Consider the following 55,191-nt stretch of genomic DNA (forward strand, 5'->3'; position numbering starts at 1 on the left):
GGTCGAGCACCAGGCGCCAGGCGCCGTTGGCCTCTACCCGCGATACCGTCTGATGGATGATCTCCGCCCGGTTGACCGAAACTGCCGCTTCAACGCCCTCGTCAGCGGGAAGGTCTCTCAACACCTCCCCTTCGAAATCGATCACGAACTTGCGCATGTTCGTGTCGTTCTCGACTCCGGAGACGCCGCCCATCCCCGTACGCAGCGCCGTGACGCGGGCGAGCTGCTTGCCCGGTTCATCGAGCGAGCCCCAGGTCAGCCGGTACCGGAACTCCAGTGCTTCGCCGGCCTTGACCTCGCCCGCGGGAACCCAGAAAGCCACGATGTTGTCGTTGACCTCGAGTTCGGTGGGTATCTCGACAAGGTTGATCCAGCCGTCACCCCAGTCATCCATCGGCTCCACCAGCAGCGATGGCCGCCGTTCATAGCCGGCGCCGGCGTCCTGATACTGCTCAAAATCGCGGTCTCGCTGATAAAGTCCGAAGGCCCGGGGGCTGGCCTCGGCGAAGAACGAGTTGGCAAGTTCGCGGGGATTGTTGAGGTTGCGCCAAAGCTCCTCGCCACTCGCCCTCACGATCTTCAGCCCGTCGCTGTCGTGCACCTGGCCCCGATAATCGTCAAAGGCATGGTCGTTGTTTTCGGCGAAAAGGAACATTGAGGTCATCGGGGCGATGCCCAGCCGCTGGATCGCGGCGCGCGTGTAAAGGCGCGCCGTGACGTCCACTTCGGTGTTTTGGCCCGGCCTGATGGTAAAGGCGAAAGCGCCGGTGACGCTCTGGCTGTCGAGCGCGGCGTAGAGCTTGATCTCCCTGGCCGCCTGTTCTGGCTTTTCGATCCAGAACTCGGAGAAGCGGGGGAACTCCTCGCCTTGGGAGGTGGCGGTGTTGATCGCGAGGCCGCGGGCCGAAAGTCCGTAGAGATTATCCCTGCCGAGCGCACGGAAATAGCTTGCTCCTAAAAACGCGACGAGCTCGTCCGCCACATCGGGATTGTTGAGCGGGTAGTGCAGCCGGAAACCTGCCACGCCCGGCAGTTCCATCCCTTCAAAGGCCTTGGGATCGAGCGGCTTGTGATACACGAAACGGTCGCTATTGATGTCAAGCGGCGACGCCCTTCCCGCTTCCACGACATTCAGCTTCACCGGCTGCTTGAACAGCCAGCCCGGATGAAACGCCTGCAGTTCGAAAAGAGCCTCATCCCGCCATTCGGCCTGGTCAGGTTTGAAGCGGATGGCGCGGTGCTGATCGTAGCTCAGATCGGCGAGCACATCCGGCAACTGGACCGCAGGCTCTTCATACGCCTGGCTCGCCCGCTCCTTCATCGCCGCACTCAGCCCGTCGAAGGAGAACGGCTGCTCCGCCTCCCCGGCGGCGGCCTGACCGTTCTCCGCACGTACGGATGTGGCCAGGAGAGCGGGCAAGCAGGCCAATGCGCTTGCTCCAGACATAAGAAATGAACGTCGATGCATGAAATTCCTGTTTGTCATGATGGTTCGCGCGAAAAGCGCCTTCGCGTTTCGAAGAACTCCTCCGAGGCGCCACATGCACTCAATGCGGTAACTTGGAAAAGGTTGGGGCAGAGCACCTCAAATTCCACAACGCCTTGTTATAGAAGATGATGCGCTGCGACCGGTGCGTTCGGCGGTTGACCCGCTTCGTTCGCTACTCGCCGTCTAAGGCGGAAAGGCGGCGTGGAACGAAATTTGGTCGCAGCGGGCGCAAACGGCCCTTTCCTCCCCGGACAGGGCAATGGGCGCGCAAGAAACGCAACGCGAAGACATGGTGTCAGGACCGTAAATCAGGGGACGATGAGAAAGCGATTTAGCCTATTTCCGCAGAAAACAAAAAGGGGCCAATAGGTTGGAGCACCATCACAAATGCATGGCAGCCATGCGAATTCACGCGAGGTAACCGAAACACCGAGCCTCGCCATGGGTGGACCCCGCGTCTCGGGGCCGGCATGCAGCTTCAAGACGGTCGAATTCCTCGGGCCTCACGTGGTGCTCCCCCTCCAAGCTTCACCATCGAATGACATTGAGCGTAAGGAAAAGCAATTTGATGCCCGTTTTCCAGCCCGAAAGGGTGAAGTGAGCCGAGCATGCGGAGGGGTGGACGCGCTCCCCATATAGCGCCGAAGGAAGCCCCGGAGCCTGTGGGAATCGGACCCGAATCGTCAGATGGTGCCCTCTGCGAAGTCTGTCGGCCCATAGTCAACTGACCGCTGCAACTGCAATAGGAGCGGCTGCGCTCGAAAATTGCCCAGCGAGACTGTTATTTCCAACTGGCAAGGCTTGCTCCAATTTTCCGGTCCTGACCAGCCAATGCTTCGATCATTGTCGAAGCTAAACAACCCAATCGCCGCAAGTCGCGAGAGGCTTGTCGCGAGGGCGGGCTCGCCAACCGGAAAATCACTGGCCTTGAGCCGGATCGGGTCCTTTCTCGGCTCGGCAAGGTCTTCGTATGAAAGCCGCCGAAGCACCGGCAGGTCCTCCGGCTCAAGATGTTTGATAACTTCTATAAGCTGACGGCTAATACCAATATCGGTCTTTGACGGGTTCATGGCACTTGCGATGTAGGTCGCCCATATGTCTTGGAGACCCTCATCGGACTCGAGAGAAATCGCCTCAAGCAACGACAGGTAATTGCGCTCTCCGATCGGACGGAAGTCTCGATCCACCCCCAATTCCTCAAGACGGTTTCGCGTCTTCACTTCGATGGCTGCGCGGTTGCGGATATAGAGTCCCGCCGCCCAATCCTCAGCGGTCATTGCAAGAAACTTGATCGCCCCGTGAAAGGTACCCGTGAGATAGCTTCCCGCACTTGCTGCGGCTTCGATGCCTTTCTGCCCGAACTTCGCTGTCTCCTGGGCAGCCTTTGCTTCCTCATCACTCAATATCGGCATCACTGCACCCCGCCTGCTTAACAGTTAACTACTCCGAATCCGACCTCCTCGGCAAATAGGACGGGTTGCTAGTCACACTCGATAGTCGCGAGTTCCTTTGGATGCCCGATGAAGAAGGTCTCTCCGACCACATGCCGTTTTTGAGGGTCAGCAACGTCGAGGATTTTCGCCGTGGTCACTAAGTTACGTGCATCCTTCGGAATACCGAACGCGTTCGTCTTCACCTCGCGCGTTTCGCCCGGCTCGATGCCGCCACGGACATCCATCCCGAAGTTCTCATTGACCCATGGCACGCTCCGTTCCTGCGAGCGCACCGTGTAAGCGACATGCACGAACGAAATCGCCCAAGGGAGGCCATTGCTAATCTTCACGGCGATGTAGTCGCTCATGTCGGTGCGCTCGATACGCGCATCCTCGATCTCCAACTTCGCATCGAGGCAGTCGCGGCGAGATGTGTGGTCCTCATCCTTATGAGAAGCCGACGCCAGCAATTCCCGCCCGCGTTTCAAAATCTCTTCTTTGGTCACGCCATCCATGGTGGTGTGTGAGGCCTCGACGGCTGGCCCCATGAATGCCATCAAGGCGAGGCCTTCGGCTCCGGCCGCAGGGGGATAACGAGTAATAATGAGATTGAGGAGACCCTTCTGGAACGCCTCCTTGTCCGGTTCTGGAACGGCGTCGGCCATTGTCTTGACAGATCGAGAAAAGGTCTCCTTCGACGTTCCATCTATTTCCATACTATCGGCCAGAGCTAGGCTGATCCCGAGCAGCGCCCCCGCCGCGAGGGTAATAGCCCTCGTGAGGATATGTCTCATTAATGCCCCCATTTTAAGCCCGTGAGCATTCTGGAGATTTGGGGCAATCAGTCAACTTCGAACTTCGAAAGGGGCGGATGCCACCTATTGGTGACAAACTCAATTTGCGGTGAGTTGAGATGCGGTGCAGGGCGGTTACAGCGTTCGCCGTCAACGAACTTGGTATAAACTTGGTATAAGAGCCGAAATCACAAAAGCAGAGGCCGTTCCGGCGTTTCCGTTGTTTCAATTTCCCTTTAGTTTTCAAGTGCTTGAATGGTGATCCCGGCAGGATTCGAACCTGCGACCCTCAGATTAGGAAGCTTATTGTCGCTTGTCTATTTATCACGTAATTACAGAATCTTAGCGTAAGCAATAGGCCAATATGTGCCGTTTTGTGCCGCCTAAATCACGCCCCCAGCAACGCCCTCTCCGCATTTGCAAGCTCTTCCGCATCATCACCGCGCGGGAACAGATGCCCATAAACGTCCATCGTCATCGTAACGCTGCTGTGGCCTAGCCGATCTTGCACGATCTTCGGATTGAGGCCGAGGCCGCCTTGCTCAGGGCGGTTGATGAGCCACGAGGCATAGAAATGGCGGAGGGAATGGAAGCCCGTATATTTCGCAGTTATCACCGGCTTGCCCTTCTTATCGAGCACCGGCTTTCCGTCGCTATCGAGCTTCGGCAGTGAAACCCCGGCTTTAACCTGCGCAGGCATGAAACCGCGCTTGAGGATGTTGCCGAGATTTTCGACGTTGCCGCTGCCATTGGGAAAGACCAGATGGCTATCCTTGGCCTCTTCGCGAAGGCGTTTGCCGTCCTCATCGACTTCGCCCGTCAGTGGGCGGGGATAGATCAGCTTCCATTCCCGAAGCGTATTCACGACGATCGGCGTAAGCGGGATTGTCCGATGTCCGGCCTTGGATTTGGGCGGGCCGAATTCTCCGAAGCGATCCGCGCGCCGCGTCACGTGGATGCACCTGGCTTCAAGATCAACGTCCGCCCAGCACAAGCCGCGAAGCTCCGATGCACGCATTCCGGTAAATATTGCTGTGAGGAGCAAGGGACGCCAACGGCCTTGCTGCACATCCCCAAGCGCGGCGATCAGAGCCCGGATTTCATCGGGTGTCGGAATGTCCGTGCCGACCCTCAAGGGGGCCTTGTCCCGTCCGCTCGAAGTACGCTCCCGAAGCTTGACGGCATTCTGACTGCAAAGGCCGTGGCGCTGGGCATGGCTCACGATGCTCGAAAGCGAAACCATCACTTTGTTGACCATGGACGGCGAAACGCCCTTCTCACGCAAGCGGTCTTCGAAGTTGGCGACGGCTGGAGCGCCTAGCTTTGTGAGCTTCGTACCGCCGATCAGCGGCTTGATATGTAGGTCTAGGTGCTGGGTGTATTGGAGAAGCGTAGCACGCTCTGCGCCGCGTGCCTTGACGCGCCCTAGCCAGAGATCGCCCGCCTCGGCTACAGTGACTGTCGAGCTTTCAGCGACATGGGTTCCCTGCTGCACTTCGTGCCGGACGGTTGTTTCAAAGCTGTCGGCTTCTTTTTTTGACTTGAAAAGCTTGCGCTGCCGATTGCCCTGCTGATCCACATAGTTGACTTGCCAGCCGGTTTGCAGACCGGTCTTGGTCTTCCATGTGCGCTTTCGAACCGTGGACATTCTTCCTGCTCCCTATCTTAGCCGCATGTGCCGCTCGGCAACTATGTGCCGCCAATTCTGATAGTCTACAGGAGGTTGAGAGAGGTGCCTACTGGGAAAAGTCACCTATATTCCTCATCCGGGGAGTCGTGGACGGGGTATGCCCTGTCAAAGACGCAGGTATCGGCCATATATTCCTAAGCTGAAAATTCCTCGAAGACATTCAGCAGCAACGTTTCAAGGTGACTTGCCACCATATTTGGCCCAACTTTAAGGCTGTTTGGATGACCACAGCCATTTCGCAACTTCAAAGCTTTTAAAAGCTCTTCTTTCCTATTTTTTCCAATGACACCGATGGCTGCAATTCGGTTGAAAAAGTCCTCCTCCTTCATGCGACCAAGGCCATCTTCATCAACCGCATTTTTCCACTTTGCATCCACCTTCTTGGCTTCGGCATTAAAGGCTGCGAGATGGTTGGCGACAACTTGGCGATGGAGCACATCAACAGCAGCTATCCACGACATAACAATGGCGGATCGATACAACTGAGCCTCATGGCATTTGATCGCTTCTTCCGCAAAAGCTCGTGTTGTCGGATTGGTGATTTTCTCCAGGTGAGCGCGTAAATCGGCTGCTACTTGCACAGACGCAGGGCTTAGGTTGGTCACGCCGAGATTCCGCAGATAGCTTTTCCCAGATTCAGTTAATTCCCAGCCATCCGGGACGCGAATTGCAAGGCCCTTACTACCGCCCAAAATTCCTGAGAGATTCCAGCCTCTGGGAATTCTCAGCCCGGCTGTGGCAGCGCGATTGCGAATTTCAGTAAGGTTAGTGGGACTGTCGAACGTTGCTAAGATCAGGAGTAGCTTAACCAAGCGCCCTAAATCACGATGGAGCCACTCCTTCAAGTCATTCGGCTTAAGCAAGTGCGATTTCCAATTTGCTATGCTCATCTGATGTTAGAGAATATTCGTCCGCTCCAATTTGGTTGAACTTGGTTCCCACCAAAGCCTTTAAGGCCTTAGTTAAATTACTGGCCATATTGGCTGAATAATATTTTGTTGCTGCTCTCATCGTCGCCAAAAGCTCCTGGCGTGAGAATGTATCCTTACCGTCCATCAGTTGAAGATAAGCCGCAGCGGCCACGGCGACTTGTGATGCCGTTTTCGCACTTAGCTTGGCCGCAATGCTGTTGACATGCAGTTTGCTTGCATTCGTCGCCTTTGCCGCCGCCGGAGGCGCATCCTCGCTTCCCCCATCCACATCTTCCGCTACGGATGATCCTTCAACTGATGCTAGTGACGGAACGGTAAACAGCGTTTCAATGTGCGAGAACAAGTCCTTGATGTCACTGATTGAAAGTTCAGTCTCGCCCTCATACTCAAATTCTACACGCCCTGCCTTGATGCGAACTTTTGCCGACATTGCCCAATCCCCAATGAATCAATCAAGGAAAGCTACCAGACATCGCTCGACAGTCAATTTTTATGAACGACTGTTATGGGGGAGCTACAGCCCAGCGGCGCAAGTTCCGAGAAGCAATAGCCCGCTCCCTGCTGGCTTAAATTTTCCTCAGATTTGCCGGTGTGCCTCCCCCAGAATAGGGTATGCCGGTGCCACACCCCACCCTTGGTTTGGCTGGCTGCGGGGGATGCGCATAGGGTATGGGGGCGTTGCTCCGGGGCGGGTTGCTCAACGCCAGCAGACGCACCGCGACCGAAGGTCGAGCGGCACATACTCGGCACATGGACAGAAATAGCCTTTGTGGTCAATCCACTAGCCTACGACGCACGGATGCGTAGTCCGCTTGTCAGGCGGGCGGGGATCGTTGCGCAGCGGCGGAGAACGCTAAACCGACCGGTTGATAGTTGCACGGTTGCGCGGGTTTCAGATTTGCGGGCCGGAGCCCGATTTCTCTACCTGTAGTATGTATATATTATATATAATAAGAATAAATACAACCTCTGATATATTTTTAGTTGCATGGTTGCATGACGGTTGCACGGATAGTTGCACAGTCGTGGTCTCACTCCGGCGTGACCGCGTGAGGGCGGGCAGGCTCCCGTGCAACCATGCAACCGTGCAACCATCGGCTTAACTCATTGAAATATATAGCGAATATAGTTGCACGGGCCTCACGCAACTATCAACTTACGGTTGTCAACGATGCCGATGCACAACCTGCAAGCAGACCCTCCGAAAGCATCACCCCGACGAGCGCGCAAACAGACACAACCCAAGCCACGAGGATCGTAGAACGTCCGGCTCTCGGCACATTCTCGGCTTCTCATGCATGTTTCGCATGCGGCTCTTGCGGCTCAGAGCGCTCACACGCAGCCGCGCCGACACATAGCGCCGGTCAGCGTTCAGCCGCTAAGCCCGGTCACGTCGCAGCATTGCGCCAAGTCGGCACCGCAATATCTTCTCGCCGCACCTTCGGCTCGCGGCCCTGCGCATGCATCCGCTCAAGCGCCCACTCTCGGATTAAGTCAGGAGTCGTGAAGCATTGGCCGTCCGGCGCATGACCAACGGGAAGCCCATGCTTCTCAACCCAACGCCTCACAGTCCGTTCGCTGCATCCGAGATACGCGGCAATGCTGCGCATCCCGACAATGAAGTCAGCCGAACCGGCTACCTTGAACTGCTTGCGCTTGGTCATGCGCCGTTCACCCTCTGCCGAACAGGCTGCCCAGCCGGGGAAGCTGCGGGGGCGTGGTGCCTTGGCCCAAGCCCGGAAGCGGCCCGCTCTGGGCCTGCCTCTGGAACACCTGATTAGCCGCAGCGAAGTCAGGCCCGGGCGGAAGCTCTGCCTGCTCACCCGCGCCCGCAGCGAAGCCCATCAGGCCCGCGCTCAGGGCATCCCGGAACGTCTCGCCGCGCGTCTGCCTGTTCGCCCTGCCACGGGGGGTTGTCAGACGGTCCAGCGGCGTCGCACGACCAAGCAGAATATCCCCGCTGCCTGCTCCGCCCGGCTGTGCATTCCCAGCCGCAGCTTGTCCCGCTTGGAGACCTTGCAATGCCCGCTTCGCTGCGGTGCTGTCGCTCGCGTCGAAATCCTCCCCGCCCTTGAGCACTTGCCCCGTAGCAACAAGCTGGTTCCGTGAGAAGTTGCGGCGGTTCTCCCAGCCGTGGATGTCCTGCGGGCGTGTCTGATCGAAGCCTTTCCAGCCCCTTGGTCTCTCAAAGCCGGCCATCGCGAATGCAGCTTGGTCAACATCCTGAGCTTGCATGAGCCGCTTTCCGGCCTCGACCTCGCTATTACGAAGCTCGTGGTCCACGAATAGCAACTGGGTCTCCAGCGCGTTGATGTCCATGCCGCGTTGTTTGGCGAAGCTGCGAAGGTTCGCTTGTCTGTCGCCGCGCCACTGGAACGCACCGAACGCGGTTCCGTTGTCACCGACCGCACGAGGGTTCAACGCGCTCCCACTCTCCTGCATCCCATTACCGACGATGGCAGCCGCAGCATGTGCGGGCCAGCCTAAACCGTGCATGAAAGCCATTGCCCAACTCTGCCTCGCTGCGGGATTGCGGGGAGGTGGGCCTGAGACGCTACGCCCCCGTTGCTCTCCGTCTGGCTGCTGCGCGTTGGCAAGATCGCCCTGCAATCCGCCTGCTGGCTGCTGCTGCGGAGCGCCCGTGGGCTGGGAAAGCTGCTGTTCCTGCGGCGTGAATATCTGCCCGAACTGACCTACCATGTCATGCCTCCTGTGCTCGCCCCGAGAGGCGGATTTATGCCTGTCTTCCTGTGCCGAAATGTGCTACACTTGCCCCGCAAGTCTTTGATAATAGGAAACAAATTTCCATGAAACGTTTGCTGATTGCCCTCGCTTGCTCGGCAAGCTTTGCGGTGCCCGCGATGGCCCAATCTGACGCCGAACTCACGGACGCACTCAGTAACGTTCAACATGAGATGGCGCGCTGCATCGCCTACAACACCATAGTTGCGGGCTGCGTTCGCCCCCAAGACACGGCGTTGGCCGACAAATATGACCAAGTAGCCGAGCACCTGTTGCCGCTCTCGCACCAAGCTGGCTACGTCATCGGCATGTCGCAGGATGCTATCGACTCGCGATTGCTCATGGAGTACGGCGAAATGAAGAGGTTGATCCAGAATAGCTGCACAAACATTAGCAGCCTGATTAGCCGCCATGCGTATCCGTGCAAGCAGGTGACCGAAAACGCCGATAGCGTTCTGCTGGAATACCTTGAGCGACGCTGATGAAAGGAAAAAGCCATGGAAGCCTTCTTCCTCATAGTGTTCTTCCTCGCGTTCTGGTTCATCACGAACTGGATTGAACCGTGGAATAGCCATCACCATCGTGACTAACGCCCCCGCCGTTCATTGGCAGGACCGGCAAGCTCTCTCCGGCCCTCAAGCCCAAGCAACTGGCCGAACGTCGCGGCTCCTGGCTGTGCAGCAGGCCCCGGCAATGGTTGCCCCGTCGAAATCAACTGCCGTGCCTGTTGTGCACTCCGCGATGCAACGTTGCCCGCCACCCGCTCGCCGATGAATGTTGCAGCCGGGACGGCAACCGCCCCTGCAGGGCCGCCCACGGTGAAGCCAGCAGCACCCCCCACTGCAAGGCCGACCAGCGAACGGGCTTCGCGCAGCGTATCCTCAAGACCGCTCGCCTTCACTACGCGCTCAATCGCCTCGCGCTCTTTCTTCGTGAAGGTAACTGCAAAATCCTCGCTCTTGGCGATCCGCCGGAACGCGCTCTTCAATGCGGGTAGGGGCTTGGATGCAGCGAGGTCTGCACTGCGCATAGCCTCTTCGATGGCCTCAACCTTGAATACACGGTGCTGGAGGTCGCGAGCTTTCTTCAATGCTCCCGCGCCCTCATCCGGCAGATGGTTGAGCCAATTCCGCAGCGTCTTGTTGGCGACGTTGGCAAGGCGTGGCTCATCGCGGGCTATGTCTTTGGCGATGATGCGGCGGATACCCTCGATTTCTTCAAGGTCAATGCCGCCAGCACGCCGCGCTCGCCGCACGTCGCCCCGCAACGTCTGGATCATTTCAGCGGTCTTCGGGTTCAGCCGCTCGCGAAAGCCGGCCTGCTTCACAGCCTCTTCGATGTTGTCAACGGCACGCTTGAACTGTTGGGGCTGTATACGCACGCCAGCCTCGCGGGCCTGCTGATAGAGCGCATCGGCCTGCTGCCGAAGTTCCGCAGCCTGCGGTGTCCGGGGCGCATTCTGACCGCCGCGAAGCAACGCCATGCCCCTTGTAGCGAGGCGGCCAATCAACTGGCCAGCCGCACCGCCAGCACCGCCGAATGCCGCACCTGCCCCAGCTTCGCCCACCGTAGGAAGTCGGCCTTCATCGGAAGCCGTGCGAATTGCCGCCTCACCAGTGCCCACCGCCGCGCCCGTCGCCGTGGCCGGTCCGAGACGTGAGACAGCAGCCGGGGCAGCGCGACCTATGAGGCCGAAGACACCGCCGAGAGTTGCCGCACTGCCGCCGATTTCTGCCGCCGTGCCCGCTGCGCCCGTATTACGCCGCGCAAGTTCTGTCCGTGCACGCTGCTGCTGAAAGTCACCGCCACCACCGGGCAATGCACCGGCAATGCGATCAGCCGCGCCGAACGTCGCCCCACGCGCCGCAAGCCGCGCAAGGTCGTCTGCAGTCTGCGCCGTCTGCCGAACGCTCTCACCGGCCTGCTGCTCAAAACCGCGCTGCACGCCCGCCCGCTCACTCGGCTGCGCCTGGATGATGGCCCGACGCTCGGCAGCTTCTCCACCCTCAAGCCGCTGGGGCTGGGCCTGCCGCCGACGACGCTCAAGCTCTCTGCGGGCAAGTTCCCTACGGGCTTCTGCTTTGGTGATTTTAGCCATTCACTCGCCCTCGACTATGGCTCGTAACTCTTCGTCGCTCATCTCGCTGACACCGCGCTCCTGGTCGGCTCCCTCAGCCTCAAGCAAGCGCCGCAACTCTGGCGTCATGATGCTCTCGCGATCCAACTCACTAAGCTGCTTTCGGGCTTCGTTCGCCGTTAGCTGGCCGTTCTGGAACGCTGTTACGACCTCACCGCGCGCGATGTTGATTTCGGCCTTGGCCTTCATAGCCGCACTGATCAGCCGGTTGGCTTCCGGCCTATTCCGCAACCGAGGGAAGCCGCTACGCATCGCATCAAATTCAAGATCGGAGGTACTGCCGCTGCCCTCAACGCGCAGTGTCGGGGCGAGCCTGTTAACGATGCTCGTGAACGCCGCGCCTGCATCGCTGGCTTGTGGGAACGCCTCGGCCAGCCGCCCGGTCAAACCGCCCTGTGGGGCGACCTCGATTAGCTGGTCCAGCAGCTCGAAATCCTGGGCGAGCCCTGCCGACTGATTGGCCGTTTCGACGTGCTTGCTCCAAAGCTCACCTGTCCTCTTGCCAAGCTCCTTTTTAAGTTCCTGCTCAGCGGGGTCTTGGCCGCGCTCGAACTCAAGACGCTCCTGCTCCCGCGTGCCCGTCTGGATATCCTCAGCCGTCTCAAGCGCGAAATCCCGCTGTTGCTCAAGGCGAGTCGCGAAATCCGTATCGCCCCTCGCGGCGGCCTCCTGGGCCGCAACGCTGAGACGAAGGGCCTCGCGCCGCCATGCTGCCGGGTCATTCTGGTCAAAGGCGGGCGGCTGCCCTACACTCTGCGCGGCGGGCTGACTCGGCATTGCTGAGGGCTGCGGCGACTGCAACTGTTCGATGGGTGTGGGGTCAAACATACCGGGGCCGGTCGGACCGGCTTGTGGCTGAGGAGAGGGCAGCCCGCCACCCACCATTCCACCGCCAAGCGGGGCCACCTGCTGGCGTCCGGCCTGTTGGGCAAACTGCTGAGCCTGCTCAAGAGCGTCAGTCAGCGTTATCTCGCCGTTGGCGACTGACGTGCTCATGGAGCTGAGCCATCCGGGCGGTGCGGATTGGTGGGCCTCGATAAGCAACCGGCGCGTGTTTTGGAGGGTTTCCGGTCGCAAGCCAGACAGCATCTTATCAAACTCTTTGAAATGCTGGGTATTCGTCTCAACTCCGAGCCTGCCAGCGCCCTCGCGGAGCATGAATTTCCGCATTGCAGGATCGAAGGAGGGGTCCATGGCCTTCGACCAGAACTGGAGCGCCTGCGCATCCTTCGCCCGGTTCTCAAACTGGGCTTTTTGCTCCTCCAGACTCTGCGCCCGTAGGGCAATGCCCTGCTCGAACTCCAGCTTTTCGCGCTGCAATTCGAGGGTCAGCCTATCGTTCTGGCGATCCAACCGGGCATTACGCGCGGCCTCGAAGGCATCGCTGAAGCCTTTCGCGAAGCTATCGAACCCGCCTGCCATTAGACCCTCCCTTCATCCATGGCTCGCTCAAGCTGGGCGCTTTCTTCGGCGGCAAGCCGTTGCCATTCATCCTCGAAATGCTCAAAGGCACCACGCCGGTATTCATGGTCGCGCAGTAACTGCATGATGGCCTTGGCTTGGGCCTCCCGGATATTCGCCAGGGGAATGCGGTTCGCGCTCATAGGCTGATCTCCCCGGCATTCCCTAAAATGCCTCTCAGCGCCTCAATCTGCTCAGGGCTGAACGCGGCTTTCGCCTTTTTCACCTTCGTCTCGGCCCGCGCCCTGCGCTCCGCCTCGCGCGCCTCAATCGCAGCTTTTTCCTTGGCTTCCTCTTCTGCCCAAAGGGCCTCCAGCCGCTCCTTCTCTTTCCGCTCGGCCTCGGCTTTAGCGGCCTTTTCCTGCTGCTGCCCGATCCATTTTTCGAGCACAGGGTCGGGCTCTGGAATGGCACTTGCGGCCTCTTTGACTTTGGGTCCGGCGAAGGCTTTGGCCTGCGCAGCCTTGATCAGGGCGAACAGGTCGAGAAGGCCGAAACCAAGCTCACTCCGCAATTCTCGATCGAGGTCCTTGAAGCGATGGCTGCGCTGCTCGAACTCGGCGCGTGCATCGGGGTTTTCGAGCTTCCACCACGCTCTGAAATCCTCGATATCATCAAAGCCGAAATGCTTGGCTCCTTCCGCTTCGGACATGCCATTTGGGTGGTTATCGGCCATATGGGTACTCCCTACGATCTGCGGCTTGCCTCGCGGCCTGGCGCTTCCGCTTCCTCTTCGCGAGCACATCCCCGATACTGCGATGGCCGACTGGATTGCCTTGAGTCAGCAGGAAATCGGCTGCCTCGTCAGGATCATTGAGAAAACGCCGCTCCACGACCTCGCCGTGCGGATTGGTCCTGACGACAGAGCGAGGACCATAAGGGCCGGGCTGCCAGCCGCTCATTTTGTCTTGGCTCCCGAGGGCTTGCCGTACTGGCTAGGCTGCTTCACAGCCCCCTTGCTCATTCCGGCTCTCACGTGGAAGGCGGCATTACCTGTCTTTCCACCCTCGCGGCCGTTCAAGCCTCCATTGGCAAGAGCGGTGTCACGCATGGTTTTGGGTTTCATAGGCATTTCGAGGATCCTTTCCGTTGGTCAAAAAATGTCGAGGGGAGCGCCGCAGCAAGGCAAGGATGCAACCGACTCCAAGGCGCTCGACCCTCGACTAGGATACGGCCCAGCACGCAGACCAAACCGGAGCCGTACCCATCTCGCGTTACTCGGCTCTGGCCCGACCGCGCAGCGTCTTGCTGGCTTCGTATCTCGCCTCTTTCCTCTGGCGCACGACATCGCCGAGGCTTTGACCCCTCGCTGGGGGTGCCTCGCGATAGGGCGTCCCATGTTCGAGGCCGCCACGCATAACCCTCTCGTCCATCTCGTCAGGGGTTAGCTTGCGATTAGGATCACCGCCGCCAAGACGCTCAATGCGTTCGCGTACGAGCCCAGCAAGCTTTTCACTCGCCTCCGCCACGGGCAGGTCAGCCAAATCTTTGATGTTGGAACTCAGCACGGCCTGGGTGATGTCATGATCCTGCGGGTTGATGTCGCTATGCTGGGTGTAGAACCCGGACCAAAATTGCTGCTGGCCCTGATGTTGCGTGTAGGCTTGCGTCACCTGCTGCACGGCCTCTTGCACTGCTTCCTGCTTAATGCGCTTCAGCGTGCCATCTGCATCTCTATACAGGTCGTCGGAATAGCTACCTTCTGACATTTCATAAGTCCTTTCAGAGAAATCGGGTGAGCTGGCGAAGGTCTGCCGCACTGATCGGGCTTATCGTGACAGATTATCGGGGATAATCAAGCTTGGCGTCGGTCTTATTAAGACTTATACTGTCTTGTGAAGACTGATTTACACAAAGATGTGCAGTTATGACGCCAGAATTACAACTTACTATAGGCGAATGCTTCGCAATCGCGCCCTATCACGGCCCATTGGAAAGAATAATTGCGCTGCGGACGCTAGCCGCCTTGGCCTATGGCTGCGACGAGCCGACCAAACACCAACTTAGGGCGTGCAGGCGGAAGGCGTTAGATGAGGCGCTGCGACGCGGATGGTCGCCGTTGTACGTGGGACCAGGGCGAAGCCTCTATTTCGTGGATTTGGCGGACGGAGAAGCCGTGGAGGTGTTTCGCCGGTTCGTGTCGACGCTCTATGAGCCGGAGGGCTAGCCAGAAGGCATAATTTCCTATACCTTCATCCCTAATGCATGCAGCGCCCCTTGCATCCGACCCTCGAGCCCCCCGCCCAAGTCGATGCAGGGGGCATTTTCACGACTGCTGACGGCGCGTTCTCATCGCCCAAGCTGTTCGGATCGTTGCAGCGAGCAAGCTGACTTGTCTCCTTTTTGTTCAGCCGCTGAACATATAGGGAGTTCGATTTCGCTTGCATGCAACTCAATTCCAGCTGTTGGGAACAAGCCGCTTAGTCTCCTGTTGCCGAACAAAGTTCGGTTGCATGCAACTCAGAATCGCTCGCATGCTGTTCAATTCCGCTAACAGGGAGCAGTTTTGCTTGTCTCCTGTATCTTCAGCCGCTGAAGAAAAAGGGAGCGGACCGAAGCCCGCCCCTAGTTGCGCGCTCAATCATTCGGTTTCACGCAATGATAGGCATGAGAACGGACACGGAACAAAAAGACACTGTGTTCGTCCGTTTGCTACCCTAGACTCCACACTCGCGAATCTGCATGACTCAAGGGTCGCATGATTCGCGCAAGACTAGCGAGGCCCCAGACCGGTGAGTCCGGGTCTCAATATTAACGGTAGCGATGAGTTGACTGATTTGTGCACTGCAACAGTTTGGTCCTCCCACAAACTGGACTCACGGTCAACCAACATTTCGTCGCTGGGCAAGGGCGAGTAAGCATATGACCGAGGATGAGTACTGGTCGGCGATTCGGAACCATTTCAGGTTATCGCCAACTCCGCATCGAGCCGGCGATATGGTTCTTTGTCGAAATACGGATAATCAGCCACAATTCGTTCGCGATCCTTCCGGCATGAAGCCAGATGAACGGATCAATGAACTGAAGAACTTGGCAGCCACAATGGACATGGAGCCGCTGAACCCCTGCTAGGCAGCATTCGTCAGGGGCACGGCGACCCATGGTGCAGGAAGTTGCGAGCCAACAGCTTCCGTTTCCGACACCATCACCTCTATGCCATCTGCCTGATACATTACGCGAATCGCTTCTGGGACATTCGCGATAACAGCAGTTTCATCGCGCCCGCTCACATACAGGCCCGGCATATCTTTGCTTGTCGCGTACACAAGGCCATTCGCCTTCGTTAGCGACACGTTAATAATCTTCGCCTTCATTTTCAGTCCTCCCGCGCACGATCTCGCTTCCGCATTACCGGCCAGTTAACGCGCGCGTACATAGGAAATGCTCCACAATGGCAACGTGTCAAGCGCATTGCAGCACGCGCTCTATGTATTTCGCAAGTGCGAACATATCAAGGCAGCGATGCAAATGTCGCATATCGGGCTGACGTAGAGCTTGCGGTTCAACCCCGTAGCTCCGGTCCGTAACCGCTGCGTTCTCACGTTCGGTGCGCTGACCGGAGCGCGAGAGCGGTGCGTTTGCCGGCGTTTCCGCTGCCGTGGCGCACGGCGCGATAGTCTTGCGGCATCGCGGTCACGGCGGCATGATCGCTCGTCCACGGCTGCGCAAAGCGGCTGCTGCGCACTCGCGCACAAAGCTGCACGCACAAGAAGGGAAATCTCATGAACATCCCTGCAAGCTCTCCAATCCTCTCGGTCGCGACGCTCAAGGGCGGCCTCCAGCGCATCACGCTCAAGAACGGTCGCACCCTTATCGGGCTCTACGTCCACGGCGCTTCACCGGGGCAGGCGGCAACTTCCCCTCGATAGGCAGCAAGATATAACCGCCATTATGAAGGGGGCTATCCGGCTTACAATGTGCTGCCCGGTGGCCCCCTGGATCATCTTGCAAGCTGTGGAAGTGTCGGACCTCGCAATAGGGGCAATCGAAAGCTAGGCCGCTGGGCGTCCTTTCACACTCAATGATGGGAGTGCCGTCATTCTCGCTGGCGCTCTGTTCTATCTCCATTCGGCGCATTAGGCGGTATCGCTCGTATTCGTCCATGCCCGCCAGCATGGTGCGGAGTTCGTCTATGGGGGTGGTCATTCCTTGGCCTCCTGCTGGTCATTCTTCATCGCTCTCCGCACTTCGTTAGGCGTCGGCAGCAAGCCAGCATCCACCGACAGCGGAGTTGCCGGTTTCAGGGTGTTTTCCTTGTTGCTGCTGCCTGCTGCCTTTTCGAGAAAGCCTAAACGCACAGCCTTAGTGACGCGCCGGGATACAGCGCTCTTGTCGAGTTCCAGCGCCTCGACCAGCATCTTTTGCGGAACGGATTTCAATTCGTGCTTCGCCTGGAGGCGGTTCACAGCCTCCACGGTTTCCCGCACATCGAGAGGGACAGTCCTATCAACGCCCTCGCTGAATACGTCCTCCACCAGCTCATAAATCGCCTCGTAGTCGTCCAAGACGGCAATGACTGCCCCATCATCGGCGTTCCGCCGGGTCGCTGCGTGCAACAGGGCGTGCGTTTGGATCAGGGCTGTTATCTGTGGAATGTCTCTCCGCAATCGAACGGCCACGGGCGGGATAAGTCGGACCAGCGCAGGCATGAACGGGACCACCACACGCGCCTTTATCTGGGTGCTGATTAGCTCTTGCAGGGCTACCCAAGGCGCTAGGTTCGGTAGTCTGTAGCTTTTGCCTGTTGCAACCCGGTCGGCATAGGTATCCATGATGCTGCGTGTTTGATTGGCTGTGTCATTCGCCGACAGCATTAGGATGCGGTTCTGTAATTCCGACTCCACGGCTAACGCGGTGGTCGTGGAAATAAGGTTTGTCGGGCCTTCTTTGCGAAAGGTTCGGCCCTCGCCTTCCACAACCGTCTCATGGGAAATTCTGTTTTCGCTAAGAAGGGTCCGCATAAAAAATGCGCCCTCGTAATTATTGAAGCCAACAGCTTCACTAATGATTATCGTTCTGTGCTTGTAGCTCTCTTGACTATAGGCAAGGGCCTTCGGGCTAACAGACGTTCGCCATACGTAGGCTTTTTCTGGGAATAGCTTTAGAACCTGCTCTAGGACAAAGGATTTTCCGGCACTTGAAGGTCCATTTACCATCGAAGACGAGGGCTTTTCCAGAACGCGACTTGTGATGGTCAGATACAGCAGCTTGGTAAGGCGTTCCTCGCCCGTTACGCCCAGCTCTCCTAACACTTCCGTGAGGCGGTCTAGGATGCGTGGATCATCGGCAAGCGGGCGGGCCTTTTGGTATAGCTCGTCAACTTTTGAGCCTTGTTTCCCGCTCTCGATAGTCTTTTCGGAGGCAGAACCCCCGGATTGACTTTTGTCGTCTATGGGCGTACTTTCTCGCATCACTGAAATCCTGGGAAGTGGGCACATCTACTATGGATTTCTTCTTGGCCCCGGCGCAATCCGGGGCCTTTTCTTTTGGCAGGGCAGCTAACGCGGCTCCTGGCTCAGGGCCTCGACCAGCGCTTCGATGATCTCAAGATTTCGGCGTGTGATCCTGACGACCTGCTCAAGCTCCTGCTTCAAACCGGCGAACCCGCTTTCAAGCGAGCCTAGCCTGCGATCAAGATCAGCGTTGATTTCGCGCTGGGCACGAGGAGACCAATTGGGAGCGTTCATGATGCGTCCCCCTGCTCCACCATCCGGGCGTCTGGCGTGCGGGTGGCGTCTGGGAGAGGCATGCCAGCCTTCTTGAGCAGGCCGCGCTCAAAGGCTTCGACCATCAAATGCCACTGGTCCCGCTTATTCTCACGGAACGCACCGGGCACTTGGCCGCGCTCAAGGGCATAGTATAACTGGCGGGAAGTCTCTATTCCGAGGATCGGCCCGACAAAAGGCAAAATCTCGTCTGCGCCGTGCAGTATCTTCATGGCGAACGTCTCCTGTTCCGTGTGCCCTTTGCCGGGGCACATGGTTGATCGAGATGAGGCCCGAAGGCCGCTTCTTTCAGGTTTTCGCTCACCGTGTCGATGCACGGTTGATTTGGCACTAAGTAAAGTGTCACAGAAATGAAGAAAAAGCAAGACTTTTATACGGGGCGCAGCAGAGCCGACCAGAGCGCATCATATCGCCGATAACTGATTGATATAGTTATATAATATTCTGATTTTAATCGATTGATTAAACACTTAGGCTAAATCTCTTCTATAGCCTATTCACAAAATCGAGTCTCTAACTGGCGTTTTTCTGTAGGCTGTTCTTCCAGAATAGGCTTATTGCTTGCGAAATGGCTAGTTCGATTCCATCTACATTGGCGGGCCGAATAGCCTTATTGCGCTGCCACAATCATCGCTGCGCTGCCACAAAGATTAATCAAATGATTAAATATCCTGGCTACTAAGGATGCTTCTATGTGTCATTTTGTGCCCTGGAAGGACTGCGAATGAATGTAACTCATTGAAATTGCTTGCATCAGAGTTGCAGCGAGCGGCACATGAAAAAGCCGCCCGAAAGCATCTAACTCATTGAAATTAAATGGTGATCCCGGCAGGATTCGAACCTGCGACCCTCAGATTAGGAATCTGATGCTCTATCCTGCTGAGCTACGGGACCATCCGACTGCCTAATACCGCGTCGAAGGGGCTGCGCCAAGACGCGAATTATCCCCACTGCCCGCAAAGGCGATGATCGGAAACAAGGGCCGCGGTTTGCGCCGGATTTTCGTCGCCTGCAAGGCGCAGCACCTGGTTCTGAGCATCGCCCTTGCGGGGCCGGCCCCTCATTCGGGCGCCAGCGCGGTCTCGGCGAGGCGTATCCAGTAGCTTACGCCGTGCGGAATCGCCTCATCGTTGAAGTCGTAGCTGGTATTGTGGAGAAAGGCGCTGTCGCCGTTGCCAATAAAGATGAACGCGCCCGGCCGGGCTTCCAGCATGTAGGAAAAATCTTCGCCGGCCATCATCGGCACCACGTTGCGCTCGACATTGGTCGCGCCCGCCACTTCCGCCGCCACGTCGCCCGCCAGGACGGTCTCGGCAGCATGGTTGTCGGTCACCGGGTAGTTGGGATCGTATTCGAAATCGACGGCAAGCCCATGCGCATCGGCCACGCCCCGGCAGATGGCGCGCATGCGCTCCTCGGCCAGAACGCTCAGCTCGCGCTTCAGCGTGCGCACGGTGCCCATGAGTTCGACGGCATCGGGAATGATGTTGTGGGTATCGCCGCCCCGGATCATCGTCACGGAGACGACAAGGGATTCCAGCGGGTCGGCGGCGCGCGAAGCGATTGTCTGCAGTGTCGAGACCAGATGGCAGGCGGCCACGACCGGATCCTTCGCCTGATGCGGCATAGCTGCATGTCCGCCCTTGCCCCGAACGGTGATGTAGAACTCCGCCGTCGAAGCCATGATGGGGCCGCCCCTGATGGCGAACTTGCCGATATCCAGCCCCGGCAGATTGTGCATGCCGAACACGCGCTCTATGCCGAAGCGCTCCATCATGCCGTCCTTGACCATCTCGTTGCCGCCGCCGCCGCCCTCTTCCGCCGGCTGGAAAATGACCGCGACCGAACCGGCAAAATTGCGCTCTTCGGCAAGATATCTGGCCGCGCCGAGCAACATGGCCGTGTGCCCGTCATGGCCGCATGCATGCATTTTCCCGTCGACCCTGGAAGCATAGGGCTTGCCGGTTTCCTCCTTCATGGGCAGCGCATCCATATCTGCGCGCAAGCCGATGGTGGGGCCCGGCCCGCGCACGCCCTTGATGAGGCCCACCACGCCGGTGCGTCCGAGCCCCGAAACCACCTCGTCGCAACCGAATGCCTTCAGCTTTTCCTCGACGAATGCCGCCGTCTCGAAAACATCGAACAATAATTCAGGATTGCTGTGCAGTTGGCGGCGCCAAGCCGTGATTTCGTCATGAAATTCTGCTGCACGGTTCACGATGGGCATTCGGAGCTTCCTGTTGTTACCGGCTGGATCGCACCCGCGATCGTTGCACTTTGCCATGCTGGCGTCATATGCGCTAAGTATCGCAACGGCAACAATGAGGATGGCGCGGACGGAAAAGGCCTGCCTCGCACGGGCAGAACCTTTGATGCCATCATTGCCAATATCGATACGGCAGGCAACACGGGGAATACGGATTTCGCTATGCGGATTTGGCTGAGCTGCAAGACACTGACGGCGATCCTGGCGCTTGCGCTTACGGTCGCCGCACTGCCGGCATTTGCCGGTCCGCATATCCTGTTCGACGTGAAGAGCGGCAAGGTGCTGTCCGAGGAGGACGCGTTCCGGCGCTGGTATCCGGCTTCCATCACGAAGCTGATGACGGCCTATGTCGCCTTTCGCGCGGTGCAGGCGGGCGAGATGCAATTGGATTCGCCCGTCCGCGTCTCCAAGAACGCTTCCCAGGAACCGCCGAGCAAGATGGGCTATCCACCAGGCTCGGTCCTGACCCTGGACAACGCCATCAAGATATTGATGGTGAAGTCGGCTAACGACATCGCGACCGCGGTTGCCGAGAGCGTCGGCGGATCGGAAAACGCCTTTGTCGGCCGCATGAACGCCGAGGCGCGGCGCCTAGGCATGACCGATACCCGTTTCGTCAACGCCCACGGGCTGCACTCGCCGCAGCAATATTCCACGGCCCGCGATCTTGCCCTCCTGGTGCGGGCGCTGCGCACCGAGTTCGCCGCCTATGCCGGCTATTATTCGATCGAAGCGCTCAGCGCGGGCGACAAGACCCTGCCCAACTACAACATGCTCGTGGGCCGCTTTCCCGGCGCCGACGGCATGAAGACGGGCTATATTTGCGCCTCCGGCTTCAACCTCGTCGCCACCGCCACACGTAACGGACGCACGCTGGCCGCCATTGTCCTCGGCGCCTTTTCGCAGGTCGAGCGTGCGGAGATCGCTGCCAGCCTGCTCGACAAGGGCTTCCGCCAGTCCGGCCCTGCCGCGCCGACGCTGGCCAGCCTCAGGCCCACAAACCCGCAGCGCAATAGCCCCACCGATCTGCGCCCGCAGGTCTGCTCGCCCGAGGCGGTGGCCAAGCGCAACGAGCAGCGCGACGACGAAGGCCGCCTTGTCATGACGTCGGACCTCATCAAGCCGATGGAGCGCGAGCCGCACGCGGTCGCCGTGGGCCTTGGCGGCGCCACCGGGCCCGAATCCACCGCCCCGCGCTATGCCAATGTGCCGATCCCCACGCCACGCCCCGACTATCCGCCGCGTCATCAGGCCATTTCGGCGGGCGACGGGTGATGCCGGCGTCCTCCGCAGCTGCAGAGGACGCCCGCACGGGCGTCGTTCTCGTCACCGGCTTCCTTGGCGCCGGCAAGACCACCCTGCTCAACCGCCTGCTGAAGGATCCGTCGGTCACCGACACGGCCGTCATCGTCAACGAGTTCGGCGAGATCTCGCTCGACCACCTGCTGGTGGAGCAGGCGACCGACGGCATGATGGAACTCGCCGACGGATGCTTGTGCTGCACCGTCCGCGGGGCGCTGGTCGACACCTTGCTGGACCTGGCGGACGCGGGGCGGAAGCTGAAGCGCGTGATCATCGAGACGACCGGCCTTGCCGATCCCGTCCCGGTCCTCCAGGCGCTGGCGACGCATGCCGGCCTCATCCGCGCCTACCGGCTGGATGCGGTGCTGACGCTCGTCGACGCCCTCAACGGATTGCAAACGCTCGAAGACCACGAGGAGGCGCGCTCGCAGGTCGCCGTGGCGGACCGGCTGCTCGTCACCAAGTCCGATCTGGCCGACGATGGCGAACGGACAAGCCTTCTGCGGCATCTGCGCGCGTCGAACCCGCTGGCGCCGATTACCGAAGCGCGCGAGCCGGCCAGCGCCACACTCCTGGCGCCCGTGCGACCGGCGGAGATTTCCGCCAAGGCCATGCCCGTCCATCACCACGACCACGGCCACCATCATGACCATCACCACGGCCCCGGCCACGAATTCACCAGCATATCGCTGAAGCACCGCACCGCGATCCCGCGCAAGGCGCTGGAGAACTTCCTGGACCTGTTGCGCGCCGAGCTCGGCAATAAGATCCTGCGCATAAAGGGATTGGTCGAAACGACGGAAGACCCCGAAAGGCCGCTCGTCGTGCAGGGTGCCCAGCGGGCGCTCCACCCGCTTGAGCCGCTCGCGCAATGGCCGGAAGCCATGCGCGGAGAGCGGGGCGTCCAACTGGTCGTCATCGGAAAGCAGCTCGATGCGGACTACATCCAGCGCCTCTTTGCAGCCTTCATCGGGCAGGTAGCGGTCGATACGCCCGATCGCGCGGCGCTTGAGGAAAACCCTCTGGCCATAAGCGGCTTCCGCTTCTGATCAGGGCTGTTCCGAACCGCGCTCGACGAGAAAACAGTGGCCGTCTTCCACCCCCTGCGTGTCGATGAGCCGGTGGCCCGCCTCCGTGCAGAACGCGGGAATATCGATGACCGCCAGCGGGTCCGTCGTTTCCAGCCACAAGCGCTGGCCGGGCCGCATCGAAGCGAGCCGCTTGCGCGCCTTCAATACCGGTAGCGGGCAGTTCAGCCCCTTGAGATCGTAGATCTCCGCCTCTGTCGCCGCTCCCGTCAATTGCCGAAGATGTTCCATATGCGGCCGATGCGAGAGGTGGTCTGCTTCGCATCCGGTTCAGCCGAGCCACCGAAACGGTCGGGTTTGGGCGAGGGAGCTGGCAGCGTCTCGGCCCGGACCTGCGGCGCGCCGACCTCGCTGCGGGCGTCGGGGATGCCCCCCTGTGGCGTGCCTGCCGTCTGCTGCGTGTCAACTGCCGCCTCGGACCCCGTATCGGCGCTGAAGGCCGTAACGGGGGCGGACTGCGGTGCCGTGGCGGCAACGGTGACCGGCGCCAGTGAAGGCGGCTCGGCCGAAACCCGTTCACCCCGAGCGCGGCGCTTGCTCCAGTCAGCGACGAGCACGGCTTCCTTGTGGCCGAGGATGGAAGGTTTGGGCTCCGGCTTGGAACGCTTCTTTTTTGCTTCCGCGAAAGCCGTTTCGAATTCCTTCTGATAGGACCGATAGGCCGTCAGAAGGCTTTCTGGCTGGCTCGTCGGCGGGCACATTTCGGTGGGCGAGAAGGCCGTTCCTTCAGCCGGAACGCGGTTGAAGATATAGCGGCGCTCGCAGACATCCACCTTCGGCGGCTGCTTGGTGATCTCGAAGTGGTCGTAGCCTTCCTTCAACATCATCCAATAATCGTAGTTGGGATCGCCCTCGTAGCGCGCCATGTTTTCCGCCGTCATGCGGAAGGGAAAAGCCTGGATCTGAAAGGCCTGCTGGCCGCCGCGAAACGCGTCGCGGGCGAAGGCGTAGATTTCCTCAACCTGCTCATCGGTCATCGAATAGCATCCGGCCGACGAGCACGCGCCATGCACCATCAGGTGCTGTCCGCTGCGGCCGTTGGCCCGGTCATAGTTGTTGGGAAAGCCGATGTTGAAAGAAAGATGGTAGCTGGATTTGGGATTCATCTGCGCCGGACCGACCCGATAGAAGCCTTCCGGCGCCTGGCGGTCGCCCTCGGTATATTTGGGACCGAGCTTGCCTGACCATTTGCAGATCTCGTAGCTCGTCACCTTCTCGTAACGGCCATTGTGCTTCTGCTTCCAGACCTCGAGAACGCCCTCTTCCTTGAAGATGCGCATCATGATGGGAGAGCCCTTGCTCATCCCCTTGGCCTTCATGGTCTGGACGATTTCCGCCGGCAATTGGCGTTCCGCCTTCGGCGCGATGTCCTCGAGCGTCTCGCCACACCCTGCCAGAAACAGGGCGGTTGCAAGCACGGTGGCGCTGGCAATGCGACTTTTCATCAAATGGTCTCTACCCTCGACCCCTCTCCCCGTCGGGAGCAGGCAATTGTGCCCTGGTACTAGAAACCCGTTAAGCTTGATATTTCCTTACCATTCGCAAGGCATGTTTGGCTATCCGCCCCATTCAAAGGAAACGCGAGGCAATATTGTGGCAAATGTGACGAAAAATCGCCGACTGCCGGCCGGCATCAGCCATTTTCACAAGGGTTCTCAGAGCGTGCGGCCGATGGCCAGGAATTTCTCGCGCCGGTGCTCGCGATAATCGGTATTCATCTGTGCCAGGTCCGCGAACCCTTTTTCGATGGTTTCGCCCGCCGCCTCGATTGCCGCCTGCGGCCTGCGATGCGCGCCGCCAAGCGGCTCGGGGATGATGCCGTCGATAACCTTTAGCTGATGCAAGTCCTGGGCCGTGATCTTCATGTTCGTCGCCGCATCCTTGGCGCGGGTGGAATCGTGCCACAGGATGGACGCCGCGCCTTCCGGCGAAATGACCGAATAGATCGAATGTTCGAGCATGTAGACCAGATTGGCCGTGGCTATCGCTATCGCTCCGCCCGAACCGCCCTCGCCTATGATGAGTGAGATATTGGGTACCTTGAGCCCGAGGCAGGTCGAGATCGATCTCGCGATCGCCTCGGACTGGCCGCGCTCTTCCGCGCCGATACCCGGATAAGCGCCGGCTGTATCGACAAGGCTGATCATGGGAATGCCGAAACGGTCCGCCAGGTTCATGACACGCACTGCCTTGCGGTAACCTTCGGGACGCGCCATCCCGAAATTGTGTTTCAAGCGGCTTTGGGTATCGTTCCCCTTTTCCTGCCCGACAACGGCGACCGACTGGCCCTTGAAGCGGGCGAAACCCGCCACCACCGCCTGATCCTCGCCAAAGGCGCGGTCGCCGGCGAGCGGCGTGAAATCGGTGAAGAGTGCCTGGACGTAGTCCATGCAGTGCGGCCGGTCGGGATGGCGCGCCACCTGCGCCTTTTGCCACGGCGTCAGCGCGCGGTAGATGTCGCGCAGGGCATCCTTCGAGCGCTTTTCGAGCCGGGTAACCTCGTCGCCGACATCCACAGCCTCACCGCTCTCCGACAGCTTCTTCAATTCGAGGATCTTGCCTTCGAGATCGGCGACCGGCTTTTCGAAATCCAGATAGTTATACATAAGCGCCTGTGAACACGTGTTCTGCGTCGCGGCTTCTGCCCTGGTAGGGCAAGCCGCCCGGAATGCTGGCCTCACATAGCGGGCATCAGCCTAATCGGCAAGCGGGTGGTGCTTCTGAACCAGTTCCTGCAACCTCTTTTCCAGCACATGGGTGTATATCTGGGTGGTTGAGATGTCCGAATGACCCAGCAGCTGCTGCACGGCCCGCAGATCGGCCCCGTTCTGCAGAAGATGGCTGGCGAATGCATGCCGCAGCACATGCGGCGACACCTTGGCAGTCGCAATACCCGCCCGGGCGGCAAGGCCCTTCAGTTCGCGCGCGAAGATCTGACGGGGAAGAAAGCCACTGTCCGACCGCGCGGGGAAGAGCCACGGGCTTTCCAATGCCGCCTTGTCGAGTCTGCGTTCCGCCAGCCAAAGGCGCACCGCCTCGCGCGCCTTGGACGACAGCGGCACCAGGCGCTCCTTGCCGCCCTTGCCCTTGATGGAGAAGAACCGCTCGTCCCGCTGAGCCACCCGAACCGGCAGGCTGACCAATTCCGAGACGCGCATGCCGGAGGCGTAGAGCACTTCGAGCAAGGTATGCAGACGCCGTGCCGCAAAGCGTTCAGGCGAACCGGGCTCCGCCTGCGCGACCTCCTCCTCGGCCCGCCGCAGCAGCCGGCCGACCTCGTCCTCGGCCAGCGTCTTGGGCAGCGACCTGGCCTTTTTCGGGCTGTCGAGCACGCCTGTGGGATCATCGCCCCGCAGGCCTTCCGCGTAGAGGAATTTGAAGAACTGGCGCAGCGAGGACAGCTTCCGCGCCTGGGTGGAAGCCGTATAGCTGCGCCGCGCCAGATCGGACAGCCAGCCGCGGATGGCGGCAGAATCCGCCATGGCCAATCCCCCGCCCATATATTCGTCGGCATCCTCAAGATCGCGGCGATAGGAGGAAAGCGTGTTGTCGCTTGCGCCGCGCTCGGCCGCCATCATCTCCAGAAATGCTTCTATTCGTGCGCCGCTCGCCATCGCCATCAACGTTCGAGCCGCTCGGCAGGAACCCTCACGCTCATCTCCGCCTGCTTCGGTTCGACAAAGGTGACAAGGGCGAACATGGCTCCGTAGACGAGACCCACGAGGATGGCGATAACCGTCAGCAATCGAAACAGTGTCGGCATCTGGCTCCCGCCCTCAATACTCCAAGGCCGGCCCGGTTATGGATTGGCCGTTGCCCCAATGCAAGTCCGCCGCGTTCCCCGCCACCGTGACATTTGCTTGACGCGGGGCGGCTTTTCATGTCGAAACCAGCCCAATAATACCAGGGTCTCCCTGGTATGGGCGCCAAAACGATGGCTCGGGGAATGACAGCGACCGACAACTCACCCGCGCAGGACATTCCCGCCCTGGTCACGAAACTGGGGCGGCGCAGCATTGTATTCATCGGGCTCATGGGCGCCGGCAAGACGGTCATCGGGCGCAAGGTGGCTACGGCGCTCGACCTTCCCTTCATCGACAGCGACCACGAGATTGAACGCGTATCGCGCATGACCGTGCCCGAACTCTTCTCCAAATATGGCGAAGCGGAGTTCCGCTCGCTGGAACGCCGGGTTCTCGCGCGCCTGCTCAAGCAGGGACCGCAGGTGCTTTCCACCGGCGGCGGCGCCTTCATGAGCGAGCGAACGCAAAAAGCAATCGCCCGCAGCGGCATCTCAGTCTGGCTGAAAGCCGATCTTGAGACGCTAATGCACCGTGTCGCCAAACGCCAGAACCGGCCGCTGCTCCACGCGGAAGATCCGCACGCCGTCATGCAGCGCCTGATGGACCTGCGCTACCCGGTCTACGGACACGCCGACATCATCGTGCGCACCCGCGACGAGCCAAAAGAGACCATCGCCGCCGAGGTGCTCGGCAGTCTCGTCGCGCATTTCAACAAGCACCAGAATGAAGGATGAGCGCCGAATGAGCACGGAAACGCAAGCGCCGGTCGTGGTTCCCGTCGATCTTGGCGCGCGCTCATACGATATCGTCATTGGTCCCGGCATTCTCGGCTCCGCCGGCGCGGAGATCGCGCGGCGCATTCCTGGCACCCGCGCCGCCATTGTCACCGACACCAATGTCGCCGCCACCCATCTGCGCACGCTACGAGATGCTCTGTCGGAAGCCGGCATCGCCCACGAGGTCGTCACCATCGCGCCCGGCGAGAAAAGCAAGAGCTTCGCCACGCTGCAGGACGCTGTGGATGCCATCCTGTCTGCCCGGCTGGAGCGGGGCGACACGGTAATCGCGCTGGGCGGCGGGGTCGTCGGCGACCTGACCGGTTTTGCCGCAGGTATCGTGCGGCGCGGCATGAATTTCGTGCAGGCGCCGACCTCGCTGCTGGCGCAGGTGGATTCTTCCGTCGGCGGCAAGACGGGCATCAACACCGGCCATGGCAAGAATCTCGTCGGCGTTTTCCACCAGCCGAGATTGGTGCTGGCCGACACGGCGGCGCTCGACACCCTCCCTCCCCGCGAATTCCGCGCCGGCTATGCCGAAATGGCTAAATACGGGCTTATCGACCGGCCGGAATTCTTCGCCTGGCTGGAGGAAAACTGGAAGGACATCTTCGCTGGCGGCGCGGCGCGCGTGGAGGCCATAGCCCAGTCCTGCCGCGCCAAGGCCGATGTCGTCGCGCGCGACGAGCGCGAAGCCGGCGACCGCGCCCTTCTCAATCTCGGCCACACATTCGGCCACGCGCTGGAGGCAGCCACCTCCTATGACAGCGCCCGCCTCGTGCATGGCGAGGGCGTGGCGATAGGCATGGCGCTGGCCCACCGCTTCTCCGCCCGCCTGAACCTTGCCAGCCCGGACGATGCCGGACGGGTAGAGGCGCATTTGCGCAATGTGGGCCTGCCGACGCGGCTTTCGGACATTCCGGGCGAATTACCTGACGCGAGAGCCCTGCTGGCCTATATTGCGCAGGACAAGAAGGTTTCGCGCGGTGCGCTCACCTTCATCCTGACAAGGGGGATCGGCCAGGCCTTCGTCGCGAGCGATGTTCCGACCTCCCAAGTGCTCTCGTTTCTCGAGGAGAATCTCACCCCATGACAGCCGAAACCCTCGTGACCCTCGGCGTGATCGGCTTCCTGATTTTCATGTCTTTCCTGTTTTCGGGAACCGAAACGGGCATGACCGCAGTATCGCGGGCGCGGCTGCACACGCTTGAGAGCAGCGGCGACCTGCGCGCCGGCCTCGTCGCCCGCCTCATCTCCCGCCGCGACAGGCTGGTCGGCGCACTGCTGATCGGCAACAATCTCGTCAACATCCTGGCCTCCGCTCTCGCCACCAGCCTGTTCCTCTCGCTCTTCGGCGAGGCCGGCGTGTTCTACGCCACAATCGTCATGACCGTATTGCTGGTGATCTTTTCCGAAATCCTGCCCAAGTCCTGGGCGCTGGCGAAACCGGAACAGTTCGCGCTTTTCGTGGCCCCCTTCGCGCGGCTCGTGGTGCTGTTCTTCGGCGTTCTTTCCTCGGGGGCCAACGCCTTCGTGCGGCTGCTGCTTGCCGCCTTCGGCGTCAATCTTTCGCGCGATACTTTCATGCTTTCGGCCCATGAGGAATTGCGCGGCACCGTCGAGGTGCTTCACCGCGAGGGCGGCGTGGTCAAGCAGGATCGCGACCGCGTCGGCGGCGTGCTCGACCTGCATGAGCTGGAAGTCTCCGACGTCATGATCCACCGCACCAACATGCGCTCGGTCAATGCCGACGACGATGCAGAGACCGTGGTGCGCGAGATACTGCGCAGCCCTTATACCCGCATACCGGTCTGGCGTGATTCGACCGAGAACATCGTCGGGGTCGTTCATGCGAAGGATCTGCTGCGCGCGCTTAACGACGCAGAGAACGACGCCAGCCGCATCGACATCATGAAGGTCGCGTCCAAACCCTGGTTCGTGCCCGACACCACGACGCTCCAGGACCAGCTCAACGCCTTCCTGCGGCGCAAGGCGCATATCGCCATCGTCGTCGACGAATATGGCGAGGTGGAAGGGCTGGTGACGCTGGAGGACATCATCGAAGAAATCGTCGGCGACATCGCCGATGAGCACGATATCGAGGTTCAGGGCGTCAAGCAGGAGGCAGACGGGTCGGTGGTTGTCGAAGGCTCCGTGCCCATCCGCGACCTGAACCGCGCGCTCGACTGGAACCTGCCCGACGAGGAAGCCACCACGATAGCCGGCCTGGTGATCCACGAGACCCAGACCATTCCGGAGGAAAAGCAGGCCTTCACCTTCTTCGGCAAGCGCTTCATCGTCATGAAACGCGACAAGAACCGCATCACCCGGTTGCGCATCCGACCGGTGGAGTAGAGGTCACCACCGGGTCCTTTCGCCCGGCGCGGCAGGCTCGATGGCGAGCGCGTGCAGGCCGGCTTTCAGCTCGTCAGCCAGCGCCGTGTTCACCGCCCGATGCCGCTCGACGCGGCTCATCCCGTCGAATACGGGGCTGACGATGCGCACGCGGAAATGCGTCTCGCCGCTGCCGTCGAACGTTTCCTGATGACCGCCTTCGGTGTGATGATGCCCGGCGTGAAGATGGCTCTCGTTGATGACGGCGAGCCTTTCGGGCGAAAAGGTCGCGGTGAGCTTCTGTTCGATTGCGGATTGGATGGACAAATCACGTACCTCGTACCATATGGAGACTGTTCCCCCTCATATAGCCACTCGCTATAGCATTTTGCGATCGGGTGGAATTACCCGATGTCCGCACAAATGCGGAGAAACAAGGAGATAGGACGCGTGGCGTCCTATGTCGACGCTGCGCGAAATGTCAATTCTTGTTTCGTATCGAGCAAGCGTCATAATCACAACTGATTTGCATTCGATGGACCCGGAATGAAACTGAACTCGAAATATTTCGAGAAAATCCGCATTCGCCCCGAAAGGCCGGCGGATGCCGACGCACATGCGCCGCGCTGCCAGTGGGACGGCTGCGAGGAAGCGGGCACACATCGCGCGCCAGTGGGCCGTCACCGGGAGGGCGAGTATTTCCGTTTCTGCTTCCAGCACGTGCGCGAATATAACAAGGGTTACAACTACTTCTCCGGCCTGAAGGACACCGATATCGCCCGCTTCCAGAAGGAAGCGCTGACCGGCCACAGGCCCACTTGGAAAGTCGGATCCAACGGCCAAGCGCGCGCGTCGGGCGATTTTGCGCCCTTCCGTTCTGGCCACGCCGCCTACCACAAGCGCATGGGCGATCCGTTCAACCTGTTCAGCGGAGCCGCGGCACAGGCTCGCGAACCCGTGAAGAAGCGCCTTCGTCCGCTTGAGGCCAAGGCGCTCGAAACCTTGGGCCTGGGAGCGGAAGCGACTGGCGCGGACATAAAGGCGCGCTATAAAGCCCTGGTGAAGCGCCATCACCCGGACGCCAACGGCGGCGACAGGAGATCGGAAGCGCGTTTTCGCGACGTGCTGCAGGCTTACCGTCTGTTAAAGCAGGCAGGTTTCTGCTAGCTCCGTCCCCTGCGCGTGAACGATCTGGATATCCTTAGCCGTTTTTGGCGGGACCGCGCCCCTCCCAGGCGCCGGATTGCAATCGCATTGTGAGGCGGAAACGCTTCAATCGTTGATGAGCGGAATGGGCGAAAGCGCCCTGCGCTGGAGGTATGATGAACAAGATTGATCGCGATATAGCCAATCTCCCCGACACGACCGTTCCCGTGAAGGATACGTTCGGCTTCGAATCCGACATGGTCGTGCCGGCCTATTCTGCGGCGGATTCGCATGTGCCCGATATCGATCCCGACTATCTATTCGACAAACAGACCACGATGGCGATCCTGGCCGGCTTTGCCTATAATCGCCGTGTCATGGTCTCGGGCTATCATGGCACGGGCAAGTCCACCCATATCGAGCAGGTGGCGGCGCGGCTGAACTGGCCCTGTGTGCGCATCAATCTCGACAGCCATGTCTCCCGTATCGATCTCGTGGGCAAGGACGCCATCGTCGTCAAGGAAGGCATGCAGGTCACCGAGTTCCGGGACGGCATCCTGCCCTGGGCCTATCAGCACAATGTCGCACTCGTCTTCGACGAATACGATGCGGGCCGCCCGGACGTGATGTTCGTCATCCAGCGGGTTTTGGAATCCTCCGGCCGGCTGACCCTGCTCGACCAGAGCCGCGTGATCCACCCGCATCCGGCCTTCCGCCTGTTCGCCACCGCCAATACGGTGGGTCTCGGCGACACGACCGGCCTTTATCACGGCACCCAGCAGATCAATCAGGCGCAGATGGATCGCTGGTCCATCGTCACCACGCTCAATTATCTGCCGCACGACGAGGAAGTGGCGATCGTCCAGGCCAAGGCCAAGCATTACCAGAACGAGAAGGGCCGCGGGATCGTCGGCCGTATGGTGCGCGTGGCCGACATGACGCGCTCGGCCTTCATGAACGGCGACCTGTCCACCGTCATGAGCCCGCGCACCGTCATCATGTGGGCCGAGAACGCGGAGATATTCAGCGACGTCGGCTTCGCTTTCCGACTGACCTTCCTCAACAAGTGCGACGAGTTGGAGCGTGCCATCGTGGCGGAGTTCTATCAGCGCGCCTTCGGCGAGGAGTTGCCCGAATCGGCCGCCAATGTGGTGCTGAGCTAAGCAGGAGGAAAGTGGAATGGCATATCAAGGCGGTTGTCATTGCGGAAAGGTGCGCTTCAGCGTCGAGGTCGACCTTTCCAACCCTATCACCTGCAATTGCTCGTACTGCTCGAAACGGGGCAGCATCCTGGCCTTCACGCCGGATGAGAACTTCGTTCTCGAACAAGGCGGCGAAGACCTTGCCGAGTACCGCTTCAACACGAAGACCATCGCGCATCTCTTTTGCCAGACCTGTGGCATGGAATCGTTTGCGCGCGGCGCAATGCCGGACGGCGCGAAAATGGCGGCGGTGAATATTCGTTGCCTGGAGGGCATTGAACTCAACGCAATCGAGCCCCGGCAGATTGATGGACGATCGCGCTAGACAGGAAACTTGAATGTCAGGCCCCGGCGACAACACACGCAACCGGCCGAACACGGTCACCGACACGGATGCCTTCAAGCGTGCCGTTTCGACCTGCGTGCGCGCCATAGCCGGCGATCATGACCTGGAAGTATCGTTCACCAAGGACAAGCCCGCCCTTTCGGGCAACCGCGCGCGCCTGCCCGAAATACCCAGGAAGCCGACCCCGGAAAACCTCCAGATCACGCGGGGCCTCGGCGATTCGATGGCGCTGCGCCGCGCCTGCCACGACGTTCGCCTCCACAGCCGCCTGGCGCCCCAGGGCCAGCAGGCCCGCGCCATCTACGATGCGGTCGAGCAGGCCCGCGTGGAAGCCATCGGCGCGCGCACCATGCAGGGCGTGTCGGACAATCTGGCTGCTATGCTGGAAGACAAATATACCCGCGCCAACCTTGCCGACGTGTCCGACCGCGCCGACGCGCCGCTGGAGGACGCCGTCGCGCTTCTGGTGCGTGAGAAACTGACAGGCCGCAAGGCCCCCAGGAGCGGAGAACGGCTGGTCGATATCTGGCGCGACTGGGTGGAGGACAAGGCCGGCGGCGATCTCGAGGCATTGCTGCCCAATATCGACAATCAGGACGCCTTTGCCCGCGCTGTTCGCGACCTTCTGGGCGCCATGGAGATGGGCGAGGAACTGGAGGAAGACGACCAGCCCGAGGAAAACGAGGACGACAGCGACCAGCCGCAAGGCGAGGAATCCTCCGAGGAGGGCGGCGAGGACGATTCGGAGGGCGAAAAATCCCAGGCCGAGGAATCCGACGCTGCCAGCGACGAGAACGAGGCCGGCGAAAGCGACGCTGCCGAGACGACCGCCGAGGATGTGATGGACGATGACGACCTCGACAACGAGACGCCCGGCGAGGCCAGACGCCCCGAAAGCGCCTTCGACCAGGCCGCCAACGAGATCGACTACCGCGTCTTCACCACCGAGTTCGACGAAACGGTGGGCGCGGAGGAGCTTTGCGACGAGGAAGAGCTCGACCGCCTGCGTGCCTTCCTCGACAAGCAGCTTGCTAATCTGCAGGGCGTCGTCGGCCGTCTTGCCAACCGGCTCCAGCGCCGCCTCATGGCCCAGCAGAACCGCTCCTGGGATTTCGATCTGGAGGAAGGCGTGCTTGATACGGCACGCCTCGTGCGTCTTGTCATCGACCCCATGCAGCCGCTTTCCTTCAAGCAGGAGCGCGACACCAATTTCCGCGACACCGTCGTCACGCTGCTGATCGACAATTCGGGGTCCATGCGCGGCCGGCCCATTTCCGTCGCCGCCACCTGCGCCGATATCCTCGCCCGCACGCTTGAGCGTTGCGGCGTGCGTGTGGAAATCCTCGGCTTCACCACCCGCGCCTGGAAAGGCGGGCAGGCCCGCGAGAAATGGCTGAAGGAGGGTAAGCCGGCAACGCCCGGCCGCCTCAACGACCTCCGCCACATCATCTACAAATCGGCCGACGCCCCATGGCGCCGCGCTCGCCGCAATCTCGGCCTGATGATGCGCGAAGGGCTGCTCAAGGAGAATATCGACGGCGAAGCGCTCCTGTGGGCCCATCAGCGCCTGATCGCCCGGCCCGAGCAGCGCAAGATCCTGATGATGATCTCGGACGGCGCACCGGTCGACGATTCGACCCTGTCAGTGAACCCCGGCAATTATCTCGAACGCCACCTGCGCGGCATCATCGAGCTTATAGAGACGCGCTCGCCAGTCGAGCTTCTGGCCATCGGGATCGGCCATGACGTGACCCGCTACTACCGTCGCGCGGTCACCATCGTCGACGCCGAGGAATTGGCCGGAGCCATGACCGACCAGCTCGCCTCCCTGTTCGAAGACGAAGCGCAGCGCCCCGGCGGGCTGCGGCGGATACGCCGTGCGGGATAGACCCGCTTTCCCGCGCATAACCCGCCTGCCATGCCGGCTGGCTTTTGCCTGTTTCCTCGCTCTCTCTCCGGCCCGTGCCCAGGAGGGGGTGACCGAAACATTCGAGGTTGCGGCGCGCGCCATCTCCAGTTTCCGCATCGGCTCCAGCCAGACCCGCTTTGGCCCGCTGGAATTCGTGGGCGGGCTGGAAATGACGGCGTCCAACCGGAATTTCGGCGCGCTCTCCTCGGTCCGCTTCCTTCAGCCCGGAACGCGGTTCATCGGGGTGGCCGACACCGGTTTCTGGTTCTCCGGCAGCCTGGAATATGACGAGGAAAGTCGCCCGGCCGGCATCGCCGATTTCGCGATGACCCAGATGATCGACGCGGAAGGACAGTTCACCGGCCACAAATGGACCACCGATGCCGAGGCGCTGGCCGTGCGCGGATCGCAGGCGACGGTCGGCTTCGAGCGGGTGCACCGGATCGCGGTCTTCGCGCTCGAGGAAAACGCGGAACCCGGCCCCCTGCTGGGCGAGCGCGACTTCCTGGTTCCGCCCCATGAGCTACGCTCCAACCGGGGTTTCGAAACCCTCGCCTTCGCGCCGGAGGACGGCCCGCTGGCAGGTGCGCTGGTCGCCGTCACCGAACACAGCATCGATAAGGCCGGCAATATTTTCGCCGCCGTTCTGGACGGCCCGCAAAAAGGCGTCTTCACCGTAGCGCGGTCGAGCGACTTCTACATCACCGATGGTGCTTTCCTGCCCGATGGCGACCTCCTTTTGCTGGAACGCCGCTTCTCCATGGCCGCCGGCGTGGCCATGCGCCTGCGCCGCATCGAGGCCGAAAGCATAAGACCGGGAGCCGTAGCCGACGGCCCGGTGCTTCTGGAAGCCGACATGGCCTATCAGATCGACAATATGGAGGCCCTGGATGTGTGGCAGCGGCAGGACGGTGCGACGATGGTTTCGCTGATGTCCGACGACAACCACTCGATATTGCAGCGCAATCTCTATCTCGAGTTCCGGATGTCCGAAGAATAATCCTTCGCGCTACCGTGCAGCTTCGACCGGACGCAGCACGGTGATCAGCACGCCGTAGGGCACAAGCATCGCCAGCCCCACGAGCAGTTTCACGCCGAGGTCGCCCAGCGCCAGCGATACCCACAGCGGAACGTCCATACCGAAGCCCAGCAGCGCAACCGGAAAGGCCAGCGAGCCGTCTTCCAGACCGAAGGCAGTGTCCATGAACGAGAAGCGCGCGGCGAAGGCCAGCGAGAAGAACAGCAAGGTATCGAGTGCCGACCCGAGCAGCGAGGAGACCAGAGGCGCGCGCCACCAGACGCCATGGCGCAGCCGATCAAACACGGCGATGTCGAGCAATTGCGCGACCAGAAAGGCCGTGCCCGAAGCGATGGCGATGCGCGGGCTCGCAAGCCACACGGACAGAAGCACAGCCAGCACGAAGCCGACTAGCACCACGCGCCGCGCCGCTTCCGGTCCGAAGCGGCGGTTGGTCAGATCGGTGACGAGGAACGCGGCGGGATAAGTGAAAGCGCCCCAGGTGAGGACGTCACCAAGGCCCAGATGCTGGAACGGAAATTGGACGAGGAAATTGGAGGCGGCGACGATGGCCGTCATGGTGGCCACAAAGGGCCAGACTGCATAAATGCGCGTCATTTTTTTATCCTGGGTAATGGAACCAGCGGGCGGGATCAGGATCCCGCCCTGGATCGGATTGGTTAGGCTGCCGCCTGCTCGGAGAGCTTCTTGGCGATCTGCTTCTTGAGAAGGCGCGCGCGCTGGGACAACTCGTTCGACTTGGCTTTCAGCAGGAAAGCATCGAGGCCACCGCGGTGCTCCACCGTGCGCAGCGCATTCGCCGAAACGCGCAGGCGGTAATTCTGGCCGAGCGCCTCGGACATCAGCGTGACGTCGCACAGATTGGGAAGGAAACGCCGACGGGTGCGGTTGTTGGCGTGGCTCACATTGTTGCCGCTCATCACGGCCTTGCCGGTCAGTTCACAAGCGCGGGACATATTTTCTACCTTATCTTTCGGACCATACCAGTCTGCCGCACCCGAAGGTCGGCGCGCGGTAAACTTGGCGGCCTCGTGGAAATTCGCCGTTCCATTAGAGGTAAAAGGCCGCAAGGTCAAGCGCGGGCGGCCGGGCGGAATGCCGCGCGGCACCCAATTATTGCCGGAATTGCGGTGATCAACGTGGATGAGGCAACGGCGGCGACACCGCACGGAGACCGCTGAGATGAAACACACCGTCAGCTTCGCGCTGGGAACGATCCTGCTGCTGGGAACCGGCCCCGCCGGCGCGGAGCAGAATTCGTACCGCGTGCGCTATGACGCCTCCCTGTTCGGCCTGCCGATCGGGCGAGCCGTTTTCGACACGAATTTCAACGGCAGTACCTTCGCCATCTCCGGAAACTTCGCCAGCGCCGGCATCGCCCGTCTGTTCGACCGCACGGACGGGGCGGTGACCGTCACCGGACGGATCGGCCAGAACTCCAGCCAGCCGCAGACCTATGTGCTGAACTACCGAAGCGGCGACAAACGCAAGCGCACGACCGTCACTTTTTCGAGCGGCAAGGTGGAGCGCACGGAAAACGAGCCGGCGCCGAAGAAGCGCGGCGACGATTGGGTGCCCGTCGAGAAGGAGCATTTGAACGGCGTGGCAGACCCGCTTTCCGCGGCGTTGCTGCCGGCTGCCGATGTCGGGAGCGTGTGCAACCGGACGATGAAGGTCTATGACGGGGAAATACGCGCCGACCTCGTGCTGAGCCCCGCCTCTGCCAAGGAGGCGTTCCGCGACATGGCCGTCACCTGCCGCGCGAAATTCGTTCCCGTCGCCGGCTACCGCAAGAACCATTCCTCGATAAAGTTCCTGCGCGACAAGGCACGCATCCTCGTCGGGTTCAACCGGGTCGAAGGACGGGATCTTTATTCGCCGGCCCAGGCGACCATTGCCACCAAGGTCGGAACGGTGCACATCAGGGCAAAACCGATCTGAGGGTGGGGAAGATGGCGCGCGCGACGCTGGTGGGCTTTTCGGCCGTTGTGATGTGGGCTTTGCTGGCGCTGTTCACAGCCGCGTCGGGCAAGGTGCCGCCCTTTCTCCTGTCGGCCCTCGCCTTCACCGTCGCCACCGCGATAGGCCTCGCCATGCGGCTTGTGACGAAGGGCCAGGCGCCTGCCGCGCCCGTCCCGTTCATCGTCTGGCTGGTGGGCATCGGCGGGCTGTTCGGCTATCACTTCTTCTACTTCACCGCCCTCAGGAACGCGCCCGCCGTCGAGGCCAGCCTGATCGCGTATCTGTGGCCGCTTCTGATCGTTCTGGGTTCGGCGTTGATGCCGGGCGAGCGGCTGGGCTGGCACCACATCGCGGGCGCGCTTCTGGGCCTTGCCGGCACCTTCCTCATCATCACCAAGGGCGGCGGCTTCACCTTCGAAAGCCGCTACGCCCTCGGCTACGCCGCAGCAGGCGCCTGCGCGCTGTTCTGGTCCAGCTATTCCCTGCTCTCCCGCAGGTTCCAGGCCGTGCCGACCAGCATGGTGACGTGGTATTGCGCCGGCACCGCGATTCTTTCGGCCCTCTGCCATATATTGCTGGAGGAAACCATCTGGCCGGCCTCTGCCGGCGAATGGTTGGCAATCGCCGGGCTTGGCCTTCTGCCGGTAGGGGCCGCCTTCTTTGCCTGGGACTACGGGGTCAAGCGCGGCAACATCCAGGTGCTGGGCGCCGCCAGCTACGCCGCCCCGCTCCTTTCCACGCTGATCCTGATCGGCGCCGGCGCGGCGGAGGCGACGATCAACATCCTCGCCGCCTGCCTGCTGATCACCGGCGGCGCAGCGCTGGCCGCCAAGAACATGATATTCGGGAACGGCAGCAAGCGGGCCGGCGCGGCAAAGGCCTGACGGTTCACCCCCTGCCCGTCACGAAACATCCTTCCGCTTCCTGACTTCGGCGAAGACCTCCTCGTCGCTCACGTGCTGCATGCCGAGGTTCCGACGGATTACAGGGTCGTGCCCGCGCAGGAAGGGGTTTGTCGCCATTTCCTTGGCCATAGTGGTGGGCAGCGTCGGCTTGCCTTCCGCGCGCAGGATACGGATCTGGGCCGCGCGTTCCTTGAGCGCGGAGTTAGTGGGATCGACGGTCAGCGCGAAACGGGCATTGGCTTCCGTATATTCGTGCCCGCAATAGACAATTGTCTCCGGCGGCAGAGCCATAAGCTTCTTCAGCGAGGCGAACATCACCGGCGGCTTGCATTCGAACAGCCGCCCGCAGCCGAGCGCGAACAGCGTATCGCCTGTAAAGGCGATGCCGGCATCGGCGAAATGATAGGTGATATGCCCAGCCGTGTGACCCGGCGTTTCGATGACGTGCGCCGCCTGCGCTCCCACCCTCACGGTGTCGCCTTCCTCGACGGTGCGGTCGATGCCAGGAATGCGATCTGCCTCGCGCGCCGGGCCGACGATGGTCAGGCCGAAGCGCTCCTTGAGCGCCAGATTGGCGGTCACGTGGTCCTGGTGATGATGGGTGGTCAGGATCATCGTCGGGCGCCAGCCCGTGCGCTCTATGGCGCTCAGTATGGCGCTTTCCTCCGGCGCATCGATGATGGCCGTCTCGCCTGTTTGCGCATCCCGCGCAAGAACGCCGAAATTATCGCTCCGGCACATGAATTGCTCGATCTCCAGCGTCATGGAATTCCTCCGTTTCAGCGGGACGACAGGGGCCGTCACCCCGTTGCCGCCCCTGTGATCGCCACGAATTGACTTCTTGTCTTGGCCGCAAACGGCCCGTACCGTCCACCCCATGATTTCGGATATAGTGGATCTCAAGGCATTTTACGCGACACTGCTCGGCCGCTTCGCGGAGCGTTCGATCTCGATGGCGCTGTCCAGCCTGTGGACCAAGCTGCCCGAGGAACGGCTCATGGGTCTCGGCTACACCCTGCCCTGGCTCGACCGATTCGCCGCCGACGCGGAACGGACCTTCGCTTTCATGCCGGCACGGCAGGGCGCGGTGACATGGCCGCCCGGCAAGCCGTCGGCGACAGCTATCGTTCTGGAGGACGAGTTGCCGCTTGCGGACGCTGCGCTCGACCGGGTGCTTCTGGTCCATGCGCTCGAGCATACGGAAAATCCTCGCCAGGCCCTGCTCGAAATATGGCGCGTGCTGGCCCCGGGCGGGCGACTTGTCATCGTGGTGCCGAACCGGCGCGGCATGTGGGCCCGCTTCGAGCACACGCCCTTCGGCACCGGCCGTCCCTATTCGCGCGCCCAGCTTGTTGAATTGCTGCGTGAGGCCAATTTCACGCCGGCCAGATGGGCCGACGCACTGCATTTTCCACCGGCGGAACGGCGCTGGATCATGCGGCTTCACCGCTGGCTGGAACATGCCGGACGCCGCTTCTGGCCGTTGTTCGCAGGCGTGCTTGTGGTGGAAGCTGAAAAGCGGCTTTACCAGGGCCTGCCGGCAATGGCGCGGCGCAGCCGGCGCGTGCTGATGCCGGTGTTCACTCCCCAGGGCGCGACCATGGGCGGATGGAACGGCAGGAAAACGACCGGAGGATGACATGTGGCGCAACAGGCGAATTCTCGACCTCTTCGACATAAGGGAACCTCTGCTTCTGGCACCCATGGCGGGTTCGGCCGGCAGCGAACTGGCGATTGCCGTGATCGAGGCCGGCGGGCTGGGCGCGCTGCCTTGCGCCATGCTCTCACCGGAGCAGATCCGCAACGAACTCGGCGTCATCCGCCAGCGCACTTCGGGCCCGGTCAATCTCAACTTCTTCTGTCACGTGCCGCCCGAACCGGATGCCGCGCGCGAGGCTGATTGGCGCCGGCGCCTGGCCGGCTATTACCGTGAATTCGGCCTCGATCCCGATGCCGCGCCGGCAGGCGCCGGCCGCAACCCCTTCAGCGAAGAAAGCTGCGCCATCGTCGAGGAATATCGGCCGGAGGTCGTCAGCTTTCATTTCGGCCTGCCCGAGCCCCGGCTGATGGAGCGCGTGCGCGCCACGGGCGCCAGGATCATCGCCTCGGCCACCACCGTCGCGGAGGCGCGCTACCTGGAGGAACACGGCTGCGACGCCATCATCGCCCAGGGGGCGGAGGCCGGCGGCCACCGCGGCGTCTTCCTGGAAAGCGATATCTCCACGCAGCCCGGCACGCTCGCGCTCGTACCGCAGGTCGTGGATGCGGTCTCGGTGCCGGTCATCGCCGCCGGTGGAATATCGGACGGGCGCGGCATCGCCGCCGCCTTCATGTTGGGCGCATCGGCGGTGCAGGTCGGCACCGCCTATCTGCAATGCCCGGAGGCCCTGACCGGCACGCCGCACCGTGAGGCGCTGTCCAAGGCCCGCGACGATCGAACGGTGCTGACGAACGTATTCACCGGTCGCCCGGCACGTGGCCTTTTGAACCGCATCGTCTCCGAAGTCGGTCCGATGAGCGCCGACGCTCCCCAGTTTCCCCTAGCGACCGCAGCCATCATGCCGCTGCGAAAAGCGGCCGAGGAAAAAGGCTCCGGCGACTTCTCTCCCTTGTGGGCCGGTCAGGCCGCCTCGCTTGCCCGCCCGGGGCCGGCGACCGAAATGACGCGCAACATGCTGAGCGAGGCCAAGGCGCTGCTGCAGATCTGAGTTGGAAACGAGGCGATCGCGACCGCTTACCGCTTCAACAGGAACACGGCCTGTTGGCCGAAGAAATTCCAGAACCACCAGGGCATCGAAAGCCCGATCTTCTGCCCATTAGCGTCCAGCGCGGCGGCGCTTTCCACCGTCGCGCCGATTTCCTCACACAGCGCGACGAAATCGCGGATCGTGCAGAAGTGGATGTTCGGCGTGTCGTACCAGGAATAGGGCAGGTCCTTGGTCACCGGCATACGCCCCTTGAACAGGAGGGAGAGTCGCACCCGCCAGTGACCGAAATTGGGAAAGGAGACGATGGCGCGGTCGCCGATGCGCAGGAGTTCCTCGAGCACGGCCCTGGGATTGTGCGTGGCCTGGAGCGTTTGCGACAGGACCACGTAATCGAAACCCCGGTCGGGGTAGAAGACGAGATCCCGGTCGGCATCGCCCTGCACCACCGAAAGGCCGCGCGCCACGCATTCATTGACGCCCCGCTGCGAGATTTCCAGACCGCGGCCATCGACCTTCCTATGGCCTTCGAGCAGTTCCAGCAGAGCGCCGTCGCCCGACCCGACATCCAGCACTCTCGCGCCTGGCCTGATGAGATCGGCAATGACCTGCAGGTCGACACGCTGGGTGTTGTTCACGCTCATGATGAAATCCCTGCGTTGCGCGCAGCCGACTTCAGAAAACCTTCGACGGCGGCGTGAAACTCCGGCTCGTCCAACAGGAAGGCGTCATGCCCCCGGTCCGTGTCGATCTCGACGAAGGAGACGGAAGCACCCGCCGCGTTGAGCGCATGGACCACCATTCGGCTTTCCTCCGTCGGAAACAGCCAGTCGCTGGTGAACGAGACGACGCAAAAGCGTGTCTTAGTGCCCGTGAAGGCGCGTGTGAGATGGCCGTCATGCTCGGCGGCGAGATCGAAATAGTCCATAGCTCTCGTCAGATAGAGATATGAATTGGCGTCGAAGCGGTCGACGAAGGTGATGCCCTGGTGACGCAGATAGCTCTCGATCTGGAAGTCGGCGTCGAACCCGAACGTGAGCTGGTCGCGGTCCTGGAGGTTGCGCCCGAATTTGCGATGCAGCGCCGGCTCCGACAGATAGGTGATGTGGGCGGCCATGCGCGCCACCGCCAGCCCCTTGCCGGGGTGCTTGCCCGATTTCAGATAGGCTCCGCCGTTCCAGTCCGGGTCGGCCATCACCGCCTGGCGGCCCACCTCGTGGAAGGCGATGTTCTGCGCGGTGTGCCGCGCTCCCGTCGCGATAGGCACGGCGGTAAGCACCCGCTCGGGAAAGCTCGCCGCCCATTCCAGTACCTGCATGCCACCCATCGATCCGCCGATGACGCAGAACAGCCGCCCGATGCCCAGATGATCGACGAGCATGACCTGCGCGCGCACCATGTCCTTGACGGTGATGACCGGCAGGTCCAGCCCGTACGGTTCGCCCGTTTCCGGGTTCAGGCTCGCCGGCCCGGTAGAGCCGAGGCAACTGCCGATCACATTGGCGCAGATGACGAAAAACCGGTCGGTGTCGATGACCTGTCCCGGTCCCACCAGCGCTTCCCACCAGCCGGGCTTGCCCGTCACCGGATGCGGGTTCGCCACATGCTGGTCGCCAGTGAGCGCATGGCAGATGAGGATGGCATTGGAGCGGTCGCCGTTGAGCGAGCCATAGGTCTGATAGGCGACCTGGAAGGGCGAAAGCGTGAGGCCGGCGGCAAGCTTCAGCGGCTTGTCCGGCCCGAACCGCACAACCTGGCTCGACGGCTCATTGGCCTCGTCGCGCGCCTTCGCCACTCTCGATCGCGTCATTGCGCCTCTCCATACAACCGGCCGCAAGCAACAAAAAAACCGGCATTGCCATCGCAAAGCCGGTCAGTAAGCTGCGCGGCCTTTTAGCGACTTGTTTTACGTGGCTGCAAGCCGACCGGCCAAATCACCACGACAGTTGACCAAGCTTTTACGGCCACAGGCCCTTTGCGTCAACGCGGATGATGGGCTAAAGCAGGCGGCTTCAATTCACGGGAAATACCGATGAGCCTTGCTGACCGCCCCCAACCGAAATCCGGCGTCATGGACATCGCCGCCTATGTGCCCGGCCGCGAAACCGCACCCGGCGCTGCAAAGGTATGGAAACTGTCCTCCAACGAAACCCCGCTCGGCCCCTCACCGGCGGCGGTCGAGGCCATGCGCGCGGCAGCGGAACATCTGGAACTTTATCCCGATGGCCAGGCTACCGCCTTGCGTGACGCCATCGCCAGGACCCACGGCCTCAATCCGGAAAACATTCTCTGCTCCAACGGTTCGGACGAACTGCTTGGCCTGCTGGCCCATGTCTACCTGAACCCGGGTGACGAGGGCATCTTCACCGAGCACGGCTTCCTCGTTTACCGCATCCAGATCCTGGCCAACGGCGCCACGCCTGTTGTGGTCAAGGAGAAGGACGAGCGCGCTGACGTCGACGCTATCCTGGCCGCCGTCACCGAGCGCACGAAGATCGTCTTCCTGGCCAATCCGAACAACCCGACCGGCACCTATCTGCCGATGGACGAAGTGCGCCGCCTGCAGGCCGGCCTGCCGAAACAGGTCCTCCTGGTTCTGGACGCGGCCTATGCCGAATATGTGCGCCGCAACGACTACGAGTCGGGCATCGAGCTCGTCTCGTCGTCGCAGAACGTTGTGATGACCCGCACCTTCTCCAAGATCTACGGGCTCGCGGCACTGCGGATCGGCTGGATGTATGCCCCGGCCCACATCGTGGACGCCGTTAACCGCGTGCGCGGGCCATTCAACGTCAACGCGCTGGCCATCGCCGCCGGCGCAGCGGCAATGGGCGACAGGGCGCATGTCGAAAAGGCCATCGCCCACAACGACCAATGGCTTTCCTGGCTGACCGGGGAACTGATGGCGCTCGGCCTGCACGTCACGCCTTCGGCCGGCAACTTCCTGCTGATCCACTTCCCGGAGAACGGCGGCAGGACGGCCGAGCAGGCCGATGCCTTTCTGCTCAAGCGGGGCTACGTGCTGCGCCGCGTCGCCGCCTACGGCTTTCCGAATGCGCTGCGCATGAGCGTGGGCACGGAGGAGGCCAATCGTGGCGTGGTCGCCGCGCTCACCGACTTCATAGGCGGCTGATCCAGTGCCTGATATTCACTTTGAAAAGATCGCCCTGATAGGCATCGGCCTTATCGGCTCCTCCCTCGCCCGCATCATCCGCCGGGAAGGGCTGGCGACCGAAATCGCGATTTCGACCCGCCGTGCCGAAACGCTTTCGCGTGCCCGCGAATTGAAACTCGGCGACAGCTATCACCCGGATGCGGCGGAGGCTGTAAGGGACGCGGACCTGGTCATCGTCTGCGTGCCGGTGGGCGCTTCCGGTGCGATGGCCGCCGATATCGCCGCCGCTCTGAGGCCCGGCGCCATCGTCACCGATGTCGGCTCCACCAAGGGGTCCGTCATCGGGCAGATGCAGCCCTATCTGCCGGACAGTGTGCACTTCATCCCCGGCCATCCGGTCGCCGGCACGGAACATTCAGGACCGGATGCCGGTTTCGCCGAATTGTTCGAGGGCCGCTGGTGCATCCTGACACCGCCCGAAGGTACCGATGCCGGGGCCGTTGCTAGACTGAGCAGGTTCTGGGAGAGCTGCGGCTCCATGGTCGACATCATGGACCCTCAGCACCATGACATGGTGTTGGCCATCGTCTCCCACCTGCCGCACATCATCGCCTATAATATCGTCGGAACCGCCGACGATCTCGAAACGGTGACGAAGTCGGAAGTCATCAAATATTCTGCATCCGGCTTCCGGGACTTCACGCGTCTGGCAGCTTCCGACCCAACGATGTGGCGGGACGTGTGCCTGCACAACCGCGACGCCATCCTGGAAATGCTGTCGCGCTTTTCCGAAGACCTGTCGGCGCTCCAGCGTGCCATCCGCTGGGGTGACGGAGACAAGCTCTTCGAAATGTTCACCCGCACCCGCGACATCCGCCGCTCCATCATCGAAGCCGGCCAGGAGATCGACGTCCCCGATTTCGGCCGCCACGTGCTGAGCCACCCGCCGAAGGATTGAGGGCGCGCCCGCTCAGATCGCCGGTATCTGACCAAGCCGGATAAAGCCGAGGGAGATGCGACCGTTTTGTATGCGCAGCGGAAGTGGCTGGTCTGCAAGGCCGGCGATCAGGCCGGATGCCGCGTCCAGCTGATCTTTCAGCTGCGGGAATGCCTGGCCCGCGAGCGCGGCGATGCGCGCGGGTTCGCTGGCTTCGATTCGGAGCTCCGCATCGATTAGGCCGTCTTCACCAACGGATATGGTGCCTGCAACCGACAGCCTGGCTCCGCCTCCGGCCTCGCTGACGACCAGTTCGTCGATCTGCCATGAAGAGCCGTAAAGCTCTCGCTCGCCGCGCAGGAAGCGCCCTACGCCATCCTCCAATGTGGCCGAGATACTGCCGCTGACTGCCGGCAGGTCGATCGCGACTGCTCCGCCGGGCGCAAGATCGTCGAAGCGCGCGGCGAACTGCAGGTCGCTATCCGCCGGCCGCGCATGAAATTCGGTACGGCTGGCGGTCGCCAGCGTGCCCGCGCCGCCCTCCTTGCGCACAAGTACGAGGTCCTTGCCTTCGCTGGAAAAGATATCGGGCAGCGGCGTGGCGATGCGCGCGCTGGCCCGCATGACCCGCCAGTCGAGCTCGACCGCCGGGCCGAACGGCAGCACGATTGCCGCCGGGCCGTCGATCTCGCCGATCACCCGTGCCGGCTGGTAGATCTGGGCAGCCGAACGAAAAGCGCCGGCGCGCACAGAGAAACCCTCGTTCACGTCCTCATAATAAAGGCTGCGGCAGAAAAGCCCGATGCGAAAGGGATACCCCTTCGCCTCCGGCTCCTCGCAATGGGCGCGCACACCATTACGATTGAGGGTGGCGACGGCCTCCCGCGCCTCTCGCTCGACCTCGCGCGCGAAATAGTGCCAGGCCGCAGTATAGGCCGCGATGGCAAGGACAATGGCCCCCGCAAGCAGCGCAAAGCGCCGCGCGAAACGCGATCCTGACCGATTGCTTGACGCCATGCTTGTGCTCCCGCTACCTCGTTGCGCGGCGCGAGGCCGCCGATACAAATGCAACTGGCAGGTGGAAATGGACGATTTTTGGGTCTTTGGCTATGGCTCACTGATGTGGCGACCGGGTTTTGCCCATGTCGAAACGCGCAAGGCGCGCCTTTTCGGCTATCGGCGCGCACTCTGTATCCATTCCCACGTCCATCGCGGCACGCCGGACCGCCCCGGCCTCGTGCTCGGGCTGGATCGAGGTGGCTCCTGCCTCGGCATGGCGTTCAGGGTTCCGGGCGAATTGTCGGACGAGGTGATTGCCTATCTGCGCGAACGCGAACTCGTGACGAACGTCTATCTGGAACGGCGCCTGCCGGTGCGATTGGAGGATGGCACGGCGGTGCTTGCCACGACCTATGTCGTCGACCGCTCCCACCACCAATATGCCGGCAACCTGCCTGTGGAAGAAGCGGCGCGAGCGGTGAGCGGCGCCATCGGCCAATCCGGCCGCAACGACGAATATGTGCTCAACACTATCGCACACCTGCAGGCGCTGGGCATAAGCGATCACTGGCTGGAAGCGGTGGCATCGCGCATCGCGCCCGGACAGAGGGATAAGCCGTGATCGTGCGCAGCTAGCCCGGCTGAGCCCTGGCGGGCACCCCGGCCTCGATGTCGCGCAACCGGCGAAGGGCCGTTTCCGGCAATGGCGGAGCGCCCGGCGATTGCGCCGCCTCCACCAGCATGGCATCGCAGGCGGCTTCAGTCTCGCGCACCAGCCGCTCCTGAAACTCTTCGCGGGAAAGGCCCGGCTCGATCGCCGGCAGGAAGCGCGCCTTTATCACGCCCGGATAGCGCAGGAATCGGCGGCGCGGCCAATAGAGCCCCGCCACATGGGCCACCGGCACGACAGGCACGCCAAGCTGGGCGTAGAGCTCGACAATCCCGTATTTGTAGGAAGGTTCCGCCCCCGGCGCCCGGCGGGTGCCTTCCGGATAGATGATGAGCTGGCGCTTTTCCTTCATCCGCTCGTGCGCCACCTTGATCGCCTGCCTGAGCGCCTTGGAGCGGCTGCCGCGGTCGATGGGGATCATCTTCATCTTGAGCACGTACCAACCGAATAGCGGTATCCAGGTCAATTCGCGCTTGAGGATATAAAGCGCATCCGGAATGGATGGCAGAAAGGCAATCGTGTCCCAGAAGGACTGGTGTTTGGGGGCGATGATGCACGGACCATCGGGCAGGTTTTCAAGGCCCGTGATCTCGGCGCGCGTGCCGGCAAGAACCTTGTGCAGCCAGAGGCTGGAGGATGCCCAGAACTTGGGAACGAACCAGGCCTTCTTGCGCGGCAAAAGGAAATAGACTGGCGTGAAGACGATCATCTGCACGATCAGGTTCAGGTAGAAGGCGACGTTGAATGTGATCGACCGCAGAATGAGCATTGACTGGGCTGCCCCGTTTCCGACGGCTTTATACGAAGGACCATGGATAGTGACCGGTCCGATGGGACAGGACGATCCGCTGGCTAGGCGCGCTGTGCAGGGCGATGCAGCGCATCATCCAAGCAGCGCAACGACGTCCAGCGGTTCGCCCTGTCCCACCCGAAGGGCCGGGCTCGCGCGCGCCATGGCGCGCCTTGCCGCGACACGCGATACCGCCGGTCAGATCGGTCATCATCCATGGTCCTTGGTATAAGCGCCATCACAGGGCCTGTTAGCGCAATGGCTTCCTCAACGAAAGTCCCCTTGCGCTATTAGCTCGTCCAACTATTTGCCGAGATCGGCGCGAACCACGTCGTAGGGCGCTCCATTGCCCTGGCCGGCAACGAGGCCGCGCGCCAGCGATGCGACATATTTCGCATATTCCGTAAACAGCACCCTTAGCGCGTCAGGTTTGGCAAGCCATGCCCCGTCGCGCAGCGGCGTGTTGACGACCGGATAGGGCTGGAGATCGGCCATCGGCAGAATGCGGCGCATCTCCAGGAGGCTGCGCGGCATGTGGTAATTGTTCGTCACCACGATAATGCTGGCGAAGGTGTTGGCGCTCGCCCATTTGGCGCTTTCTTCCGCATTGCCGATCGTGTTGAGGGCAACACGGTCGATGTCGATGCAGCAATTGAACAGGGTGCGATCGCCACCCGTGGCCAGGCGAAGATCGTCGATCCTGGCAACGGGATTGACCCCGCTTATGAGCAGGCGCTTGCCCTTGCCTTCCTTCAAAAGGTCGATAGCCGCGTCGATGCGCGACTGGCCGCCGGTGAGCACGACGATGCCATCCGCCGGCCGCAGCTCCGCGGGCGTCGCCAGCTTTGCAACGTGATTGGCGAAAAAGGCAAAACCTCCGGCGAAAAACGCTGCGCACGCGACCACAAACACCAGGCCGACCAGAAGCGTCCTACGCCATTTTGAGCGCCGGAGAACCTGTTGACCACCGTCTGCCCCAGGGGTTGCAGAGATATTCATGATCCCTTGGATAAGGTCCAAATGCGGCGATGGATAGTCCGCACTGCCGACTGCGCGCAAAAAGATTTACCGCATGTAATCCTGACGTGAAAGAGCTGGCGGGTATCCATTGCTATGTTTCTATGCGCTTCAGGTAGTTGATGACGGTTAGGTGCGTCGTCGCCGCCGTGAGGATGGCGATCACGAATACGATCATGCCCACGCCGAGATAGCCTGAAAGGCCGATGGCAAAATTGCCGAAGAGCGCCGATGTCTGGTCGCCCTCGGGTGTCGCCACATTGCGCGACGACCACCAGGAAAAGGCGACGAAGACCACGATGGCCGCAACGCCGCCCACCGCCGCCCCACGCATGCCCGACAGAAGGAAATGCCTGCGGAACTGCCGAGCGATGAAAGGAGCCTCCGCGCCCACGAAATGAAGCACCTCGATGACGTGGCCGTTGCCTGACATCGCCCCACGCGTGGCGAAGATGACAGTCAGGGCCGTTGCCGACAGCATGAGCGCCAGAACGGCGATGCCGATGGTGACGGTCGTGCGCGCCATGGTCACGAGACGGTCCACCCACGTGCGGTGATCGTCCAGTGCCGCGCTCGGCACCGTCTCGGCGAGCTCGTCGCGCATGGCCGTAAAGTTCGGCTTTTCCGCCGGGTCGATGGTGACGATGACGAGCCGCGGCACCGGCAGTTCGTCAATGTCGAGGTCGGGTCCCAGCCAGGGTTCGAGCAAGCGGGCCGTCGCCTCCTTGCCGACGATGGACGCGCCGCGCACGCCATTGTAGCCCAGTGCGATATCGCGCGCCTCCGCCAGCGCGGCCTCTATATCGAGGTCTTCGCGCGGCTTGATCTGTATCGTAGCCTCGCGGGCGATCTGCGTCTGCCATGTGGCGGCGGTATCACGGACCAGCGTCACCGCGCCCAGCGTCAGGCACGAAAGGAAGGTCATGATGGCGATAACGAGCACCATCGCCCGGCCGGCCACATTGTCGGGCGGCACGATGGGAGCCTGCTGGCGTCCGAGCGTCTTCACTGCCTTCTGCCGCATCTCCGCGCCCAGCCTGCGCGCCAAGATGCCTGCCTCGCCGGATTTCTTCGCGACGCGGCTAATCATAGATTTCCAGCCTTCCACCCGACAGCACCATGCGCCGGGCGTCCACTTGTTCCATGAGTCCTATGTCATGGGTGGCGATGACGACCGCCGTTCCCATGCGGTTCAGTTCTATGAGGAGGCGCAGGAGCCTGCGCGCAAGCAGCGGATCGACATTGCCGGTGGGCTCGTCTGCCAGAAGGATGCGCGGCTGCTCGATGAGCGCGCGCGCGATCGCCGCGCGCTGCTTCTCCCCGCCCGACAGAACCGGCGGCAGCACATGCATGCGGTCTCCCAGACCCACCCATTTGAGGAGCTCGGTCACGTCGGCCCGGTAGCTCGCCTCGTCGCGCCCGCGAACGCGCAACGGCAGCGCCACGTTCTCATAGGTCGTCAGATGGTCGAGCAACCGGAAATCCTGAAAGACCACACCGATACGGCGACGCAGCAGCGGCAGTTCCTGACGGGTGATGCGGGCGCGGTCCTTGCCGAACATGGTTATCAGCCCGCGCGTCGGCTTCAGCGACATGAACAGAAGCCGCAGCAGCGTCGTCTTGCCGGTCCCCGACGGCCCGCTCAGAAACTGGAACGAACGTTCAGGCAGATGGAAGGTGATGTCGCGGAGCACCTCCGGACCCATCCCATATCTGAGACCTACATTCTCAAAGCGAATCACGGCTGCCGCCTGTTGCTGGATGGATGGTCGCCGGTCGCGCAGGACCGGACGCCGCCGAACCTCCGCTGGTATGGTTAACGTCGGGTTAAGCACGACACGGCCGAGGCTGGCGAAGCATTAACCAATCTGCTTTACCGTGTAACAGGCGCTGGCGAAAGGATGGTTCGGGTCTGAAATGGCGGAAAAGCGGAGCGGCATGCCTCTTTCGGGCGAGATTGTTGCGTCGGACGAGCCTTCCGTGCCGGCCGGCGAACCGCAGTCGCCCGACACCGACCGCAACATCCTCGATGCCGAGTTCGAGACGCTGCCTGCCGGCCCCGAGCATCGGCCGGAGTGGCTTTGCGAACCCGGTCTCGCGCGCACGAGCCAGGCCGATACACGGGGGCTCGAAAGCCTGCGGCCAGACACGAAAAAGCCCGTCTCCGCGCGACGCTCCCCAGCTGGCCCGGCGTTCTGGGTCATGGGTCTTTGCATCGTCGCCGGAAGCTTCTGGATATCGGGCGGCCACAGCCTCTTTCGCGAAGCCGTGGCGCCCATGCTCTCGGGCCAGGCTGCCGGCCTGAAGGTCGCGGCCCTGGAAAGCCGCGTCGAGATGTCGGGCGCCAACCCGCTGCTGCTCATCGATGGCCGTGCGGTCAACGAAAGCAGCGAGGCGCGGGCGCTGCCAGACCTCCTGATCGGTGTTATCGACCATGAAGGGCGTACCACGCACTACAAACTGGGGACAAACGGGCATAGGCTCGAGCCGGGTCATAGCTATCCCTTTTCCAGCCGCTTCGTCGTCCCTAAAGATGGCGTGAAGTCGGTTTCGGTGTCGTTTCAGGAGTAGGCAGAACAATGGTCGTGGTACGCGGAAAAGAAATAGAGATTCTCTACGCCGCTTCGACGATTGCCCGCCGCAATCTGGAACTGGCCAAAGAAATCGCTCAAAAGGACTACAATGACCTTCTGGTGATTTCCGTCCTGAAAGGCTCCTTCATCTTCGCCGCCGACCTGATTCGCGCCATGCATGACGCCGGTATCTCCCCGGAGGTCGAATTCATCATGATTTCGAGCTACGGCGCAGGCACGGTGAGCGGCGAGATCAAGGTGCTGCGCGACGTCGACAATGATGTGCGGGGCCGGGATATCCTGCTGATCGACGACATACTGGAATCGGGCAAGACGTTGAAATTCACACGCGAACTCATGCTGTCGCGCGGCGCCCGCTCGGTCTCCATCGCCGTGCTTCTCGACAAACGCTCGCGCCGCCAGGCCGATCTGGAAGCCGATTTCGTGGGCTTCGAGTGTCCCGATTATTTCGTCGTCGGCTACGGCATGGACGTGGCCCACGCCTTCCGCGAACTGCCCTTCGTGGGTGTGGTCAAGGGCGACGTTTGAACCAATCCCACAGGTCGCGCGTTCAGCGATCCGTAACATCTGTTTGCGATAGTCGGACCATGGCTAAGCTTCTCATCGTCGAAGACGACATTTCCGTACGCTCCTTCACCGCCCGGGCGCTCGCAGCTGCCGGCCACACGGTCGAGACCGCCGAAGACGGTATGGAGGGGTTGGACAAGATCAGGCAGGAGGGCGGAGGCTTCGACCTCGTCCTGTCCGACATCCGCATGCCGGCCATGGACGGCATCGAGATGGCGCGCGAAGCGGCTTCCGCCTTTCCAGGCCTGCGCCTGCTGCTGATGACCGGCTATGCCGAACAGCGAGAACGGGCGGCCGAACTCGAAGGTACGGTCCGGGGCGTCGTCAACAAGCCCTTCACGCTGGCGGAAATCCGGGACAGGGTCGGTGCCGCGCTGGCCGCATAAAAAAAGCGCGGCATTTTCAGCCGCGCCGCCTGATATCGCTGGATAGGGCCTAGAAATCCATGCCGGCGCCCGCGGGCATCTGCGGAGCGGCTTCCTTCTTCGGCCGGTCGGCGACCATGGCCTCGGTAGTGATCAGAAGGCCGGCGACTGACGCTGCGTCCTGCAGCGCGGTCCGCACCACCTTCACCGGATCGATGACGCCCATAGCGTAGAGGTCGCCATATTCGCCGGTCTGGGCGTTCCAGCCATAGCCGAAATCATCCTTCTCGCGCAGCTTTCCGACGATGATCGAGCCTTCCGCGCCCGCGTTCTCGGCGATCTGGCGAACCGGCGTTTCGATGGCCCGGCGCACGATGTTGATGCCCACCTTCTGGTCGTTGTTGTCGAAGTCGACATTGTCGAGCGCCTTGACCGCGCGCAGAAGCGCAACGCCGCCACCCGGCAGGACGCCCTCCTCGACCGCCGCCCGCGTGGCATGCATGGCGTCGTCAACGCGGTCCTTGCGCTCCTTCACCTCGACTTCCGTCGATCCACCGACGCGGATGACGGCAACGCCGCCGGCCAGCTTGGCAAGGCGCTCCTGCAGCTTTTCCTTGTCGTAGTCCGAGGTGGTCTCCTCGATCTGCGCCTTGATCTGATTGATCCGGCCCTCGATATCGGCCTTCTGGCCGGCGCCGTCGACGATGGTCGTGTTGTCCTTGTCGATTTCCACCTTCTTGGCGCGGCCCAGCATGTCGAGCGTGACATTCTCGAGCTTGATGCCGAGATCCTCGGAAATCACCTGGCCGCCCGTCAGCACAGCAATGTCCGCGAGCATGGCCTTGCGGCGGTCACCGAAGCCCGGCGCCTTGACGGCGGCAACCTTCAGGCCGCCGCGCAGCTTGTTGACCACGAGCGTGGCCAGGGCCTCGCCCTCGACGTCCTCGGCAATGATCAGCAGCGGCTTGGACGACTGGACGACCGATTCCAGCACAGGCAGCATGGCCTGCAGGTTGGACAGCTTCTTCTCGTGGATGAGCACATAGGGCTCTTCCAGTTCTACCCGCATCTTCTCCTGATTGGTGATGAAGTAGGGCGACAGGTAGCCGCGGTCGAACTGCATCCCCTCGACCACTTCCAGCTCGGTCTCGGCGGTCTTGGCCTCTTCGACCGTGATCACGCCCTCATTGCCGACCTTCTCCATCGCCTCGGCAAGGAAACGGCCGATTTCCGCGTCACCATTGGCCGAGATCGTGCCCACCTGTGCGATTTCGCCGTTTTGGGTGATCTTCTTGGCGTTTTTCTTGAGTTCCTGTACGACCGCATCGACGGCCCGATCGATGCCGCGCTTCAGGTCCATCGGGTTCATGCCGGCGGCAACGGCCTTGGCGCCTTCCTGGACGATCGACTGGGCCAGAACGGTGGCCGTCGTGGTGCCGTCGCCAGCGATGTCGCTCGTCTTGGATGCCACCTCGCGCACCATCTGGGCGCCCATGTTCTCGAATTTGTCCTCGAGCTCGATTTCCTTGGCGACGGTGACGCCGTCCTTGGTGATGCGCGGCGCGCCGAACGACTTGTCAAGCACCACATTGCGGCCCTTGGGGCCGAGCGTGACCTTCACCGCATTGGCTAGGATATCGACACCGCGCAGCATGCGCTCACGCGCGTCGGTATGGAATTTCACGTCTTTTGCAGCCATTTCAACACTCCTTTCCAGGCAGCATCACTGATCCTCAAAGGCCCCCTCAGGCGGCCTTCCTCACCGCGTTTTCGGCATCGAGGATGCCAAGGACGTCGCTCTCCTTCATGATCAGGAGATCCTCGCCCTCCAGTCGGATTTCCGTGCCTGACCATTTGCCGAACAGGATGCGGTCGCCGACTTTCACTTCTAGAGGTACCAGTTCGCCGTTCTCGGCGCGCACGCCGGAGCCTACGGCGAGGATCTCACCTTCCTGCGGCTTTTCCTTGGCGGTGTCGGGAATGATAACCCCTCCGGCGGTCTTCTCCTCCGCTTCGATGCGGCGAACCAGCAGACGGTCATGCAAGGGACGGAACTTCATGCTTTCCTCCTGGGACGAACAGTTAAAGAAGCACCTCCCGCGCTGAAACAAGCGCGGTACGCGGCCCGTCATGGCGCCGCGCAGCAATGATTTGGGAGTGGATTTTTCACGCTTCAAGAGGTGGACGGAGAAAAATTGGCACTCTCATATAGAGAGTGCCAAGAAAATTACCGCGCGCGAGAATCGGGCTACCGCATGTCGAGAAGCCGTTCGAGATACTGCTTTTCCAGCTCGGGGCTCAAAGCGTCGCCAAGGCGCCGGCGGATCGCATCGAGTATCTCGCGGGCGCGCTGAGTGTCGATCTCGTCCGGCACCTCGACCGAATCTCCGAAATCGGGACCGGTGGTCGATTGGGGCCGGCCGAGCGGGTCGCGGCCGCTATTGCTCTGGCGCGCCCCCTGCTGACCCTGGCCCTGTTGACCCTGCATGGCCTGCTGCATCTGGTTCATCATGTCCTGGGCACCACGGCGCAGCGCTTCCAGCGCCCGGCCCTGCTCGCCCACGGCCCGTTCGCCCCGACCCTCGCCAAGCGCGCCTTCGGCCTCGCCCATGGCTTCACCGGCCTCGCCAAAGCCCTCGCCTGGCTTGATGCCAAGCCCTTCGAGACCGTCGAGCAGGCTTTGCAGATCGCCCTGCAGCGCACCTTGCTGCCCTTGCAGGCCGCGCAGCGCTTCAGCCAGTTCCTCAGGTGACATCGGCTGGCCCTGCCCCTGCTGACCCTGCTGACCTTGCTGACCCTGTTCGCCTTGCTGGCCCTGTTGTCCGCGTTGTTGCTGGTCCAGGCGGAAGGTCTCGTTCATCAGTTCCTGCTGCCGGCGCATCAGTTCGCCGAGTTGGTCCATCTGCTGGCGCATCTGGGACTGTTGTTGACCCTGGCCCTGCTGCGGACG

Annotated in this window: 59 protein-coding genes, 1 tRNA gene and 1 riboswitch (2 of these 61 cut by a window edge); of the genes, 22 read left to right on the forward strand and 38 right to left on the reverse strand. The window is 61.6% G+C overall.

Annotated features, from left to right (window positions below):
- The 8 genes from N1058_RS11025 to N1058_RS11060 all read right to left on the reverse strand — a co-directional run.
- On the reverse strand, positions 1-1,429 hold the 5' portion of the coding sequence (locus N1058_RS11025; protein ID WP_265517583.1) for an OpgD/OpgG family glucan biosynthesis protein. 110 nt of this gene lie to the left of the window's left edge; only the first 1,429 of its 1,539 coding nucleotides appear in the window; the start codon lies at positions 1,427-1,429; its stop codon lies beyond the left edge, outside the window.
- 743 nt (positions 1,430-2,172) lie between these two features.
- The gene (locus N1058_RS11030) at positions 2,173-2,901 is read right to left on the reverse strand and encodes an Abi-alpha family protein (RefSeq protein WP_265517584.1); all 729 of its coding nucleotides are present in this window, start codon (positions 2,899-2,901) and stop codon (positions 2,173-2,175) included.
- Between the two features lie 68 nt (positions 2,902-2,969).
- Positions 2,970-3,716 (reverse strand): hypothetical protein, encoded by a 747-nt coding sequence (locus N1058_RS11035; protein ID WP_265517585.1) that lies wholly within the window; start codon positions 3,714-3,716, stop codon positions 2,970-2,972.
- A gap of 388 nt (positions 3,717-4,104) precedes the next feature.
- On the reverse strand, positions 4,105-5,364 hold the full coding sequence (locus tag N1058_RS11040; RefSeq protein WP_265517586.1) for a tyrosine-type recombinase/integrase: 1,260 nt from the start codon (positions 5,362-5,364) through the stop codon (positions 4,105-4,107).
- Between the two features lie 176 nt (positions 5,365-5,540).
- Positions 5,541-6,269 (reverse strand): hypothetical protein, encoded by a 729-nt coding sequence (locus N1058_RS11045; RefSeq protein ID WP_265517587.1) that lies wholly within the window; start codon positions 6,267-6,269, stop codon positions 5,541-5,543.
- On the reverse strand, positions 6,262-6,768 hold the full coding sequence (locus N1058_RS11050) for a hypothetical protein (protein ID WP_265517588.1): 507 nt from the start codon (positions 6,766-6,768) through the stop codon (positions 6,262-6,264). The genes N1058_RS11045 and N1058_RS11050 overlap by 8 nt, the downstream gene beginning before the upstream one ends.
- Positions 6,769-7,726: 958 nt before the next feature.
- Positions 7,727-8,002 (reverse strand): helix-turn-helix domain-containing protein, encoded by a 276-nt coding sequence (locus N1058_RS11055; RefSeq protein ID WP_265517589.1) that lies wholly within the window; start codon positions 8,000-8,002, stop codon positions 7,727-7,729.
- Between the two features lie 7 nt (positions 8,003-8,009).
- Positions 8,010-9,038, reverse strand: coding sequence for a phage tail tip lysozyme (locus N1058_RS11060; protein WP_265517590.1), 1,029 nt, complete (start codon positions 9,036-9,038; stop codon positions 8,010-8,012).
- Positions 9,039-9,145: 107 nt separating this feature from the next.
- Between N1058_RS11060 and N1058_RS11065 the strand changes: the two genes are divergently transcribed.
- Positions 9,146-9,562, forward strand: coding sequence for a hypothetical protein (locus tag N1058_RS11065; RefSeq protein ID WP_265517591.1), 417 nt, complete (start codon positions 9,146-9,148; stop codon positions 9,560-9,562).
- Between the two features lie 104 nt (positions 9,563-9,666).
- On the opposite strand, the gene N1058_RS11070 is transcribed toward N1058_RS11065, so the two are convergent.
- The 6 genes from N1058_RS11070 to N1058_RS11095 form a co-directional block, all read right to left on the reverse strand.
- Positions 9,667-11,178: a hypothetical protein gene (locus N1058_RS11070; protein ID WP_265517592.1), complete on the reverse strand. Its 1,512-nt coding sequence runs from the start codon at positions 11,176-11,178 to the stop codon at positions 9,667-9,669.
- Positions 11,179-12,639, reverse strand: coding sequence for a hypothetical protein (locus N1058_RS11075; protein ID WP_265517593.1), 1,461 nt, complete (start codon positions 12,637-12,639; stop codon positions 11,179-11,181).
- Positions 12,639-12,821 (reverse strand): hypothetical protein, encoded by a 183-nt coding sequence (locus N1058_RS11080; protein ID WP_265517594.1) that lies wholly within the window; start codon positions 12,819-12,821, stop codon positions 12,639-12,641. Before N1058_RS11080 ends, N1058_RS11075 begins: the two co-directional genes overlap by 1 nt.
- Entirely contained in the window at positions 12,818-13,354 is a 537-nt protein-coding gene (locus N1058_RS11085) for a hypothetical protein (protein ID WP_265517595.1), read from the reverse strand. Before N1058_RS11085 ends, N1058_RS11080 begins: the two co-directional genes overlap by 4 nt.
- Before the next feature lie 538 nt (positions 13,355-13,892).
- Entirely contained in the window at positions 13,893-14,387 is a 495-nt protein-coding gene (locus N1058_RS11090; protein ID WP_265517597.1) for a hypothetical protein, read from the reverse strand.
- A 1,359-nt stretch (positions 14,388-15,746) separates the two neighbouring features.
- Positions 15,747-15,992 (reverse strand): hypothetical protein, encoded by a 246-nt coding sequence (locus N1058_RS11095; protein WP_265517598.1) that lies wholly within the window; start codon positions 15,990-15,992, stop codon positions 15,747-15,749.
- 408 nt (positions 15,993-16,400) lie between these two features.
- Here N1058_RS11095 and N1058_RS11100 point away from each other — a divergent pair, with 408 nt between their 5' ends.
- Positions 16,401-16,547 (forward strand): hypothetical protein, encoded by a 147-nt coding sequence (locus N1058_RS11100; RefSeq protein ID WP_265517599.1) that lies wholly within the window; start codon positions 16,401-16,403, stop codon positions 16,545-16,547.
- A gap of 273 nt (positions 16,548-16,820) precedes the next feature.
- Here N1058_RS11100 and N1058_RS11105 read toward each other — a convergent pair whose 3' ends face one another.
- The 5 genes from N1058_RS11105 to N1058_RS11125 all read right to left on the reverse strand — a co-directional run bounded on the left by N1058_RS11105 (position 16,821) and on the right by N1058_RS11125 (position 20,631).
- Positions 16,821-18,089 carry a hypothetical protein gene (locus tag N1058_RS11105; protein ID WP_265517600.1) on the reverse strand — a complete coding sequence of 423 codons (1,269 nt, stop codon included), beginning with the start codon at positions 18,087-18,089 and terminating at the stop codon, positions 16,821-16,823.
- An 87-nt stretch (positions 18,090-18,176) separates the two neighbouring features.
- Positions 18,177-18,365: a hypothetical protein gene (locus tag N1058_RS11110; protein WP_265517601.1), complete on the reverse strand. Its 189-nt coding sequence runs from the start codon at positions 18,363-18,365 to the stop codon at positions 18,177-18,179.
- Positions 18,362-18,616, reverse strand: a complete 255-nt coding sequence (locus tag N1058_RS11115) for a hypothetical protein (RefSeq protein WP_265517602.1) — start codon at positions 18,614-18,616, stop codon at positions 18,362-18,364. Before N1058_RS11115 ends, N1058_RS11110 begins: the two co-directional genes overlap by 4 nt.
- Positions 18,617-19,221: 605 nt before the next feature.
- A tRNA-Arg gene (locus tag N1058_RS11120) sits at positions 19,222-19,298 on the reverse strand.
- Positions 19,299-19,464: 166 nt separating this feature from the next.
- Complete coding sequence (locus tag N1058_RS11125; protein WP_265517603.1) at positions 19,465-20,631, reverse strand: M20 aminoacylase family protein; 1,167 nt, start codon at positions 20,629-20,631, stop codon at positions 19,465-19,467.
- A 201-nt stretch (positions 20,632-20,832) separates the two neighbouring features.
- On the opposite strand from N1058_RS11125, the gene N1058_RS11130 reads away from it, so the two are divergent.
- Both N1058_RS11130 and N1058_RS11135 read left to right on the forward strand, forming a co-directional pair.
- The gene (locus N1058_RS11130) at positions 20,833-21,945 is read left to right on the forward strand and encodes a D-alanyl-D-alanine carboxypeptidase family protein (RefSeq protein ID WP_265517604.1); all 1,113 of its coding nucleotides are present in this window, start codon (positions 20,833-20,835) and stop codon (positions 21,943-21,945) included.
- Positions 21,945-23,021, forward strand: a complete 1,077-nt coding sequence (locus N1058_RS11135; RefSeq protein WP_265517605.1) for a CobW family GTP-binding protein — start codon at positions 21,945-21,947, stop codon at positions 23,019-23,021. The genes N1058_RS11130 and N1058_RS11135 overlap by 1 nt, the downstream gene beginning before the upstream one ends.
- Here N1058_RS11135 and N1058_RS11140 read toward each other — a convergent pair whose 3' ends face one another.
- The 5 genes from N1058_RS11140 to N1058_RS11160 all read right to left on the reverse strand — a co-directional run bounded on the left by N1058_RS11140 (position 23,022) and on the right by N1058_RS11160 (position 26,823).
- Positions 23,022-23,291, reverse strand: coding sequence for a sulfurtransferase TusA family protein (locus N1058_RS11140; protein WP_265517606.1), 270 nt, complete (start codon positions 23,289-23,291; stop codon positions 23,022-23,024).
- On the reverse strand, positions 23,270-24,505 hold the full coding sequence (locus tag N1058_RS11145) for a L,D-transpeptidase family protein (RefSeq protein ID WP_265517607.1): 1,236 nt from the start codon (positions 24,503-24,505) through the stop codon (positions 23,270-23,272). Before N1058_RS11145 ends, N1058_RS11140 begins: the two co-directional genes overlap by 22 nt.
- A 210-nt stretch (positions 24,506-24,715) precedes the next feature.
- Positions 24,716-25,666 (reverse strand): acetyl-CoA carboxylase carboxyltransferase subunit alpha, encoded by a 951-nt coding sequence (locus N1058_RS11150; protein WP_265517608.1) that lies wholly within the window; start codon positions 25,664-25,666, stop codon positions 24,716-24,718.
- 90 nt (positions 25,667-25,756) lie between these two features.
- Positions 25,757-26,674, reverse strand: coding sequence for a site-specific tyrosine recombinase XerD (locus N1058_RS11155; RefSeq protein WP_265517877.1), 918 nt, complete (start codon positions 26,672-26,674; stop codon positions 25,757-25,759).
- A gap of 5 nt (positions 26,675-26,679) precedes the next feature.
- A complete protein-coding gene (locus N1058_RS11160) occupies positions 26,680-26,823 on the reverse strand; it encodes a histidine kinase (protein ID WP_265517609.1) in 144 nt (47 codons plus the stop codon).
- 183 nt (positions 26,824-27,006) lie between these two features.
- Here N1058_RS11160 and N1058_RS11165 point away from each other — a divergent pair, with 183 nt between their 5' ends.
- The 3 genes from N1058_RS11165 to N1058_RS11175 are packed head-to-tail and all read left to right on the forward strand — an operon-like array spanning position 27,007 to position 29,994.
- Positions 27,007-27,597, forward strand: a complete 591-nt coding sequence (locus N1058_RS11165; protein ID WP_265517610.1) for a shikimate kinase — start codon at positions 27,007-27,009, stop codon at positions 27,595-27,597.
- 7 nt (positions 27,598-27,604) lie between these two features.
- A complete protein-coding gene (gene aroB, locus N1058_RS11170) occupies positions 27,605-28,732 on the forward strand; it encodes a 3-dehydroquinate synthase (protein ID WP_265517612.1) in 1,128 nt (375 codons plus the stop codon).
- Positions 28,729-29,994 (forward strand): HlyC/CorC family transporter, encoded by a 1,266-nt coding sequence (locus N1058_RS11175; protein ID WP_265517614.1) that lies wholly within the window; start codon positions 28,729-28,731, stop codon positions 29,992-29,994. Before aroB ends, N1058_RS11175 begins: the two co-directional genes overlap by 4 nt.
- A gap of 3 nt (positions 29,995-29,997) precedes the next feature.
- Here the strand turns inward: N1058_RS11175 and N1058_RS11180 are convergent, their stop codons facing one another.
- Positions 29,998-30,300 (reverse strand): BolA family protein, encoded by a 303-nt coding sequence (locus N1058_RS11180; RefSeq protein WP_265517615.1) that lies wholly within the window; start codon positions 30,298-30,300, stop codon positions 29,998-30,000.
- A 219-nt stretch (positions 30,301-30,519) separates the two neighbouring features.
- Between N1058_RS11180 and N1058_RS11185 the strand changes: the two genes are divergently transcribed.
- From N1058_RS11185 to N1058_RS11205, 5 genes are all read left to right on the forward strand, one after another.
- On the forward strand, positions 30,520-31,140 hold the full coding sequence (locus N1058_RS11185; RefSeq protein ID WP_265517617.1) for a J domain-containing protein: 621 nt from the start codon (positions 30,520-30,522) through the stop codon (positions 31,138-31,140).
- A 155-nt stretch (positions 31,141-31,295) separates the two neighbouring features.
- Positions 31,296-32,282 (forward strand): cobaltochelatase subunit CobS, encoded by a 987-nt coding sequence (cobS, locus tag N1058_RS11190; RefSeq protein ID WP_265517619.1) that lies wholly within the window; start codon positions 31,296-31,298, stop codon positions 32,280-32,282.
- A gap of 16 nt (positions 32,283-32,298) precedes the next feature.
- Complete coding sequence (locus N1058_RS11195; RefSeq protein ID WP_265517621.1) at positions 32,299-32,646, forward strand: GFA family protein; 348 nt, start codon at positions 32,299-32,301, stop codon at positions 32,644-32,646.
- Between the two features lie 13 nt (positions 32,647-32,659).
- Positions 32,660-34,555, forward strand: a complete 1,896-nt coding sequence (gene cobT / locus N1058_RS11200; protein WP_265517622.1) for a cobaltochelatase subunit CobT — start codon at positions 32,660-32,662, stop codon at positions 34,553-34,555.
- Between the two features lie 88 nt (positions 34,556-34,643).
- Positions 34,644-35,576: an esterase-like activity of phytase family protein gene (locus tag N1058_RS11205; protein WP_265517623.1), complete on the forward strand. Its 933-nt coding sequence runs from the start codon at positions 34,644-34,646 to the stop codon at positions 35,574-35,576.
- Between the two features lie 9 nt (positions 35,577-35,585).
- Here N1058_RS11205 and N1058_RS11210 read toward each other — a convergent pair whose 3' ends face one another.
- Together N1058_RS11210 and rpmB are read right to left on the reverse strand one after the other, a co-directional pair.
- Positions 35,586-36,248, reverse strand: a complete 663-nt coding sequence (locus N1058_RS11210; protein ID WP_420847978.1) for a VUT family protein — start codon at positions 36,246-36,248, stop codon at positions 35,586-35,588.
- Positions 36,249-36,274: 26 nt separating this feature from the next.
- Positions 36,275-36,571 (reverse strand): 50S ribosomal protein L28, encoded by a 297-nt coding sequence (gene rpmB / locus N1058_RS11215; RefSeq protein ID WP_265517626.1) that lies wholly within the window; start codon positions 36,569-36,571, stop codon positions 36,275-36,277.
- Positions 36,572-36,797: 226 nt separating this feature from the next.
- On the opposite strand from rpmB, the gene N1058_RS11220 reads away from it, so the two are divergent.
- Both N1058_RS11220 and yddG read left to right on the forward strand, forming a co-directional pair.
- A complete protein-coding gene (locus N1058_RS11220) occupies positions 36,798-37,556 on the forward strand; it encodes a DUF3108 domain-containing protein (protein WP_265517627.1) in 759 nt (252 codons plus the stop codon).
- 11 nt (positions 37,557-37,567) lie between these two features.
- Positions 37,568-38,461 carry an aromatic amino acid exporter YddG gene (yddG, locus tag N1058_RS11225; protein WP_265517628.1) on the forward strand — a complete coding sequence of 298 codons (894 nt, stop codon included), beginning with the start codon at positions 37,568-37,570 and terminating at the stop codon, positions 38,459-38,461.
- A gap of 18 nt (positions 38,462-38,479) precedes the next feature.
- Here yddG and gloB read toward each other — a convergent pair whose 3' ends face one another.
- Positions 38,480-39,247 (reverse strand): hydroxyacylglutathione hydrolase, encoded by a 768-nt coding sequence (gene gloB, locus N1058_RS11230; protein WP_265517629.1) that lies wholly within the window; start codon positions 39,245-39,247, stop codon positions 38,480-38,482.
- A gap of 112 nt (positions 39,248-39,359) precedes the next feature.
- On the opposite strand from gloB, the gene N1058_RS11235 reads away from it, so the two are divergent.
- Entirely contained in the window at positions 39,360-40,121 is a 762-nt protein-coding gene (locus N1058_RS11235) for a class I SAM-dependent methyltransferase (protein WP_265517630.1), read from the forward strand.
- 1 nt (position 40,122) lies between these two features.
- A complete protein-coding gene (locus tag N1058_RS11240; protein ID WP_265517631.1) occupies positions 40,123-41,190 on the forward strand; it encodes an NAD(P)H-dependent flavin oxidoreductase in 1,068 nt (355 codons plus the stop codon).
- 26 nt (positions 41,191-41,216) lie between these two features.
- On the opposite strand, the gene metW is transcribed toward N1058_RS11240, so the two are convergent.
- Both metW and metX read right to left on the reverse strand, forming a co-directional pair.
- The gene (metW, locus tag N1058_RS11245; protein ID WP_265517632.1) at positions 41,217-41,831 is read right to left on the reverse strand and encodes a methionine biosynthesis protein MetW; all 615 of its coding nucleotides are present in this window, start codon (positions 41,829-41,831) and stop codon (positions 41,217-41,219) included.
- Positions 41,828-42,997 carry a homoserine O-acetyltransferase MetX gene (metX, locus tag N1058_RS11250; RefSeq protein ID WP_265517633.1) on the reverse strand — a complete coding sequence of 390 codons (1,170 nt, stop codon included), beginning with the start codon at positions 42,995-42,997 and terminating at the stop codon, positions 41,828-41,830. Before metX ends, metW begins: the two co-directional genes overlap by 4 nt.
- 63 nt (positions 42,998-43,060) lie before the next feature.
- A riboswitch (SAM riboswitch) is annotated at positions 43,061-43,138 on the reverse strand.
- An 81-nt stretch (positions 43,139-43,219) separates the two neighbouring features.
- Between metX and hisC the strand changes: the two genes are divergently transcribed.
- On the forward strand, positions 43,220-44,320 hold the full coding sequence (hisC, locus tag N1058_RS11255; protein WP_265517634.1) for a histidinol-phosphate transaminase: 1,101 nt from the start codon (positions 43,220-43,222) through the stop codon (positions 44,318-44,320).
- 4 nt (positions 44,321-44,324) lie between these two features.
- Positions 44,325-45,260 carry a prephenate/arogenate dehydrogenase family protein gene (locus tag N1058_RS11260; RefSeq protein WP_265517635.1) on the forward strand — a complete coding sequence of 312 codons (936 nt, stop codon included), beginning with the start codon at positions 44,325-44,327 and terminating at the stop codon, positions 45,258-45,260.
- A 12-nt stretch (positions 45,261-45,272) separates the two neighbouring features.
- On the opposite strand, the gene N1058_RS11265 is transcribed toward N1058_RS11260, so the two are convergent.
- Positions 45,273-46,256 carry a DUF2125 domain-containing protein gene (locus N1058_RS11265; protein WP_265517636.1) on the reverse strand — a complete coding sequence of 328 codons (984 nt, stop codon included), beginning with the start codon at positions 46,254-46,256 and terminating at the stop codon, positions 45,273-45,275.
- Positions 46,257-46,323: 67 nt separating this feature from the next.
- Here N1058_RS11265 and N1058_RS11270 point away from each other — a divergent pair, with 67 nt between their 5' ends.
- Positions 46,324-46,860, forward strand: coding sequence for a gamma-glutamylcyclotransferase (locus tag N1058_RS11270; protein WP_265517637.1), 537 nt, complete (start codon positions 46,324-46,326; stop codon positions 46,858-46,860).
- Between the two features lie 10 nt (positions 46,861-46,870).
- Here N1058_RS11270 and N1058_RS11275 read toward each other — a convergent pair whose 3' ends face one another.
- The 4 genes from N1058_RS11275 to ftsE form a co-directional block, all read right to left on the reverse strand.
- Positions 46,871-47,677, reverse strand: a complete 807-nt coding sequence (locus N1058_RS11275; RefSeq protein ID WP_265517638.1) for a lysophospholipid acyltransferase family protein — start codon at positions 47,675-47,677, stop codon at positions 46,871-46,873.
- 324 nt (positions 47,678-48,001) lie between these two features.
- Complete coding sequence (locus N1058_RS11280) at positions 48,002-48,697, reverse strand: YdcF family protein (RefSeq protein ID WP_265517639.1); 696 nt, start codon at positions 48,695-48,697, stop codon at positions 48,002-48,004.
- A gap of 112 nt (positions 48,698-48,809) precedes the next feature.
- Positions 48,810-49,739, reverse strand: a complete 930-nt coding sequence (locus N1058_RS11285) for a cell division protein FtsX (RefSeq protein WP_265517878.1) — start codon at positions 49,737-49,739, stop codon at positions 48,810-48,812.
- A 58-nt stretch (positions 49,740-49,797) separates the two neighbouring features.
- Positions 49,798-50,457, reverse strand: coding sequence for a cell division ATP-binding protein FtsE (gene ftsE / locus N1058_RS11290; RefSeq protein WP_265517640.1), 660 nt, complete (start codon positions 50,455-50,457; stop codon positions 49,798-49,800).
- A 175-nt stretch (positions 50,458-50,632) separates the two neighbouring features.
- Here ftsE and N1058_RS11295 point away from each other — a divergent pair, with 175 nt between their 5' ends.
- From N1058_RS11295 to N1058_RS11305, 3 genes are read left to right on the forward strand one after another with little or no spacing between them, the layout of a single operon-like run.
- Positions 50,633-51,286 carry a hypothetical protein gene (locus N1058_RS11295; RefSeq protein ID WP_265517641.1) on the forward strand — a complete coding sequence of 218 codons (654 nt, stop codon included), beginning with the start codon at positions 50,633-50,635 and terminating at the stop codon, positions 51,284-51,286.
- Between the two features lie 8 nt (positions 51,287-51,294).
- Positions 51,295-51,837 (forward strand): hypoxanthine phosphoribosyltransferase, encoded by a 543-nt coding sequence (gene hpt / locus N1058_RS11300; RefSeq protein ID WP_265517642.1) that lies wholly within the window; start codon positions 51,295-51,297, stop codon positions 51,835-51,837.
- A 59-nt stretch (positions 51,838-51,896) separates the two neighbouring features.
- Complete coding sequence (locus tag N1058_RS11305; RefSeq protein WP_265517643.1) at positions 51,897-52,262, forward strand: response regulator; 366 nt, start codon at positions 51,897-51,899, stop codon at positions 52,260-52,262.
- Between the two features lie 49 nt (positions 52,263-52,311).
- Here N1058_RS11305 and groL read toward each other — a convergent pair whose 3' ends face one another.
- From groL to N1058_RS11320, 3 genes are all read right to left on the reverse strand, one after another.
- Positions 52,312-53,940, reverse strand: coding sequence for a chaperonin GroEL (groL, locus tag N1058_RS11310; protein WP_265517644.1), 1,629 nt, complete (start codon positions 53,938-53,940; stop codon positions 52,312-52,314).
- A gap of 46 nt (positions 53,941-53,986) precedes the next feature.
- Complete coding sequence (gene groES, locus N1058_RS11315; RefSeq protein WP_265517645.1) at positions 53,987-54,301, reverse strand: co-chaperone GroES; 315 nt, start codon at positions 54,299-54,301, stop codon at positions 53,987-53,989.
- Positions 54,302-54,489: 188 nt separating this feature from the next.
- On the reverse strand, positions 54,490-55,191 hold the end of the coding sequence (locus N1058_RS11320; protein WP_420847974.1) for a TIGR02302 family protein. Its footprint extends 1,848 nt past the window's final position; 702 of the gene's 2,550 nt are visible here — the last part of the coding sequence; the start codon falls outside the window, past its right edge; its stop codon occupies positions 54,490-54,492.

It is taken from the genome of Nitratireductor luteus (assembly GCF_026162365.1).
Classification (GTDB): domain Bacteria; phylum Pseudomonadota; class Alphaproteobacteria; order Rhizobiales; family Rhizobiaceae; genus Chelativorans; species Chelativorans luteus.

Excerpts from the sequence above, each read along its gene's own strand:
- N1058_RS11030 (WP_265517584.1), bottom strand. The coding sequence starts at position 2,901 with ATGCCGATATTGAGTGATGAGGAAGCAAAGGCTGCCCAGGAGACAGCG.
- N1058_RS11035 (WP_265517585.1), bottom strand. The coding sequence starts at position 3,716 with ATGAGACATATCCTCACGAGGGCTATTACCCTCGCGGCGGGGGCGCTG.
- N1058_RS11040 (WP_265517586.1), bottom strand. The coding sequence starts at position 5,364 with ATGTCCACGGTTCGAAAGCGCACATGGAAGACCAAGACCGGTCTGCAA.
- N1058_RS11050 (WP_265517588.1), bottom strand. The coding sequence starts at position 6,768 with ATGTCGGCAAAAGTTCGCATCAAGGCAGGGCGTGTAGAATTTGAGTAT.
- N1058_RS11055 (WP_265517589.1), bottom strand. The coding sequence starts at position 8,002 with ATGACCAAGCGCAAGCAGTTCAAGGTAGCCGGTTCGGCTGACTTCATT.
- N1058_RS11060 (WP_265517590.1), bottom strand. The coding sequence starts at position 9,038 with ATGGTAGGTCAGTTCGGGCAGATATTCACGCCGCAGGAACAGCAGCTT.
- N1058_RS11065 (WP_265517591.1), top strand. The coding sequence starts at position 9,146 with ATGAAACGTTTGCTGATTGCCCTCGCTTGCTCGGCAAGCTTTGCGGTG.
- N1058_RS11070 (WP_265517592.1), bottom strand. The coding sequence starts at position 11,178 with ATGGCTAAAATCACCAAAGCAGAAGCCCGTAGGGAACTTGCCCGCAGA.
- N1058_RS11075 (WP_265517593.1), bottom strand. The coding sequence starts at position 12,639 with ATGGCAGGCGGGTTCGATAGCTTCGCGAAAGGCTTCAGCGATGCCTTC.
- N1058_RS11080 (WP_265517594.1), bottom strand. The coding sequence starts at position 12,821 with ATGAGCGCGAACCGCATTCCCCTGGCGAATATCCGGGAGGCCCAAGCC.
- N1058_RS11085 (WP_265517595.1), bottom strand. The coding sequence starts at position 13,354 with ATGGCCGATAACCACCCAAATGGCATGTCCGAAGCGGAAGGAGCCAAG.
- N1058_RS11090 (WP_265517597.1), bottom strand. The coding sequence starts at position 14,387 with ATGTCAGAAGGTAGCTATTCCGACGACCTGTATAGAGATGCAGATGGC.
- N1058_RS11095 (WP_265517598.1), bottom strand. The coding sequence starts at position 15,992 with ATGAAGGCGAAGATTATTAACGTGTCGCTAACGAAGGCGAATGGCCTT.
- N1058_RS11100 (WP_265517599.1), top strand. The coding sequence starts at position 16,401 with ATGAACATCCCTGCAAGCTCTCCAATCCTCTCGGTCGCGACGCTCAAG.
- N1058_RS11105 (WP_265517600.1), bottom strand. The coding sequence starts at position 18,089 with ATGCGAGAAAGTACGCCCATAGACGACAAAAGTCAATCCGGGGGTTCT.
- N1058_RS11110 (WP_265517601.1), bottom strand. The coding sequence starts at position 18,365 with ATGAACGCTCCCAATTGGTCTCCTCGTGCCCAGCGCGAAATCAACGCT.
- N1058_RS11115 (WP_265517602.1), bottom strand. The coding sequence starts at position 18,616 with ATGAAGATACTGCACGGCGCAGACGAGATTTTGCCTTTTGTCGGGCCG.
- N1058_RS11125 (WP_265517603.1), bottom strand. The coding sequence starts at position 20,631 with ATGCCCATCGTGAACCGTGCAGCAGAATTTCATGACGAAATCACGGCT.
- N1058_RS11130 (WP_265517604.1), top strand. The coding sequence starts at position 20,833 with ATGCGGATTTGGCTGAGCTGCAAGACACTGACGGCGATCCTGGCGCTT.
- N1058_RS11135 (WP_265517605.1), top strand. The coding sequence starts at position 21,945 with ATGCCGGCGTCCTCCGCAGCTGCAGAGGACGCCCGCACGGGCGTCGTT.
- N1058_RS11140 (WP_265517606.1), bottom strand. The coding sequence starts at position 23,291 with ATGGAACATCTTCGGCAATTGACGGGAGCGGCGACAGAGGCGGAGATC.
- N1058_RS11145 (WP_265517607.1), bottom strand. The coding sequence starts at position 24,505 with ATGAAAAGTCGCATTGCCAGCGCCACCGTGCTTGCAACCGCCCTGTTT.
- N1058_RS11150 (WP_265517608.1), bottom strand. The coding sequence starts at position 25,666 with ATGTATAACTATCTGGATTTCGAAAAGCCGGTCGCCGATCTCGAAGGC.
- N1058_RS11155 (WP_265517877.1), bottom strand. The coding sequence starts at position 26,674 with ATGGCGAGCGGCGCACGAATAGAAGCATTTCTGGAGATGATGGCGGCC.
- N1058_RS11160 (WP_265517609.1), bottom strand. The coding sequence starts at position 26,823 with ATGCCGACACTGTTTCGATTGCTGACGGTTATCGCCATCCTCGTGGGT.
- N1058_RS11165 (WP_265517610.1), top strand. The coding sequence starts at position 27,007 with ATGACAGCGACCGACAACTCACCCGCGCAGGACATTCCCGCCCTGGTC.
- aroB (WP_265517612.1), top strand. The coding sequence starts at position 27,605 with ATGAGCACGGAAACGCAAGCGCCGGTCGTGGTTCCCGTCGATCTTGGC.
- N1058_RS11175 (WP_265517614.1), top strand. The coding sequence starts at position 28,729 with ATGACAGCCGAAACCCTCGTGACCCTCGGCGTGATCGGCTTCCTGATT.
- N1058_RS11185 (WP_265517617.1), top strand. The coding sequence starts at position 30,520 with ATGAAACTGAACTCGAAATATTTCGAGAAAATCCGCATTCGCCCCGAA.
- cobS (WP_265517619.1), top strand. The coding sequence starts at position 31,296 with ATGAACAAGATTGATCGCGATATAGCCAATCTCCCCGACACGACCGTT.
- N1058_RS11195 (WP_265517621.1), top strand. The coding sequence starts at position 32,299 with ATGGCATATCAAGGCGGTTGTCATTGCGGAAAGGTGCGCTTCAGCGTC.
- cobT (WP_265517622.1), top strand. The coding sequence starts at position 32,660 with ATGTCAGGCCCCGGCGACAACACACGCAACCGGCCGAACACGGTCACC.
- rpmB (WP_265517626.1), bottom strand. The coding sequence starts at position 36,571 with ATGTCCCGCGCTTGTGAACTGACCGGCAAGGCCGTGATGAGCGGCAAC.
- N1058_RS11220 (WP_265517627.1), top strand. The coding sequence starts at position 36,798 with ATGAAACACACCGTCAGCTTCGCGCTGGGAACGATCCTGCTGCTGGGA.
- yddG (WP_265517628.1), top strand. The coding sequence starts at position 37,568 with ATGGCGCGCGCGACGCTGGTGGGCTTTTCGGCCGTTGTGATGTGGGCT.
- gloB (WP_265517629.1), bottom strand. The coding sequence starts at position 39,247 with ATGACGCTGGAGATCGAGCAATTCATGTGCCGGAGCGATAATTTCGGC.
- N1058_RS11235 (WP_265517630.1), top strand. The coding sequence starts at position 39,360 with ATGATTTCGGATATAGTGGATCTCAAGGCATTTTACGCGACACTGCTC.
- N1058_RS11240 (WP_265517631.1), top strand. The coding sequence starts at position 40,123 with ATGTGGCGCAACAGGCGAATTCTCGACCTCTTCGACATAAGGGAACCT.
- metW (WP_265517632.1), bottom strand. The coding sequence starts at position 41,831 with ATGAGCGTGAACAACACCCAGCGTGTCGACCTGCAGGTCATTGCCGAT.
- metX (WP_265517633.1), bottom strand. The coding sequence starts at position 42,997 with ATGACGCGATCGAGAGTGGCGAAGGCGCGCGACGAGGCCAATGAGCCG.
- hisC (WP_265517634.1), top strand. The coding sequence starts at position 43,220 with ATGAGCCTTGCTGACCGCCCCCAACCGAAATCCGGCGTCATGGACATC.
- N1058_RS11265 (WP_265517636.1), bottom strand. The coding sequence starts at position 46,256 with ATGGCGTCAAGCAATCGGTCAGGATCGCGTTTCGCGCGGCGCTTTGCG.
- N1058_RS11270 (WP_265517637.1), top strand. The coding sequence starts at position 46,324 with ATGGACGATTTTTGGGTCTTTGGCTATGGCTCACTGATGTGGCGACCG.
- N1058_RS11275 (WP_265517638.1), bottom strand. The coding sequence starts at position 47,677 with ATGCTCATTCTGCGGTCGATCACATTCAACGTCGCCTTCTACCTGAAC.
- N1058_RS11280 (WP_265517639.1), bottom strand. The coding sequence starts at position 48,697 with ATGAATATCTCTGCAACCCCTGGGGCAGACGGTGGTCAACAGGTTCTC.
- N1058_RS11285 (WP_265517878.1), bottom strand. The coding sequence starts at position 49,739 with ATGCGGCAGAAGGCAGTGAAGACGCTCGGACGCCAGCAGGCTCCCATC.
- N1058_RS11295 (WP_265517641.1), top strand. The coding sequence starts at position 50,633 with ATGGCGGAAAAGCGGAGCGGCATGCCTCTTTCGGGCGAGATTGTTGCG.
- hpt (WP_265517642.1), top strand. The coding sequence starts at position 51,295 with ATGGTCGTGGTACGCGGAAAAGAAATAGAGATTCTCTACGCCGCTTCG.
- N1058_RS11305 (WP_265517643.1), top strand. The coding sequence starts at position 51,897 with ATGGCTAAGCTTCTCATCGTCGAAGACGACATTTCCGTACGCTCCTTC.
- groL (WP_265517644.1), bottom strand. The coding sequence starts at position 53,940 with ATGGCTGCAAAAGACGTGAAATTCCATACCGACGCGCGTGAGCGCATG.
- groES (WP_265517645.1), bottom strand. The coding sequence starts at position 54,301 with ATGAAGTTCCGTCCCTTGCATGACCGTCTGCTGGTTCGCCGCATCGAA.